Origin of the sequence: Stenotrophomonas sp. NLF4-10 (genome assembly GCF_022359915.1) — a bacterium.
GTDB classification, from domain to species: domain Bacteria; phylum Pseudomonadota; class Gammaproteobacteria; order Xanthomonadales; family Xanthomonadaceae; genus Stenotrophomonas; species Stenotrophomonas daejeonensis.
Genome location: NZ_JAKSEE010000003.1, coordinates 2,534,104 through 2,589,136, shown reverse-complemented (window position 1 = coordinate 2,589,136; position 55,033 = coordinate 2,534,104). Strand labels below are relative to the sequence as shown.

Genomic DNA, 55,033 nt, shown 5'->3' with positions numbered 1-55,033 from the left:
CGCCATCCTGGCGACTGGGCTACAAAGGAAAAACCACCATGGTCAAGATCCGACTGACCCGCGGCGGCGCCAAGAAGCGTCCGTTCTACCACATCATCGTCACCGACGTGCGCAGCGCCCGCGACGGCCGCAACATCGAGCGCGTCGGCTACTACAACCCGGTCGCCCAGGGCGCCGAACAGCGCGTGGTGCTGGACATCGCCGCCGTCGACAAGTGGGTCGCCAACGGCGCCCAGCTGACCGACAAGGTTCGCAACCTGTACAAGGAAGCGACCAAGGCCCAGGCCGCTGCGGCCTGATCCTGGCGGGCCGCGCGCAAGCGCGGCCCGGCGGTCGTCATGAAGAAAGACAGCGAGCGCCGGATCCTGCTGGGCAGGGTGACCGGCGCTTTTGGTATCCGCGGCGAACTCAAGCTCGAGTCCTGGACCGAGCCGCGGCTGGGCATATTCAACTACCAGCCGTGGATCCTGCGCACCCCTGCGGGGCAGGAATCGGAAATCAGCGGCGTGCGTGGCCGCGAGGCCAGCAAAACACTGGTGGCCACCTTCCCCGGCGTGGACGACCGCAACGTGGTCGAGGCCATGCGCGGCACCGAAATCTACATCGCGCGCAGCGCGCTGCCGCCGCCGAAGCCGGACGAGTACTACTGGGTCGACCTGGAAGGGCTGGACGTGCAGACCGTGGACGGCGTGAAGCTGGGCCGGGTGTCGCACCTGTTCGACACCGGCGCCAACGACGTGCTGGTGGTGCGCGGCGACCGCGAGCGCATGCTGCCGTTCGTGCTGGACGACGTGGTCAAGTCCATCGATTTCGACGCCAACCTGATCGTGGTGGACTGGGACCCGGAGTTCTGACCCCGGTGCGCATCGACGTCATCACCCTGTTCCCCGAGTTCATCGCGCAGTCCGCCGCGCTGGGTGTGGTCGGCCGCGCGCAGGAGCGCGGGCTGCTCGACCTGCGCGGCTGGAACCCGCGCGACTACGCCGGGGGCAACTACCGCCGCGTGGACGACCGCCCGTTCGGCGGCGGCCCGGGCATGGTGATGCTGATCGAGCCGCTGCGCGCCGCGCTGGCCGCGGCGCGCAGTGCCGATCCGACCCCGGCGCCGCTGATCTACCTCAGCCCGCAGGGGCGACCGCTGACCCAGGCCCGGGTGCATGCACTGGCCGCGCTGCCGCGGATGATCCTGCTGTGCGGCCGTTACGAGGGCGTGGACGAACGCTTCCTCGCCGCCGAGGTGGACGAGGAAATCTCCATCGGCGACTACGTGCTGTCCGGCGGCGAACTGGGCGCGGCGGTGATCGTCGATGCGGTCACCCGCCTGCAGGAGGGCGCGCTGAACGATGCCGAGTCGGCGGTGCAGGACAGCTTCGAGGGCGACGGCTTGCTCGACTGCCCGCACTACAGCCAGCCGGCCAGCCATGAACTGGGCGAGGTGCCGGAGGTGCTGCGCTCGGGCAACCATGCCGCCATCGCGCGCTGGCGCCGGCAGCAGTCGCTGCTGCGCACCGCGCTGCGGCGCCCGGACCTGCTGGACGAGGCAGCCCTGGACAAGGCCGACCGCAAGCTGCTGGACGAGGCCCGCGAAGCCGGGCAGGACCCGTAGGTCGGGGCTACGCCCCCGACGCTTGGTGTCCGATCACGCGGAATGTCGGCTTCGCCGTCGGGGGCGTAGCCCCGACCTACGCGGCTGGACGAGGCGCGCGGGAAATTGCCGTAGATGCGGGGCTTGCCCCGCATGAAGCTTTACCGGCAGAGCCCCGTGCCGGGCAAGCCCGGCACCTACGATGGAAGCAGCTGGCGCTGTGCCCGGAAGGTACGCTAGAATGCGCGGCTTGCCATTGCCTGACCGGCAGTGGCGGCTACCACTACAACAAACGTGCAGCGCAATCCGGTGACTGCATGAGCCCACGCTGTCGAAACGACACGACCACCCCGAATACATCGGTGCAATCATGAGCAAGCTGAACAAATCCATCGTCGCGGACTTCGAATCCGCCCAGATCACCCGCGAACTGCCGAAGTTCAGCCAAGGCGACACCGTCGTGGTCAACGTCAAGGTCAAGGAAGGCAACCGCGAGCGCGTGCAGGCCTACGAAGGCGTCGTGATCGGCACCAAGAACGCCGGCCTGAACTCCTCGTTCACCGTGCGCAAGATTTCCCACGGCTACGGCGTGGAGCGCGTGTTCCAGACCCACAGCGCGCTGATCGACTCGGTCGACGTCAAGCGCCGCGGCAAGGTCCGCGCCGGCAAGCTGTACTACCTGCGTGGCCTGGAAGGCAAGGCCGCCCGCATCAAGGAAGACCTGGCCGCCGCCGCGCAGGCCAAGGCCGCGCGCCAGGCCGCCAAGGCCGCCGAGTAATAGCCGCCACGGGCTTTGCGCCTGTTGCAGCAACGGCCGCCTTCGGGCGGCCGTTTGCGTTTGCGGGGGGGCGCAGGTGCGGGGCTTGCCCCGCACGCCGCATGCCGCCGGCGGCGATGCCCGGTGGATCGGGTGGATCGTGCGGGGCAAGCCCCGCACCTACGTCATGTCGGTGACGACCACCTCGATGCCGCGCTGCTGCAACCCCTCGCGGGTGGCATCGTCGATGCCGGCGTCGGTGATGACGGCATGCACCTGCTCCAGCAGGGCGATGCGGTGCAGGCTGACGCGGCCGAACTTGGAGGCGTCGGTCAGCACCACGATGCGCCGCGCGCGCTCGACCATGCGGTGGTTGAGCCGCGCCTCGGCCTCGTCGTGGGTGGTCAGGCCGAATTGCAGGTCCAGCCCGTCGACGCCGAGGAACAGGGTGTCGAAGCTGTAGGAGGTGAGGCTGGCCTCGGCCTGGCTGCCCTGCAGCGACAGCGACTGCTTGCGCAGCAGGCCGCCGGTGAGCAGCACATTGACGCCCGGCGCGTTGGCCAGCTCCCAGGCGATGTTCAGGCCGTTGGTCATCACCGTCACCTCGCGGTGGCCGCGCAGGTGGCGGGCCAGGGTCATGGTGGTCGAGCCGGAGTCGATGATGATCCCGACGTCCGCCGGGTGCTGTACATGGCCACCTGGGCCGCCATCCGGGCGCGCTCACCGCTGGCCGAGACCTACCGACGGCTGGTCGACGCCGGAAAACCCAAAAAACTGGCCGTCACCGCCTGCATGCGCAAGTACCTCACCATGCTCAACGCAATGCAGCGCGACAACCTGCCTTGGAACCCAAAAGGCAGCTCCGCATGAAATGACAGTTGACTCCTACACGGCTGGTGCGTGCTTGTCAGGTGCCGGCATCCGGGTCGGCCACCGGCGACGGCGGCAAGGCCGGCACCTCGGCCGGCGTCGCCAGCTCCCCGGCGTGGTTGGGCGCGGCCATCATCTTCGCCTTGCGCCAGTTGCCCCAGCGGTAATAGGCCATGATCAGCAGCATCGAGCAGAACGCGCTGACCGGGAAGCTCCACCAGATCGCGTCGGCACCCATCAGCGGTTGCATCCACAGCGCGAACGGCACGCGGATGCCCCACATCGCCACCGCCAGCACCAGCAGCGGCGCCACCACCGCGCCGGTGGAGCGCACCACGCCGGCGACCACGAAGTTCACCCCGAAGAACAGGAACGACCACACCGCGATGTGGTTGAGGTGGCGGCCGATCTCCAGCGCCGGGCTGGCCGCCGGCAGGAACAGCGCCAGCGTGCTGCGGTCGAACAGGATGATCGGCGCGATCAGCGCACCGGTCAGCAGGAAATTGAACAGCACGCCGGTGCGCGCGGTGGCGTCCACCCGCTGCCACAGCCCGGCGCCCACGTTCTGCGCCGCCATCGACGAGCACGCCGCGCCGATCGCCATCGCCGGCATCTGCACGTAGGTCCACAGCTGCAAGGCCGCGCCGTAGGCCGATGCGGTGTCCACCCCGTAGCCGTTGACCATGCTGATCATCATGATCATCGCCAGCGAGATCAGCACCATCTGCAGGCCCATCGGCACGCCCTTGACCACCAGCGCCTTGAGGATGGCCGCGTCGATCTTCAGCAGCGCCGCGTCTTTACGCCCCAGCCACAGCATGTGCCGCTTGTTGCGCAGGTACAGCAGCAACGCCGCCAGCGACAGCGCCTGCGCGCAGAACGTGGCCCATGCCGCGCCGGCCACGCCCAGTTCCGGGAACGGGCCGAGGCCGAAGATCAGCAGCGGGTTGATGCCGATGTCCAGCAGCACCGACAGCAGCAGGAAGCGGAATGGCGTGCGCGAGTCGCCGGCGCCGCGCAGCGCCGCGGTGAGGAAGGCGAAGGCGTACAGCAGCGGCATCGCCAGGAAGATCACCCGCAGATAGGCGTCGGCCATCGCCAGCGATTCGGCCGGCGTGCCCATCGCCAGCAGCAGCCGGTGCGACAGGAACCAGCCCAGCACCGCGATCACCACCGACAGGCCGATGAAGAAGGTGGCGCTGGTACCCATCACCCGCCGCGCCTGCGGCAGGTCGCGCGCGCCGATGGCCTGGCCGATCAGGATGGTGGCGGCCATGCCGATGCCGAACACCGAGCCGATCAGGAAGAACATGATGTTGTTGGCGTTGGCCGTGGCGGTCAGCGCCGCCTCGCCGAGGAACTTGCCGACCCAGATCGCGTTGACCGAGCCGTTCAGCGACTGCGCGATGTTGCCGGCGAGGATGGGCAGGGCGAACAGCAGCAGGCTGCGGCCGATCGGGCCTTCGGTCAGCGAACGGGACGAAGCGGCAGGCGTCATGGGCGTCGGTCGGTGGATGAATGCGGACACTAGCATTGCCGGTGTGACGGCGGTTGCGGCCGGCGTTACGATGCGGCGTTGACCGGGTTCCGCCGGTGCAAGGAGAGGACGATGCTGAAACACGTGTGTGCTGCGATGGTGCTGCTGGGGCTGTCGGCCTGCGCCAGTTCCGATCGGTTGATGGATGCCAACGTGCGCCCGGCCGACCATGCCGACTGCCTGGTCGGCAACGACCGGCTCGACAGCGAGCGCGCCAGCGGCGCGCGTTCGCTGCGCGACAAGCGCTGCAACCCCGACGACAGCCTCAACTGGACCATCGGCCAGCCGCGCAAGGACGCGATGGAAGTGGACTTCAAGAAAAAGCATGACTGAAGCGGAAAACGCACCGGCGGCCGGCGTCCGCCTGGACGTGTGGCTGTGGGCGGCGCGCTTCTTCAGGACCCGCAGCCTGGCCAAACAGGCGGTGGAGACCGGCAAGGTCGAGGTCGGCGGGCAGCGGCCCAAGTCCTCGCGCAGTGTCCGGGTGGGCGACGCGCTGCGCGTGCAGCGCGGCGACGAGGTGTTCGAGATCGGGGTGCGCGGCCTGAGCGACAGCCGCGGCCCGGCATCGGTGGCGCAGGCGCTGTACGAGGAAACCGTTGCGTCGAAACAGGCGCGCGAGGAACGGCGCCGGCAACGCGCCGCCGCCCGCGACGGCTACCAACCGCCGGAGCACAAACCCGACAAGCGCGCGCGGCGGCTGATCCGCGCGCTGGGCGACATCGACGCGCTGTAGGAGTGCATCAGGACGCTCGTTGATGCGGGATTCGCCCCGCATGGGGCCTTCCCGGTAGAGCCCCAGCGGGGCAAGCCCCGCTCCACGGTGCGGCCGTGAGCTTTCGTGCATCGTCTTCAGCCGGAGAACCCAAACGGAAAACGCCACCTCGCGGTGGCGTTTCGTCGTTCGGATTGCGCCGGTTTCAGCGTTTGCCGCTGCCCAGCAGGCCGCTGCCGAGCTTGATCAGGTCGGACACGCCGAACTGGCCGTCGCCGTCCTGGTCCAGCACGCTGCCGAGCAGGTTGCCGCCGATGCCGCCGGCCTGCGCCACGTGCTGCTTTTCCTGGCCGAGGATCTGGCTCAGGCCGCCGGCGCTGGCCTGCTGGCCGCCGCTGCCGATGCGCTGGGCGAGGTAGGCCATCACGATCGGGGCGAGGATCTTCAGCAACTGGCTGGCGTTGCCCTGGCTCAGGCCGGTGGCCTGCGCCAGCCCGGTCTCGGCGCGGCCCTGGTTGCCGCCGAAGATGTGGCCGAGGATGCCGGCGCCATCGGCCGCCGCGCTGTTGCCGCCGCCACCGAGCACCGCGCCGAGGACGCTGCCGATGTCCAGCCCGCTGTGGTTGTTCTGCAGGGCGCCGAGCAGGGCTTCGGCGCCCTGCGGCTTGGCCGCGTTGTTGCCCAGCGCACCCATCAGCAGCGGCAGCGCCGCACCGATGGCGCCGGAGGCCTGCTGGCTGTCGAGGCCAAGTTGCTGCGACACCTGCTGCAGCGGTGCGCCCTGGAGCTGGGAAAGGAGGTCGTCGGTCAGGCTCATCGTGGCGTGGTCCTTGCGGTGGGTGAACACCGGCATGGTAGCGCCGCGGCGGCCGTTGCAGGCATGCCCTGCGAGGCAGGGTGAGGCCCGGTGATGCCGGGCCGCCGCCATTTCGCCTTCCCCGCGGGGGCGGGGAAGGCGATGTGCCTCAGGCGAGGCTGTTGGGCGATTCCTCGCCGGCGAACGCGCCGAGCTTGCGCAGGGCGGCCTCGACGCCGGCGCCGTAGGCCGGGTCGGCCTTGCTGCAGTTGTCGACGTGGCGGCGCTTGATGAAGTCCGGGGCATCGCCCATCGCGCGGGCGGTGTTGTCGAACAATGCCTGCTGCTGCGCCGGGGTCATCAGCCGGAACAGGTCGCCGGGCTGCTTGTAGTAGTTGTCGTCGTTGTCGCGGTAGTTCCACCAGTCGGCGTCGCCGTTGATCTTCAACGGCGGTTCGCGGTACTGCGGCTGCTCCTGCCACTGCTGGAAGCTGTTGGGCTCGTAGTGGGGCAGGCCGCCGTAGTTGCCGTCGACGCGGCCGATGCCGTCGCGGTGGTTGCTGTGCACCGGGCAGCGCGCCTTGTTGACCGGGATCTGCTGGTAGTTGGTGCCCAGCCGGTAGCGCTGCGCGTCGGCGTAGTTGAACAGGCGCGCCTGCAGCATCTTGTCCGGCGACACGCCGATGCCCGGCACCAGGTTGGACGGCGCGAACGCGCTCTGCTCGACGTCGGCGAAGAAGTTCTCCGGGTTGCGGTTGAGCTCGAACTCGCCGACCTCGATCAGCGGGTAGTCGCCCTTCGGCCATACCTTGGTCAGGTCGAACGGGTGGTAGGGCACCTTCTCCGCGTCGGCCTCCGGCATCACCTGCACGTACATCTTCCACTTCGGGAAGTCGCCGCGCTCGATCGCCTCGTAGAGGTCGCGCTGGTGGGTCTCGCGGTCATGGCCGATGGCCTCGGCGGCCTCGGCGTCGGTCAGGTTCCTGATGCCCTGCTGGGTGCGGAAGTGGAACTTCACCCAGTAGCGTTCGCCCTGTTCGTTCCAGAAGCTGTAGGTGTGCGAGCCGAAGCCGTGCATGTGCCGGTAGCTGGCGGGGATGCCGCGGTCGCTCATCACGATGGTGACCTGGTGCAGCGCCTCGGGCAGCAGGGTCCACCAGTCCCAGTTGTAGGTGGCCGAGCGCAGGTTGGTGCGCGGGTCGCGCTTGACCACCTTGTTGAGGTCCGGGAACTTGCGCGGGTCGCGGATGAAGAACACCGGGGTGTTGTTGCCCACCATGTCCCAGTTGCCTTCCTCGGTGTAGAACTTCAGCGCGAAGCCGCGGATGTCGCGCTCGGCGTCGGCCGCGCCGCGCTCGCCGGCCACGGTGGTGAAGCGGGCGAACATCTCGGTCTGCTTGCCGACCTTGGAGAAGATCGCAGCGCGGGTGTAGCGGGTGATGTCGTTGGTGACGGTGAATGTGCCGAACGCGCCCGAGCCCTTGGCGTGCATGCGCCGCTCGGGGATCACCTCGCGCACGAAGTTGGCCAGCTTCTCGTTGAGCCACACGTCCTGCGCCAGCAGCGGGCCGCGCGGGCCGGCGGTGAGGCTGTTCTGGTTGTCCGGCACCGGTGCGCCGAAGTCGGTGGTCAGGTGGGTGACGGGGCACTTCCTGTTGCTGTCGTTGCTGTTCATGGCGTGCTCCTGCTGGGGCTGGCTGGGATGGAGGAAGGTGTCGCGCGATGCAACGAGAGGACTGTAGTCACCGTCCCACGGAAAAGATAATCGAATGATTCGTTTCGATTGATAGAGGGAATCTATCGATCATGGGCGCCGTGCCGTGGAGCATGCGGCGCCTGCCCCACGGCCGTCCGGCGGCTTCATTCGGGGCGCGGCGTGCCGGCGGTACCGGGCGGCAGGACCGGCACCTCCACCTGCGGCTGGCGCCCGGTCAGCGTGTGCAGGAAGGCGACGATGGCCTGCACCTCGTCGGCGTCGAGCGTGTGCCCCAGCTGGCTGCTGCCCATGATCGCGACCGCTTCGGACAGGTCCCAGACCTCGCCGCTGTGGAAGTAGGGCGCGGTGAGGGCCACGTTGCGCAGCGGCGCGGCGCGGAACACGTACTCGTCGCTGGCGGTATTGGTGACCGCGAAGCGGCCCTTGTCGCCCGGCGGCAGGATCTCCGCGCCGGGGCGGGCGACCACGCCGAACGGGTAGTAGGCCTGGCCGCCCAGGTTGATCCCGGAATGGCAGGCGATGCAGCCCTTGTCGATGAACAGCGACAGCCCGCGCCGTTCCCGTTCGTCGAGGCTGTCCTTGCCGGCGAGGAAGCGGTCGAAGCGCGCGTCGGGCGTGACCAGGGTGGTCTCGAACGCCTCGATCACGCGCGCCATGTTGTCGAACGTCACCGGCTGCGCATCGTCGGGGAACGCGGCGCCGAACTCGGCCACGTACTGCGGGATGCTGCGCAGGGTTTCCTCGACGCGCGCGGGCGTGTTGTTCATCTCCACGCTGGCCTGCACCGGGCCCTTGGCCTGCTCGGCCAGGTCCGAGGCGCGCCCGTCCCAGAACTGGGCGGTGTTGAATACCGAGTTGAGCACCGTGGGCGAGTTGCGCGGGCCCTTCTGCCAGCCATGGCCGATGGCGACCGACACGTTGTCGGCGCCACCGGTGGCGACGCTGTGGCAGGTATGGCAGGTGATGATGTGGCTGCTGGAGAGCCGCGGCTCGAAGAACAGCTTGTGGCCCAGCGCCACCCGCTCGGGGGTGACCGGCCTGCCGAAGGCTTCGGTGACCGCGGACGGGATCGGCTCGAACAGCGCGTTGGCGATGTCGCGCAGTTCGTCGTCCGCGTCGGTGGCGGCCGGCGCCGTGGGGGAGATGCCGGGCGTTGCCGCCTTGTCGGCGCTGCAGCCGGCGGCCAGGACAAGCGCGAGGGCGAGTGCGGAATTGCGGGGTGGGATCATGGCGGGCCTGCAACGGCTGGCGGGGGTTGCAGCCATGTCAGCAGCGTGGGTGGGGAGCGGCAATGATCCCGATCAAACCGTGCCGGTGGTGCGTCCGGTCGCGATATGCGACCGGATTCGGACGCGGCATGCCGTGCAGCCGGTACGATCGGGCCCCCGACCCGCAAAGCCCAAGGACGTGTCCATGAAGCATCCCGCCGCCATCCCGTTCGCGCTCGCCTCGTTGTGCGTGGCTTCCTCCGCACTGGCCGCCGAACCGGCTCGGCCCTCGCTGGAAACGCTGGAGCGCATCATCGAATCGCGCGCGCCGGAAACGCGCGTGGCCGCGCCGGACCAGGAACGCATCACCGCGCGCCGCATCGACATCGTCGACGAGAACGGCGTGATCCGCATGACCCTGTCCGGCCGCACCCCGGCGCCGGTCATCGACGGCATCCAGTACAAGCGCGTGTTCAATGTCGCCGGCATGGTGCTGTACGACGAGAACGGCAGCGAGCGCGGCGGCTTCGGCACCGCCGACGTGCCCGGCGGCGCGGCGGTGCTGGCGCTGGACCACCCGGCGCTGGACGCCATCGGCTGGCGGGTGTCGCCCGACGGCGAGGTGAGCTTCTCGATCAACCAGGCGCCACCGCTGCTGCGCGAGCCGAAGCTGGACAACCGGCTGGTCCCCGGCGTGCAGGCGCCGACCCGCATCCGCATGCTGGTGGCGGCCGACGGCACCCCGTCCATCGCCCTGAACGACAAGGCCGACCGCACCCGCCTGCGCCTGACCGTCACCGACGAGGGCTACGGCGCCATCGAGTTCCTCGACGCCGAGGGCAAGGTGGTTCACACCCTCGCGCCCGAAGCCGGCCTGCAATGACCCAGCGCGCCACCCGCCTGCTGCACCTGCTGGACGAACTGCGCCGGCGCCGCAGCGCGGTGCGCGGCGCGCAGCTGGCCGAGCAGCTGGGGGTGAGCCTGCGCACCCTGTACCGCGACGTCGAGGCGCTGCGCGGGCAGGGCGCGGACATCGTCGGCGACCCCGGCGTCGGCTACCAGCTGCGCGCCGGCTTCCTGCTGCCGCCGATGATGTTTTCGGACGAGGAACTGGAGGCGATGGTGCTGGGCGCGCGCTGGGTGTCGCGGCATGCCGACCCGGAACTGGCCGCGGCGGCCGACCGGGCGATGGACCGCATCGTCGGCATCCTGCCCGAGGCGTTGCGGCTGCAGGTCGAGACCAGCGGCCTGTTCGCCGACTGGAACGCCAGCGACCCGGAGCCGTGGCTGCCGGTGCTGCGCCGCGCGATCCGCGCCGGCAACGTGGTGCGCATGCAATACGCCGACGCCGAGGGGCGCATCACCGAGCGCGTGATCTGGCCGTTCGCGATGGCCTTTCTCGCCGAGGTGCGGGTGCTGGCGGCGTGGTGCCTGTTGCGCGGCGACTTCCGCCACTTCCGCGCCGACCGGGTGCTGGCGCTGGAGGACACCGGCGCCCGCTACCCGGAGCAGCGCCACCACCTGCTCAAGCGCTGGCGCGAGCTGCACCTGCAAGGCCACGGCGGTTGACTGCTGACAGTGGCTGTCAGCAGCCCCGCCACACACTGCCGGCTCCTTCCGACACGCCGCACGGGTACCCGCCATGACCGCCACGCTGACCTTCTACACCCACCCCCTCTCGCGCGGCCGGCTGGCGCGCTGGATGCTGGAGGAAACCGGGCTGCCCTACGAGGAAGTGGTGGTGGAATTCGGCACCACGATGAAGTCGCCCGACTACCTGGCGGTCAACCCGATGGGCAAGGTGCCGGCGCTGCGCCACGGCGAGGTGGTGGTGACCGAGAACGCCGCCATCTGCGCCTACCTGGCCGAGCTGGTGCCGGAGAAGGGGTTGGTGCCGCCGCCCGGTTCGCCGGAGCGCGGCGCGTTCTACCGCTGGCTGTTCTTCTTCGCCGGCCCGTTCGAGGCATGGCTGACCGCGAAAAGCACCGGCACCCTGGCGCCGGCGGTGGGCGCGGGCTACGGCGAGGATGGCGACGTGCTGCGCACGCTGGAGCAGGCCCTGCGCGACCGCAGGCACCTTGCCGGCAACGGTTTCACCGCGGTGGACCTGTACGTGGCCGCGTCGCTGGGGTACTTCATGATGACCGGCGCGATCGCCAAGAACCCGGTGTTCGAGGCCTTCGTCGCACACCATGCCGGCCGCCCGGCCGCAGCGGCGGCCAACGCCCGCGACAACGCGCTGGCGGCGAAGTACCAGCCCACGTAGGTGCCGGGCTTGCCCGGCACGGGGCGTTATCGGGGAAGGCCCCATGCGGGGCAAGCCCCGCATCTACGAAGGCGTGATACCGGCGAGTGATGGCGCGGTGAACAGGTCGAACTGCTGTGGCGCGTCCAGCGCCTGCGGTGCCACCGTCGCGCCTGGCCCGCGACAATGCGTTGGCGGCGAAGTGCCAGCCCACGTAGGTGCCGGGCTTGCCCGGCACGGGGCGTTATCGGGGAAGGCCCCATGCGGGGCAAGCCCCGCATCCACGAAGGCGTGATACCGGCGAGTGATGGCGCGGCGAACAGGTCGAACTGCCGTGGCGTGTCCAGCACCTGCGGTGCCACCGTCGCGCCTGGCCCGCGACAATGCGCTGGTGGCGAAGTGCCAGCCCACGCAGGTGCCGGGCTCGCCCGGCACGGGGCATTGCCGGGGCAGGCCCCATGCGGGGCAAGCCCCGCATCCACGAAGGCGCGATGCCGGTGGGGGCGTCGTTACAGCAGCGACTTCATCCGGTACAGCGCTTCCAGCGCCTGCTTCGGCGTCAGCTCGTCCGGGTCGATGGCCTGCAGGGCATCCAGCGCCGCCGATGAAGGCGCGGCGAACAGGCCGAACTGCTGCGGCGCGTCCAGCGCCTGCGGCGCCACCGCCGCGCTCTGGGTTTCGCCGCCGCGCTGTTCCAGCTCCGCCAGCCGCCGCCGCGCCTGCGCCACGGTGGCCCTGGGCAGGCCGGCCAGCGCGGCCACCTGCAGGCCGAAGCTGCGGTTGGCCGGGCCGTCCTTCACCGCGTGCATGAACACCAACGTCTCGCCATGCTCGACCGCGTCCAGGTGCACGTTGGCGATACCGCTGGCGCCGCCTTCGACGCTCTCGTCGGCCAGCGCGGTCAGCTCGAAATAGTGGGTGGCGAACAGCGTGTAGCAGCGGTTGACGTGCGCCAGGTGGCGCGCCACCGCGTCGGCCAGCGCCAGGCCATCGTAGGTGGAGGTGCCGCGGCCGATCTCGTCCATCAGCACCAGCGACTGCGCGGTGGCGTGGTGCAGGATGTAGCTGGTCTCGGCCATCTCGACCATGAAGGTCGATTGGCCCTTGGCGAGGTCGTCGCCGGCGCCGATGCGGGTGAGGATGCGGTCGATCGGGCCGATCACCGCGCGGCTGGCCGGCACGAAGCTGCCGATGTGGGCCAGCAGCACGATCAGCGCGTTCTGGCGCATGTAGGTCGATTTGCCGCCCATGTTCGGGCCGGTGATGACCAGCATGCGCCGCTGCGGGTGCAGGTCCAGGTCGTTCGGTTCGAACGGCTGCTCGCGCACCGCTTCCACCACCGGGTGGCGGCCGCGCTCGATCGTCAGGCACGGCGCGGTGTCCAGCTCCGGCTGCGACCAGTCCAGCGCCTGCGCGCGCTCGGCGAAGCAGGCCAGCACGTCCAGCTCGCTCAGCGCCGCGGCGCAGCGCTTGAGCGGCTCCAGGTGCTGGCCGACACCGTCGAGCAGGCCCTCGTACAGCAGCTTCTCGCGCGACAGCGAGCGCTCGCGCGCGGACAGCACCTTGTCCTCGAAGCTCTTCAGCTCCTCGGTGATGTAGCGCTCGGCGTTGGTCAGGGTCTGGCGGCGGGTGTAGTGCACCGGCGCCTTGTCCGACTGGCCCTTGCTGATCTCGATGTAGTAGCCGTGCACGCGGTTGTAGCCGACCTTCAGCGTCGGGATGCCGCTGCTTTCGCGCTCGCGCGCTTCGAGGTCGATCAGGAACTGGTCGGCGTGGGTCGAGAGCCGGCGCAGTTCGTCCAGCTCGGCGTCGAAGCCCTCGGCAATCACGCCGCCGTCGGACAGCTTGAGCGGCGGCTGCTCGGCGATGGCGGACGCCAGCAATTGCGCGCTTTCGTCGTGCGAGCCGAGTTCGGCGCGCAGCTGTTGCAGGCGCGGCGAATCCAGCGCCTGCAACTGCGCGGCGATGGCCGGCAGCATGCCCAGACCATCGCGCAGGGTGGAGAAATCGCGCGGCCGCGCCGAGCGCAGCGCCATGCGGGTGAGGATGCGCTCGATGTCGCCGAGCGCGCGGAAGCTCTCGCGCAGGTCGGCATCCACGCCGCGGTCGATCAAGGTTGCCACTGCATGGTGGCGCTGCTGCAGCACCTCGCGCAGCCGCAGCGGGCGGTGCAGCCAGCGCCGCAGCAAACGCCCGCCCATCGGCGTGATCGTGCTGTCGAGCACGCCCAGCAGGGTGTTGCGGGTGTCGCCATCGACGCGCGTGTCCAGTTCCAGGTGGCGGCGGGTGGCGGCGTTCATCGCGATCGCCTCGCCGGCGGTTTCCATCGCGATCGCGGTCAGGTGCGGCAGGCGCTGCTTCTGGGTTTCCTCGACGTAGCCGAGCAGCGCGCCGGCCGCGGCGGTGGCGCGCGGCTTGTCGTCGATGCCGAAGCCGGACAGGTCGTGCAGCTTGAAGAAGGACAGCAACTGGCGGCGGCCGCTGTCGGCGTCGAACAGCCACGGCGCGCGACGGCGCACGCCGCTGCGCTGGCGCAGGAATTCGGGCCACTCCTCCTCGTCGGGCACCAGCAGCTCGGCCGGTTCCAGGCGCGCGAGCTCGGCTTCCAGCGCGTCGTCGGTTTCCACCTCGTTGACCAGGAAGCGGCCGCCGGCCAGGTCGGCCCACGCCAGCCCGTAGCCTTGGCGATTGCGCGACACCGCCATCAGCAGGGTGTCGCGGCGCTCGTCCAGCAGCGCCTCGTCGGTGACGGTGCCGGGGGTGACGATGCGCACCACCTTGCGCTCGACCAAGCCTTTCGCCAGCGCCGGGTCGCCGATCTGCTCGCAGATCGCCACCGACTCGCCCAGCGCCACCAGCCGTGCCAGATAGCCTTCGTAGGCATGCACCGGCACCCCGGCCATCGGGATCGGCGCGCCGGCGGAATTGCCGCGCTGGGTCAGGGTGATGTCGAGCAGCCGCGCCGCCTTGCGCGCATCGTCGTAGAACAGCTCGTAGAAGTCGCCCATGCGGAAGAACAGCAGCAGGTCCGGGTGGTCGGACTTGGCTGCGAAGTACTGCTTCATCAGCGGGGTGTGTTCGGGCTGTTTCTGGGTCACGCGTGCATCCGTCAGGGAGTTGGGGCAGGTCGCCTGCGAGCCGGTCATTGTAGGTGCAGGACGATGGGGCCACGAATCGGCAAGGGGGATGTCCCGGTGGCGGTCACGAACACCCGTTGCCCGCAACCTCCGGCATCATGCCGCGATGACCGCCACCCCCGCATCGCTGCCGCTCACCCGCATGGCCATCGCCCGCAGGGCGTGGCCGATCATCCTCGCCAATGCCTCGGTGCCGCTGCTGGGGCTGGTGGACACGGCGGTGATCGGCCACTTCGGCGGCACGGCGGACCTCGGCGCGCTGGCGCTGGGGGCGTTGCTGTTCAATTTCGTCTACTGGAGCTTCGGTTTCCTGCGCATGGCGACCACCGGGTTCGTGGCGCAGGCGGCCGGCGCCGGGGACGAGGCGGAGGTGCGCGCGGCGCTGCTGCGGCCGTTGCTGATGGGGCTGGCGCTGGGTGTGGCGGTGTGGCTGCTGCAATGGCCGCTGGCGGCCGGCTATTTCAGGTTGATGGATGCCGGCGACGCGGTGGCGGCGACCGGCTCGGCCTACTTTCGCGCGCGGGTGTGGGGCGCGCCGGCGGCGCTGGCGCTATACGCGCTGTGCGGGGCGCTGATCGGACTGGGGTATAGCCGCACGCTGCTGGCGGTGCAGTTGCTGCTCAACGGGCTCAACGCCGGGCTGGACGTGTATTTCGCCGGGGTGCTGGGCTGGGGCGCGCACGGCATCGGCCTGGGCACGGCGATTGCCGAGTGGAGCACCTGCGTGGTTGCCGCGGTGGCAGTGTGGCGGGTGCTGCGCGGCCGCCACCGCGATGCCGGGCCGTTCCTGCCGTGGGCGCGCATCGGCGACCGCGCGCGGCTGCGGCGCACGCTGGCGGCCAATGGCGACATCATGCTGCGCACGCTGTGCCTGCTGGCCGGCTTCGGCCTGTTCGCGCGGCAGGGCACGGCGCTGGGCGATGCGACGCTGGCGGCCAACCACCTGCTGCTGCAACTGGTGTCGTTCAGCGCGTTCTTCCTCGACGGCTTCGCCTTCGTCGCCGAGGCGCTGGTCGGCGCGGCGGTGGGGGCGAACGACCGGGCGCGCTTCCGCCATGCGGTGCGGTTGTCCAGCGAGTTGGCGCTGGCCACCGCGGTATTGCTGGCGGCCGGGCTGTGGCTGGGCGGCGGCGTGCTGGTGGGCCTGCTGACCTCGCTGCAGGAGGTGGCGGCGCTGGCGCGGGCGCACCTGCCGTGGGCGGCGCTGTACGTGCTGCTGTCGGTGGCCGCGTTCCAGCTCGACGGGGTGTTCATCGGCGCCACCCGCACGCGGGAGATGCGCAATGCCGGGGTGGCGTCGCTGGCGGTGTTCGCGCTGTGCGCGTGGCCGGCCACGGCGGCGTGGGGCAACCACGGGCTGTGGGCGGCGTTCGTGCTGTTCGTGGTGGCACGGGCGCTGGCGCTGCTGCCGTACTACCGCGCGCTGGCGCGGTCGCCGGGCATCGCGACGCCATGTTCAGGCGCATGCGGCGACGATGCGACCGCCACCGAGCGCCGGCCTCCTTCGTGAAACCCCAACGCCTGCTCCCGCTGATCGTCGCCACCGCCCTGTTCATCGAGAACATGGATTCCACGGCGATCTCCACCTCGCTGCCGCAGATCGCCGTCGATCTGGGCACCGAGCCGATCGCGCTGAAGCTGGCCTTGACCACCTACATGCTGGCGCTGGCGGTGTTCATCCCGGTCAGCGGCTGGGTGGCGGACCGGTTCGGCGCGCGGCGCATCTTCGTCGCCGCCATCGCGGTATTCCTGCTCGGTTCGCTGGGCTGCGCGGCCAGCAACGGGCTGGGGCAACTGGTGGCCGGGCGCTTCGTGCAGGGCATGGGCGGGGCGATGATGGTGCCGGTGGGGCGGCTGGTGCTGTTGCGCACCATCGACAAGGCCGAGCTGGTGCGCGCGCTGAGCTGGCTGACCGTCCCGGCGATGCTCGGGCCGATGCTGGGGCCGGTGCTGGGCGGGGCGATCACCACCTACGCGCACTGGCGTTTCATCTTCCTGATCAACCTGCCGATGGGCGCGCTGGGCATGTGGCTGGCGTGGCGGCACGTGCCGGAGCTGCGGCAGGTGGTGGGGCCGCTGGATTCGCGCGGCTTCCTGTTGTCGGCCGGCGGGTTGGCGCTGGCGATGTTCGGGCTGTCGGCGGTCGGGCGCGGGCTGGCGCCGGCGCCGGTGATCGGCGGCTGCATGATCGTCGGCGTGCTGCTGCTGGCGCTGTACGTGCGGCATGCGCGCCACCACCCGCATCCGCTGCTGCGGCTGGACCTGTTCCGCATCCCCACCTACCGCGCCGGGGTGCTGGGCGGCTCGCTGTTCCGGGTCGGCATCGGCGCCACGCCGTTCCTGCTGCCGCTGATGCTGCAGCTGGGCTTCGGCTTCAACCCGCTGCACTCGGGGTTGGTGACCTTCACCTCCACCGCCGGGGCGATGCTGATGAAGACGCTGGCGCCGCGCATCCTGCACGCCACCGGCTTCCGCCCGGTGCTGGTCTGGAACGGGCTGGTGGCGGCGCTGGCGATGTGCCTGTTCGGGCTGTTCCGCGCCGATACGCCGTACTGGCTGATGGTCGGCGTGCTGCTCGCCAGCGGTTGCCTGCGTTCGTTGCAGTTCACCAGCATCAACGCGATCGCCTATGCCGACATCGACCAGGCCTCGATGAGCCAGGCCAGCAGCCTGACCGCGATGGCCCAGCAGGTGGCATTGGCGCTGGGCGTGACCCTGGGCGGCTATGCGCTGAGCCTGTCCACCGCGCTCAGCGGCCGTCCCGATGGCGACCCGCTCAACTTCACCTTCGCCTTCCTCGGCGTCGGCGTGATCTCGGCGCTGTCGGTGCTGGAGATGCGCCGGTTGGCGCCGGACGCCGGTGCGGAGATGGCCGGACACGCGCAGGCCGGGCGCGAGGTGAGCGAGCCGAAGGTGGAGGCGCGGCCGCAGGCGTGAGCGGGGCGTTGCCGGGTGGAGTGGATGCCCGGCGTGGCCTCAGTCCGATGTCGCCTCGTCGATGCGCACCAGCAGCAGGTCGAGGTCGGTTTCGGCCTTGACCGAATGCGCCTCACCCGGCGCCATGTGCAGCACCTGACGCTCGTGCAGCGCCACCTGTCCGGTGCCGAAGCCGAAGCTGCCGCGGCCGGCGAGCACCACTACCAGCACCCGCTCCGGCGCCGAATGCGCGGGCATCGCGGTGCCGGCCTTGAGCTGCAGCTGCATCACCCGGGTGGCGCCGTATTGGCCGATGGGCGTGACCTTGCGTTCGCTGGCGCCATCGGCCGGTGGCGCGAGGTCGGCCAGGCGTGGGCTTGGCGACGGGATTGCCGGTGGTTCGTGTGCGGTGGCGGGCACGAGTGCGGTTGCGGCCAGGACGGCAAGCAGCAGGGACAGGCGGGTTTTCATGGGTGTTCTCCGTGGTATCCGGGATTGCGGAGGGTGCCGGCGAGCACATCGTGCCCCTCGACCTGGTAGCGCTGCCAGAAGCGCCGGGCGATCAGCGTCGCGCGGGCATCGGCTTCGGCCTGCATCGCCGGGTTGCCCGATTCGGCGGTGGTCCGTGCGAACAGCTGCAGCCAGCGTTCGAACAGCGCCAGGCTCAGGCCCGGCAGCGCCATGTGCCGCGGCATCGGTGCACCGCTGAAGCGGCGGGTGCCGCGCAGCATCGCCGACCAGAAATCCACGAGGTGGGCCAGGTGTGCATCCCAGTCGTGCACGTGCCGGTCGAACACCGGCCCGAGCAGTGGATCGTGGCGCACGCGCGCATAGAAGCCGTGCACGAGGAGGACGACCTCCTCCTCGCTGCAGCACGGGACCGGGGCCGAAGCCGGTGGCTGGACTGCGTGCATGGCCGTTCAGAACCGCCAGGTGAAGCCGACCGTGCCGTTGCGGCCCACGCCCTGCAGGAACCCCGGCTGCGCCAGCGTGCCCACGTTGCGGATCACGTAGCTGCTGGCGTAGCGGCGGTCGGTGAGGTTGTCGGCGTGCACGAATACCGACCAGCGGCCATCGGCGGCGGTGTAGTCCACGCGGAAGCCGAGCAGCGCGTAGCCGTCCTGGTAGATCTCGCGGGTGTTGGCATGGTCGGTCGGGGTATCGCGCGGCAGCCAGCGCACGTTTGGACCGATGCGCCAGCCGCCGGCGCTCCACAGCAGTTCGGCGCTGAGCATGTGCTCGGGCACGCCGGCGATGCGGTTGCCGGCGAACTGGCCGCCGTCGAAGCTGAAGTCGCTCCAGGTCCAGGCCAGCCGGTAGTCCAGCGTGCCGGCATCGGCCAGGGGCAGGCGGCCGTCCAGCCCCGCTTCCACGCCTTGGTGGGTGGTGCCGGCGGCGTAGTTGTAGGTGCCGGTGCGGCTGCCGGTGTCGTCCACCATCGACATCAGTTCGTCGTCGACCTTGCTGCGGTAGGCCACCAGCGACCAGTTCATGCCGCCATCGCCACCGATGCGGCCGTCGGCGCCGAGCTCGAGGGTGTCGGCGCTCTGCACCCGCAGCCGCAGCAGGCTGGCCTGCGCGGCGGCCGGGTTGTTCGCCGGGGCCTCGGCGGCGGCGATTTCCCACCAGGTCGGCACCTCGTTGCTGCGGCTGAGGTTGGCGAACAGGCGCAGGCCGTCGCGCGGCTGCCAGATCGCGCCGACGCGCGGGCTGGCGTGGGTGTAGCGCTGGTCCAGGCCGCCGCCGTTGACCAGGTCGGTGGCGTTGCGTTCGGCCCGGCTCCACTTGCTTTCGGCCAGCAGGCGCAGGCTGCCGCCGGCCTGCCAGCCCAGCGCGGCCACCACGTCCAGGCTGGAGGCGTCGAGGTCGTAATGGCCGAAGCGCTGCAGGCGGGTGCCGTTGGCCGGGTTGTTGGCGTAGAAGTCGCGGGCGGTGGTGCCGGCGGTGTACGACGCGCCAAGACGATAGTCCAGGGCCCCGTGCGTGCCGCGCCACTGGTACTGCGTGCCCCAGGTGTCCGAATCGCTGACGTTGTGCGTGGTGGGGTTCTTGAACAGGTCCTCGGTGTCCTGCCACCACAGGCCCAGCGTGTGCCGCGAATCGTCGGCACCCCATTCGGAGGCGTTGGCGATGCGCCGCTGGCGGGTGTCGCGCAGCGGGTCGCGCAGGTAGACGTTGGCGAGCTTGTCCTGCGGCGTGTCGCCATCGCCCATCACCCCGCGCGGGTCGCTGTGGATGCGTTCCTTGGGCACCACGTTGGGGATGTGGAAGAACAGGTCGGTCCACGACACCCAGGTGCGGTTGCTGAAGGTGTCGCCGGCGCGCCAGCCGCTGTTGAAATGGACGGCGTCGCGCTTGCCGTCGGCATGGTGGCGGTAGCCGTCGTATTCGTCGTGGCTGCTGCCGAGCCACCAGTCGGCGCGCTCGTTGCTGCCGCCCCAGGCCAGTTGCCCGCCGCGGCGGCCGTCGCTGCCGCCCTCCAGCCGCAGCCGGCCGCGTTCGTCGGCACCGTTGAGGCTGTAGAAATCGACCTCGCCGCCGAGCGTGGTGGCGCCGGGGCTGAGCGCGTTGGCGCCGCGGCGGGCGCTGATGAAGGCGGCGTTGCGCTGTTCCAGCAGGCCGATCACGAACGAGCCGTCGGCCTCGTTGAGCGGGATGCCGTCCTGCAGCAGCAACACGCCACGGTTGACCGGATTGCTCTGGATGCCCGAGCCGCGGATGTTCAGGCGCGGCTGGTCGATGCCGCCGAAGAATTCCTGCAGGACGATGCCCGGCTGGTAGTCCAGCGCATCGCGCAGCGTCGCCTGGCGGCCGGCCTTGCGCAGGTCCACCAGGTTGGTGCCGCCGGGCACGCGCTGCAGCCGCGCGCGTTCGTCGGCCACGCTGGGGGCCACCGGCGTGGTGTCGCGGCGGCCCAACACGGTGATGCGGTCCAGGTCGACTGCATCGGCGGCGGTTTCCGCGACGGCCAGAGCGGGAGTGACGACCAGCGCGGCGGCGATGGCGAGGGCGAGCGGGGAGGCGGGGAAGGTCATGGCGGAGCCTGTCGGAGCGGGAGGAAAGGGGTTACCAGCCGAGGTGGAACATCAGCTTGGCCAGCAGGACGATGCCGACCATGTGGCTGAACACGCTCAGGTGGATGCGCTTGAACGCGGTTGAGGCCAGCCGGCCCTTGCCGCGCAGGCGCATGGCGTAGAGGAAGTGGCCGAACACGCTCAGCGCGAGCACGATCTTCAGCGTCAGCATCAGCGCGAAGCTGTCCTGCAGCGGGTGCGCGAGCAGGCTGCGGTAGCGCCAGGCCATGCCCAGCCCGCTGCCGTACAGCACCGCCAGCACCCACGGCATCAATTGCCGCGCACGGGCGCCGATGCCGACCTCGATCTGGTGCATCACGTTGCGCGGCACGCGCTTGCGCACGTTCTCCAGGATCAGAACCTCGAAGAACACGGTGCCGACGAAGACGAAGGCGGCGAACAGGTGCAGGACGTGGAACAGGGCGTAGTGGTTCATGGCGTGCTCGCTTGCCGCGGGGCGGCTGGCTGGGGGAAAAGGGGAATGACGGCGGCTTCGGCGTTGGGGACGGCGGGGCACGGCAGTGCGCAGGGCAGCAGCCGGCCGTGCTCCAGCCGCAGGCAGCGGTCCACCCGCTCGGCCAGTTCCCGCGGGTGGTGGCTGACGCACAGCAGGGCGGCGCCGGTGCGCGCCAGCTCGGCATCGCACAGCGCACCCAGCTCGCGGCGCAGGGCCGGGTCGAGCGCGGCGAAGGGTTCGTCCAGCAGCAACAGGTCCGGCGCGGTGGCGAACGCGCGCGCCAGCGCGACCCGCTGCGCCATGCCGCCGGACAACTGCCGCGGCCAGGCATCGGCACGTTCGGCCAGGCCCATGCGTTGCAGCCATTGGCTGGCGAGGCGCCGCGCGCCGGCCTTGTCGTGGCCGGCCGCATGCAGCGGGATGCACAGGTTGTCGAGCACGCTGCGCCACGGCAGCAGGCGCGGTTCCTGGAAGGCCATGCAGGTGCGTGCGAAGCGGTTGCCGACACGTCCCGACGCCGGCGCCAGCAGGCCGGCGGCCAGCTTCAGCAGGCTGCTCTTGCCGGTGCCGCTGGGGCCGACCAGGCCCACCCGCTCGCCCGGCGCGATGCGCAGCGCCACGCCGTCCAGCACCCGCTGGCCGCCGCGTTCGAGCACCACCCGGTCGAACTCAAGCATCGCCGGCTTCCCGGTGCATGGCCGGTGCGTCTTCCTGCCAGCGGGTGAGCCGGCGTTGCAGCGGCCGCAGCAGGCCCAGTTCCAGTAGCGCCACCAGCCCCAGCACCAGTACCACCCATGCGTACAGCTCGCCGCTGTCGAAGGTGCTGCGGGCGTTGGCGAGGGCGAAGCCGGCGCCGTCCATCGCCCCGAGCACCTCGGCCATCACCACCAGTCGCACGCCGCCGCAGGTGGCCACCAGCAGCGCCGCGCACAACGGCGGCGCCAGCGCCGGCAGCACCACGTGGCGCAGCCGCCGCCACGCGCCAAAGCGATACACCCGCGCCATTTCCAGCAGCGCCGGATCGACCAGTAGCAGGCCCTTGAGCGTGTTCACGTACATGCCCGGTGCCAGCAGCACCACGGCGATGAACACCACCATCGTCGTGCCCATGCCGAACCACAGCATCGCCAGCACCACCACGATTACCCCCGGCACCGACATCAGCAGCCAGCGCAGCGGTTCGAGCACCGCGCGCAGGCGCGGATGGCGGCCGGCGAGCAGGCCCAGCAGCAGGCCGAGCGCGATGCCCAGGCCCACGCCGCAGGCCACGCGCAGCAGGCTGGCCGCGGCGTGGTGCAGGAAGGCGGCGCTGCCGGCCAGCGCGAGCAGCGCACGCAGGGTCTGCAAGGGCGTGGCCATCAGCAGCGGCCCCAGGCGCATGGCCACCAGCTGCCAGCCGATGCCGAGCGCGAGCACGCCCAGCGCCGACCACAGCGCCAGTTCGCGCGGGGAGGGCGGGTGCCGGATCATGGGCCGTAGAACGCCGGGTCAGGGAGGCGGCCGCCGACCGCCTCGGGCTGGCTGGCGAGGATCAGCCGGTACAGCGCTTCCAGCTGCGGCCGCACCTGCGCGGTGGGCAGGCCGTCGAGGCGGGTGACCCGGATTGACTCTTCCAGCGCCGGCAGCGGCATGTGCGGCAGGTGGCGCCGGGCCAGCGCCGCGCAGGCCGGCGGATCATCCTTGCACCAGCGCGAAGCCTCGGCATAGGCGGCGACGATGGCTTGCGCCAGCGCGGTGTCGGCGGCGCGCGGGGCGGCGGCCATGACCCCGGCCTGCGGCAGTTCCGGCTGCTGCGGGAAGCGCAGCGCCCACGCCGCTTCCAGGCTCTGTACCCGATACAGCGGCGCGCCACCCTCGTTGCGGTTGCGTTGCAGCAGCAACGAGGCGGTCGGCTCGGGCAGCACCGCGTGGTCGGCCTGCCCGGCGAGCATCAACGCGACCGCATCCAGCGCGTCGCGGGCCTGGCGCAGCTGCAGGTCGTGGCCCGGCTCCAGCCCCTGCGCGGCGTACAGCTCGTGCAGGGCGATGGCGCCCATGTCGCGCCGGAACGGGGTCAGCAGGGTGCGCCCGCGCAGGTCGCCGAAGTCGCGTACCTGCGGGTCGCGGCTGACCAGCCACAGCAGACCCCAGACCGACACGTTGAGCAGGCGCACCGGCTCGCCGCGGTTGGCCATCAGCGCCGGCAGGTTGGCCGGGGTGGCGCTGTAGTCGACCTCGCCGCGGGCCAGCATCACCCGCAACTGGTCGGCGCTCTGCCACAGCCGGAACTCGGCCGGCAGCACGCGCCCGTCCACCGTCACCCCGACCTCGGCCATGCGCATCAGCGGGAAGCTGACCACCGCGCCGGGGCCGGCCAGCCGCAGGGGTTCATCGGTTGGTTCCGGCGCGCTGGCAGCGGCGGCCGGCGCCTGCGGAGCGCCGCAGGCGGCCAACAGCAGGGCCAGCAGCAGGACAAGGACCGTGGTGCCGGAGCGGGACGCAGCGATTCGGCAAATAAGAAGTATTCTCATGCGGCCATGTTCGTGCCGACCGCCCCTGCCACCAATGACATAAATCAAGCCGCGCCCAATAGGCCGCCGACGGTGGCCGATGCGCTGCGCGAACACCCGCTGTTCCGCGAACTGCGACCCGACACCGGGCAGCGCCTGCTGGAGGCGGCCGCGCCACTGCGGCTGGCGGCCGGGCAGTGGCTGTTCCGCGAGGGCGATGTGGCGCGGCACTGCCTGCTGGTGTTGGCCGGGCGGGTCGAGGTGCTGCGCATGGGCCAGGACGGCGAGGAGCGCGTCTACAGCCTGTACGGCCCCGGCCAGCTGGTGGCCGAGGCGGCCATGTTCATGCCGCACGGCCGCTATCCGATGGGGGCACGCGCGCAGGCGCCGCTGCTGGCGCTGCGCTTGCCGCGGCAGGCGCTGCGGCAGGCCTGCAATGCCGATCCGGGGCTGGCGCTGCGGATGCTGGAATGGCTGGGCGAACGGGTCTACCAGCGCACCAACGAGATCGACTGGCTCACCGGCAGCTCGGCCGCGCAGCGGCTGGCCGCCTACCTGCTGTCGCTGCGCCGGCCCGGCGAGCCGCGCCGGGTGCGCCTGCCGCTGCAGGTCCGGCAGGTCGCCGCGCGCCTCGGCGTGCGCCCGGAAACGCTGAGCCGGCTGTTGTCCGACTGGCAGCGCGCCGGCCACCTGCGCGGGCAGCAGCGGGATTGGGAAATCCTCGACCCGGAGTACCTGGCCGACCTGGCCAGCGCGTCGCGCAGGAGCTTCTGAGCGGGGCCGCGTGGCGCCAGCCCCGGCTGTTTTCCCGTCAGTCCTCCAGCCCCGCTCGCCCCTCGGCCAGCGGCACCCGGCTGCCGTCGAGCAGGCCGCGGCTGAGCCTGCCGTCCTCGATGAACAGCAGTTCGCCGTTCTCGCCGTTCTTGATGCTGCTGTCGATGGCGACGACGCGGCCGCCGTGGAAGCTGCTCACGTGCGGCATCGAGGTATGGCCGACGACGATGCGTTGCAGGCCCAGCCGGTCCAGCACCTCCTGCACGCCGGCGCTGTCGAGGCGGCCGTCGAAATAGCCGCGGTACCAGATCGGGCTGGTCTTGCCGTCGTACAGCGGCGCGGTGGCCGGGTCGGCCTTGACCTCGGCCTTCGGCCGGCCCAGCGAGGCCCGGTAGGCGGCATTGGTGGCGGCAGGTTCCAGCGCCAGTTGCAGCGCCTCGGGCGCGATGCCGCCATGCAGGAACAGGGTGTCGCCGATGCGCAGCAGCACCGGGCGGGTGCGCAGCCATTGCCCGATCACCGAATCGGCGCCGTACAACTGCGGGTAGCTGCGGCCCAGCAGCTGCGCGCTGCGCAGGTACTTGGGGTTGACGTAGCGCAGGTCGTCGTACAGCACCATCGTCTCGTGGTTGCCGAGCACGAAATGCACCGCGCCGCCGGCCGCGGCCGCCTGCTGCTGCAGGCCGTACAGCAGCCAGAACGCCTCGGTGACCTGCGGGCCGCGGTCGAACACGTCGCCGGCCACCACCAGCGTATCGCCACCCAGCGCCCAGCGGTCCGCGTCGTCGATGACGTGGTGGGCGCGCAGCAGCTTCACCAGCAGGCCGTACTGGCCGTGGATGTCGGATACGGCGACGATGCGCGCCGCCGCCGGCAGCACCGCGGCCGCAGCGGTGGCCGCGGCTGGCACCCGCACGGCGTGGGCATAGCCGCATTGCGGGGCCACCGTGGCGACGTCGCCGGCTTCCAGTTCGCGTTCGACCACCCGGTCGTCGCACACCCAGCGCGCGTGCAGCTGCGTGCCATCGCGGAACAGGTAGGGACCATCGGCATCGACGTGCGCGGCCGGCTCGGCGACCTCGCGCGCATGCAGCGTGGCGGTCGCGCACGGCAGGGCGAAGGGCAGCAGCGTGAGCAGCAGGGCAGGCAGGCGGCGCATGGGCGGGCTCGTGGGACCGGAAGGCCTGCGATGGTAGCCAGCGCCCGCCGCCGTGTTGTGTGGCATGGGTCATGCCCGCGCATGGGTGACAGCCGCGGCGGGCACCGACATCATCGTGGCGCTGGTGCAGCGTGATGGAGTGGAAAGGATGAAGTCGCCGGGAGTGATGGTGGGGGCGGGGCGGTGATCAGCGCCGGGCCGTTTCCGTTGATGGCGCTGATCGCGGTGCTTGCCGCGCTGGTCGGCTGGGCATTCGCGCGCGCGCTGGTGCCCGCGGCCAGCGGCCTGCGCGGCCGTGCCGGCGCGGTGGTGCTGGATGCGCTGCTGCTGGGCGTGCTGGGCGCGCGCGTCGCGCATGTCGTGCTGCATGCGCCGGATTACCTTGCCGGGCCGCTGGCCATCATCCGCCTTGGCGACGGTGGCTACCTGCCGTGGGCCGGCGTGGCCGTCGCGCTTGCATACGCGCTGTGGGCGACGCGCCGGCAGCTGCCGCGCAAGCCGGTGCTGCTGGGCCTGTTCGCCAGCGGTGCGCTGTGGCTGGTGGCGGCGATGGCCGTGTTCGCGGTGCAGCGCTCGACCATCGCGCTGCCGCTGGACGTGGCGCTGGCCGACGTACACGGCAAGGCGGTGCCGTTGTCGGCGCATGCCGGCAAGCCGCTGGTGCTCAACCTGTGGGCCAGCTGGTGTGGCCCATGCCGGCGCGAGATGCCGGCCCTGGTGGAGGCGCAGCGCGCGCATCCGCAGATCGGCTTCGTGTTCGCCAACCAAGGCGAGGAGATGGCCGACGTCGCCGCTTATCTCGCCGAAACGCGGCTGGAAGCCGACAACGTGCTGCTGGATGCCGATTCGCTGCTGATGCAGCGCACCGGCGCCCGCGCGCTGCCGACCACGTTGTTCTTCGGCGGCGACGGCCGCCTGCGCGGCGTGCACATGGGCGAGCTGTCGCGCGCCGGCCTGCAGGCGCGGCTGCGCGAACTGGAGTGAGCCGGCGGCGGGCGATGTAATAGTCTCCGCGCCCGCCGCATGGCTAAGCTGGCCGCGTTCCACGGAGCCTGCCGATGAGCCACGACCACAACCACCTGCCCGCCGAGATCCGCCACGAGAAGCCGCTGTGGTGGGCACTGGCGCTGACCGCCTCCTATCTTGTGGTGGAAGTGGTCGGTGCGTTCTGGAGCAACAGCCTGGCGCTGTTGTCCGATGCCGCGCACATGGCCACCGATACCGTCGCGCTGGTGATCGCGCTGACCGCGGTGCGGCTGGCGCGGCGCCCGCCCGATGCCCGCCGCAGCTACGGCTACGCGCGGCTGGAGGCGCTGGGCGCCTGCGTCAACGGCCTGCTGCTGTTCGCGGTGGGGCTGTACATCCTGTGGGAAGCGGCCGAGCGCTTCCGCGCGCCGCAGCCGGTCGTCGCCAGCGGCATGCTGTGGGTGGCCGGCTTCGGCCTGCTGGTGAACCTGATCGCGATGCGCCTGCTCAGCGCCGGCAGCGGCGAGAGCCTCAACGTCAAGGGCGCCTACCTGGAAGTGTGGAGCGACATGCTCGGCTCGCTGGTGGTGATCGTCGCCGCGCTGGTCATCCGCGTCACCGGCTGGACCCTGGTCGATCCCATCCTCGCGGTGCTGATCGGCCTGTGGGTGCTGCCGCGCACCTGGGTGCTGCTGCGCGAGGCGGTCAACGTGCTGCTCGAAGGCGTGCCCAAGGGCATCGTGCTGGCCGAGGTGGATGCGGCCATGCGCGGCCAGCCCGGGGTGGCCGACGTGCACGACCTGCACGTGTGGGCGCTGGCCTCGAACCGCCCGGCATTGACCGCGCACGTGGTGGCCGCCGCGGGCGAGGATGCCGACGCGCTGCGCCGGCAGCTGGCGGGGCTGCTGCACGAACGCTTCGCCATCGACCACGCCACCTTGCAGGTCGAGGGCGACCATTGCGGTGACGTCGGCCATTGCAGCGGGCATGACCACCACGGCCATCATCATCACGACCACGGCCATTGAACGACCGTCGGGGACGCAGAGCTCAAGCATCGTGGATGCGGGGCTCGCCCCGCATGGAGCTTTCCCGAAGAAGCCCCATGCCGGGCAAGCCCGGCACCCACGGAGCCTCTTGTAGATGCGGGGCTTGCCCCGCATGGAGCCTTCCCGATGAAGCCCCGTGCCGGGCAAGCCCGACACCTACGGAGCCTCTTGTAGATGCGGGGCTTGCCCCGCATGAAGCTTTCCCGAAGAAGCCCCGTGCCGGGCAAGCCCGGCACCTACGGAGCCTCTTGTAGATGCGGGGCTTGCCCCGCATGAAGCTTTCCCGATGAAGCCCCGTGCCGGGCGAACCCGGCACCCACGGCGGCAGATGCAGGGTGTGCCCGCATCCACCCCGTCACCTCAATGCAGCGGCCGGCACCCCAGTGCCGCCAGCGGGCCATGCAGGGCCGGGATCTGCATCAGCCACGGTGCGGCCAGCGTCAGCAGGCCGGTGAGCAGCACGAAGCAGGCCATCGCGATGCGCAGGCGCGGGCGCTGCAGCCAGCGGCCCATGTGCGCGCCGGACCACGACAGCGGCAGCATCACCGGCAGCGTCGCCAGGCCGAAGGCGGCCATCACCAGCGCGCCGTCGCGGGCGTTGGCCTGCAGCCAGGCCACGCTCAGCAGGCTCAGGCTCAGGCCACAGGGCATCCAGCCCCACAGCGCGCCCAGCGCCAGCCGCCGCCACATGCGGTCGGCCGGCAGCAGGCGTCGGTGCAGCGGTTGCAGCCAGCGCCAGACCCGCTGCGACGGCCCGGAAAGCATGTCCAGCCGCCCGCCCTTGTTGAGCAGGCGCAGCGCGACCAGCACCAGCGCCACGCCGGCGGCCATGCGCAGGCCGAGGGTCAACACGTCGCTGCGGGCCAGCCGCAGGATGCCGCCGCCGAGTCCACCGGCGAGGGCGCCGGCCAGCACGTAGCTGCCGATGCGGCCAAGGTTGGCCTGCACCGCCACCGCCAGCGGCCGCCCAGGCGCCAATGCCGGGAAGCCGGTGGCGATGCCGCCGCACATGGCCGCGCAATGCAGGCCGCCGAGCAGGCCGGCGACGAAGGCGGCGGTCAGGGTGGGCAGGTCCAGCGGCATGGCGCTCAAGCGTCGTCGCGCGGGTCCGCGGGCGGATTGGCCGTGGCCGGCGGCGGCGCGGGATTGTCGTCGTCCTCGAGGATGTCCAGCGCCGGGGTGTCGAGGTCGTCGAACTGGCCGCGCTTGACCGCCCAGACGAAGGCGGCCACGGCGAAGCCCAGCAGCAACAGGCTCAGCGGGACCAGCAACAGCAGGATGCTCATCGTGCGGCCTCCGGCTGCGGTGAGGTGGGGGAAGCGGTGGCCGGCGCCATCCGTGCCAGGCGCAGGGCGTTGAGGGTGACCACCAGCGACGACGCGGCCATGCCCAGCGCGGCCAGCCACGGCGTGACCAGGCCGGCGGCGGCCAGCGGCAGCGCCAGCAGATTGTAGCCGGCGGCCCAGGCCAGGTTCTGGCGGATGATGCGGCCGGTGCCGCGCGCCAGCCGCACCGCGGCGGGGATGCGCAGCAGGCTGCCGCCGGTGGTGACCAGGTCGGCGGCGCGGTGCGCCAGCGAGGCGCCGTCGCACATGGCGATGGACACGTCGGCGCCGGCCAGCACCGGGGCGTCGTTGAGGCCGTCGCCGATCATCGCCACCACCCGGCCCTCGGCCTGCAGGCGCCGCACCAGCGCCAGCTTGTCCTCGGGGGACTGCCGTGCATGTACTGCGTCCAGCGCCAGCGTGGCGGCCATGCGCCGCACCGCGGCCTCGCCGTCGCCGCTGGCGAGGTGCAGGCGCAGGCCCTGCGCGCGCAGCGCGGCAAGCGCGGCGTCGGCGTCGGCGCGGGCGCGTTCTTCAAGCAGGAAGCGGGCGCTGGCATGGTGGCCGTCGCCCAGCCACAGTGCGCCGTCGTCGTCGCGGCCGGCGGCGAAATCGGCGCGTCCCAGCCGCCACGCGCGGCCCTGCACGATGCCGTGGATGCCGTGGCCGGGCACCGCTTCGACCCGGGTGACCGCAAGGTTGCCGGCATCGACGTGGGCAAACGCGGCAGCCAGCGGGTGGCCGCTGTCGCGCTCCAGCGCGGCGGCCACGGCCAGGGCTTCGTCGCGTGACAGGCCGGTTTCCAGCACCTGCACGTCGGCCAGCGCCGGGCGGCCGTCGCTGAGGGTGCCGGTCTTGTCGAACACCACGTCGGTGGCGCGCGCCAGTGTGTCCAGTGCGTCCGGGCGCAGCGCCAGCAGGCCGGTGCGGGCCAGCGCGCCATGCGCCGCGGCCAGCGCCGCCGGTACCGCCAGCGACAGCGCGCACGGGCAGCTGATGACCAGCAGGGCGAGGGTGACTTCCAGCGCGCGCGAGGCGTCGTGGTGCCACCACCAGGCGAATACCGCCAGCGCCACCGGCACCAGCGTCAGCACGAAGCGGCTGCCGATGCGGTCGGCCAGCCGCGCCAGCGCCGGGCGGTGCGCTTGCGCCTGTTCCACCAGCCGCACCAGCTGCGACAGCCGGGTGGCGGTGCCGGTGCAGGTCACCCGCAGCCGCGCCGGGCGTTCGCGGCAGGTGGTGCCGGCATAGACCGGCGCGCCGGCACGCTTGCGCACCGGCGCGGATTCGCCGGTCAGCAGGGCTTCCTCGAACCACGCTTCGTCGTCGTCGCCGCCCAGCAGCACGCCGTCGGCGGGCACCGCCTCGCCGGCGGCGACGCAGGCCACGTCGTCCACCGCCAGCGCCGCCAGCGGCACCGCCTCGCGCTGGCCGTCGGCGCGCTCGCGGGTGGCGAAGGCCGGGCGCGCCCGCGCCAGCGCATCGACCTGCGCGCTGGCGACGTTGCGCGCGCGCTGTTCGAGCATGCGCGCGATCAGCAGGAAGAACACGAACATCACCGCCGCGTCGTACCACACGTGCGGCCCGCCGCGGATGGTTTCCAACAGGCTGGCGAAATAGGCCAGCAGGGTGGAGCTGGCGATCAGCGTGTCCATCCCCAGCTGCCGCTGGCGCAGTTCGCGCGCGGCCCCGCTCAGGAACAGCCAGCCGGAATAGAACACCACCGGGGTGGACAGCAGGAAGGTCAGCCAGCGGAAGAAATCGCGGGTGGGCACCTGCATGGTGTTGTTGAAGTCCAGGTACAGCGCCTCGGCCATCATCATCGCCTGCAGCGTGCCCAGCCCGGCAACGCCGAGCCGCAGCAGCCAGCGGCGGCGCTCGTTGGCGCGCTGCCGTTCCAGTGCTTCGCTGCCGGCCAGGTAGGGGCGGTAGCCGAGCATCGCCAGCCGCTGCAGCGGCGCCGACAGCGCGGTGCGTGCCGGGTCCCAGGTGATGCGGATGCGGCCGGTGACGGCGTTGGCGCCGCACTCGACCACCCCCGGCTCGCGCGCCAGTGCGCGGTTGATCAGCCAGGCGCAGGCGGCGCAGCGCATGCCGTCGGTGAGCAGGGTGATCTCGCGCCCGCCCTCGACCTCGCGGCTGTGCTCGGCCTGCACGTCGGCGCGGTCCCAGACCGCCAGGTCGGGTAGGTCGTCGCCGACGCGGCCGGCGCTGGCGCTGCGCAGCCGGTAGTAGCTGCCAAGGTCGGAGCCGGCGATCCACTCGGCGGCGGCGGCGCAGCCGTGGCAGCAGAATGCCTGCCGCCGGCCGTCCAGTTCCAATGTGTGTGGCTGCGCCGGCAGCGGTTCCCCGCAGTGCTGGCATAGTCCTGCCGTATCCACCCCGGTGACGGCTGGCCGGGTTGCGTTGGCGGGCACGGCGCGGCTCAGTGCTCCTCGCCCAGCCACGGGGAAAGGCGGGTGGCGTGCTGCTGCCTGGGCAGGCGCCCCTTCAGCCGCCACTGGCCATCGGCCGGGCGCAGTTGCACCAGCCAGTCGTTGCCGTCCTCGACGGCCTGTTCGATGCGCCAGCCCGGGCCCTGCGGCACCAGCTCCAGGCTCAGGTCGCTGGCCTGCCGGGTCGGGTGTTCGAGGGTGAGCCGCAGCGCGGCGTCGCGCGGGAACTGGCCGGTGGCGGGTAGCACCTCGACGATGCCGTCCTCGACCCGCAGCACCGCACTCAGGCCCAGCTCGCGGGCGTTGGCGTCCGGGCCGAGGTCGGCGGTCTGGATCTGCAGCACGCGGTCGACCGGGTCGGAGATGCTGTCGGCACCGCCGGAGCGTATGGCGATCACCAGCAACCACACGCTGGCCGCGACGGCCAGCAGCGGCAGGCCGATCACCAGCCACAGGGCAGGGATGCCCCACAAGGACTTTCTGGATTCGTTCATTGCACTGGCCCGAAGAAACTGTTCTCGATCACGCGCTTTTCCCTGCCATCCTCGCTCTCCACCACGAAGTGCAGGACCCTGCGCCCCTGTACCTCCTCGGTTGCGGTCACGCTCACGACCACCGGCAGCACCTGCTCGGGGCCGGCTTCGATCGTGGCCGGGCCGTTCAGGCGCAGCCCGGCGTCGTCCGCGCCCAGACTGAGGCGGTAGCGGCGCGGCTGGGTGTTCTTGTTGACCAGCTTGAGCGTGTAGTCGTTCTCGACCAGGCCATCGCCGGTCTGCCGGTACAGCGCGTTGCGGTCGCGCAGCACGTCCACGATCAGGGTGTCACGGTGGGTCACGTTCCATACCCACGTGCCGACCAGGCCGAGCAGCAGCAGGCCGTAGATGAAGATGCGCGGGCGCAGCACCCGGGTCCTGCCGCCGTCCAGCGCATGCTGGGTGGTGTAGCGGATCAGCCCGTGCGGCATGCCGACCTTGTCCATCACCTCGTCGCAGGCATCGATGCAGGCGCCGCAGGCGATGCACTCGTATTGCAGGCCGTTGCGGATGTCGATGCCGACCGGGCACACCTGCACGCACATGGTGCAGTCGATGCAGTCGCCCAGCTCCTCTGGCTCGAACTTCGGCAGCGGCGCGGCCTCGCTGCCGGCATCGCCCAGCATCACCGTGCCGGCGGCCTGCAACCGTGCCTGCGCGGCGCTGGGGTGCTTGCTGGCGCGGAACACGTAGTCGTAGGCGCTGGCCAGGTCGAGCAGGCCGCGGGCGCGCTGCAGCACGCTGGGCAGGCCGCGCTTGCGCGGGCCGCGCGGTTCGCCGCGCATCGGGTCGTAGGCGATGATCAGGGTGTCGTTGTCGAACATCGCGCTCTGGAAGCGCGCGTACGGGCACATGTACTTGCAGACCTGCTCACGCAGGATGCCGGCGTTGGCCCAGGTGGCCAGCGCGTAGAACAGCACCCAGAAGGTTTCCGCGCCGTTCCAGTCGAACGGCCACAGGCGCTGGCCGAGGCTGACGATCGGGGTGAAGAAGCCGACGAAGGTGAAACCGGTCCACAGCGCAAAGAACAGCCACAGGAGGTGCTTGGAGCCCTTGCGCAGGACCTTCTCGCGGTTCCAGGGGCCGGCGTCCAGCTTCATCCGCTTGATGCGGTCGCCCTCGGTCCAGCGCTCCATCCACAGGAAGCATTCGGTCCACACCGTCTGCGGGCAGGCGTAGCCGCACCACAGGCGGCCGGCCAGCGCGGTGACGAAGAACAGGGTCAGCGCCAGCACGATCAGCAGCAGCGCCAGCAGGCTGAAGTCCTGCGGCCAGAAGATCAGCCCGAACACGTAGAACTTGCGCGCCGGCAGGTCGAACAGCACCGCCTGGCGGCCGTCCCACGACAGCCACGGGAACAGGTAGTACATGCCCAGCAGCCAGAACACCGCCAGCTTGCGCATGCGGTCGAAGCGGCCGCTCACGTCGCGCGGGTAGACCTTGCGCTCGCTGACGTAGAACGACTCGTCCTGGTCCTTCACGACCTCCAGCGGGATGCGTTTGCTCATGCTGGCAACTCCATGCAGGTGGCCGGACGACGGCGTGCCGGTGCGGAGGGCGGGCGAAGTGGAACGGAAATCATGGCCTCACATGGGTGCGCGTGAACGCCCCAGTATTCGGGTTCGGGCGGCGCGGGCGAAGTGACGGAATGTCGCAGCCTCGCGTCCGCGGCGGTTCATTTGTCCCGTGGCAGGGGACGGTTGAAGCGGCTGGCGGGGCGCAGCAGGATCCAGGTGAACAGGCTCGACGAAGCGGTGCACAGCCAGAACATCAGGAAACCCAGCGTGTAGCCGAATTCGCGGGTCATCTGCAGGTCGGGGAAGGTCTGGTCGCGCAGCACCAGCGGGTCGACGAAGGCGAAGAACACCATCGTCGCCACGCCGGCGGCGAAGAAGCTGGGCCAGGCGATGGCCCCCACGCGCTGGGCCAGGGGGCGTGGGGGATGGTCGAAGCGTGGCTCGCTGTAGTCGGTCACTGGGTACCTGTGCTGGCCTTGGACTCGCCCTGATTATGCGACAACGACCAGACGTATGCGGCAACCAGGCGGACGCGGGTTTCGCCGAGCAGCTCGCGGTGCGCCGGCATGCTGCCGTGGCGGCCCTCGGTGATGGTCCTGCGCAGGCTCTCGCGGCTGCTGCCGTACAACCAGTAGTTGTCGGTCAGGTCGGGCGCGCCGATTTCCTGGTTGCCCTTGCCGTCGACGCCGTGGCAGGCCACGCAGACGCCTTCGTACAGCTTCTTGCCCTGCGCGGCCATGAAGTTGTTCTGCAGCGTTTCCGGTGCCGCCAGGGTGCGCACGTAGGCGATGGTGTAGTCCACCGCTTCCGGGCCGCCCATGCCGGTGAGCACGGTGCCCCACTCGGGCATGATCCCTTCGCGGCCGTCCATCACCGTTTCCAGCACGCGCTCGGGCGAGCCGCCCCAGTGCCAGATGTCGTCGGCCAGGTTCGGGTAGCCGATGGCGCCCTGGCCCGAGGAGCCGTGGCAGGTGGCGCAGGTATTGCCGAAGATCGAGCGGCCCAGGGCCAGCGCCTTGGGATCGCGGGCCAGCACGTCGATCGCCTGGCCTTCGTACGGCTTGAAGGTCTGCGCGAGCTTGGCGTCCTCGATCGCCTTTTCCTTCGCGTGCTCGCCCTGCGAGCTCCACTTGCCGAAGCCCTGATAGGTGCCGAAGCCGCCGTACCAGAACAGGTAGCCGAAGCCGAACACGATGGCGATGTAGAAGCCGTTGATCCACCAGCGCGGCATCGGCTTGTTGTACTCGGTGATGTCACCGTCCCAGTAGTGGCTGGTGTCCTCCGGCCTGGGGTCGCCGGGGCGGCGCTTGGAGGTCCACCACAGCAGCCACACGCAGCCGAGCAGGTTGAACAGCACCAGTGCGATGACGTACCAGTTCCAAGGGGTGGTCATGCGTTTTCCCTCCGGTCGTTGCCGGTGATTTCCTCGCCGGCCGGCACCTCGTCATCCACGGCCAGGCGTGCGGTGGCGTCGAAACCCTTGCGCAGGCGCGGCTGCCAGGCCCAGATCCACAGGGCGACGAACAGCAGCAGCAGAAAGGTGGTGATGATTCCTGAAAGCATCGGTCATTCTCCCCGCGGTGCGTTCTTGCCCAGGCCCTGCAGGTAGGCCACCACCGCGTCCAGTTCGGTCTTGCCTTCCACCGCGGCCGGTGCCTCGGCGATCTCGGCGTCGGTATAGGGGTCGCCGATCCGCTGGATGGCGCGCATGTGCGCCTGCACGGCGGCGCCGTCCAGCTTGTTCTTCTCCAGCCACGGGAAGGACGGCATGTTCGACTCGGGCACCACGTCGCGCGGGTTCAGCAGGTGCACGCGGTGCCAGGCGTCGGAGTAGCGGCCGCCGACGCGGGCCAGGTCCGGGCCGGTGCGCTTGGAGCCCCACTGGAACGGGCGGTCGTACACCGACTCGCCGGCCAGCGAGTAATGGCCGTAGCGCTCGGTCTCGAAGCGCAGCGTGCGCACCATCTGCGAATGGCAGCCGTAGCAGCCCTCGCGGATGTAGACGTCGCGGCCGGCCAGCTCCAGCGCCGGGTAGGGCTTGACGCCGGGCAGCGGCTTGATGGCCTCGGCCTGGAACATCAGCGGGACGATCTCGGCCAGGCCGCCGAGCGAAACCGCCACGGCGACGAGGATGGCCAGCAGGCCGACGTTCTTTTCGACTTTCTCGTGTGCAATTCCCATGTTTCGTCCTCAGGCCTCGGCATTGGCGGTGTCGGGAGCCATGACCGGCTGCTCGGCGAGGCCGCGCACCTGCTGCCGGGTCTTCCACATGTGCCAGCCCATCAGGCACATGCCGGCCAGGATCATCAGGCCGCCCAGCAGGCGCCCCAGGTAGTACGGGTAGGTGCTGACCAGGCTCTCCACGAAGGTGTAGGTCAGCGTGCCGTCGCTGTTGGTGGCGCGCCACATCAGGCCCTGGGTGATGCCGGCGATCCACATCGAGACGATGTAGAACACCACGCCGATGGTGTGCAGCCAGAAGTGCACGTCGATCAGCTTGGTCGAATACATGCCCTGCAGGCCAAGCAGGCGCGGGTACAGCGAGTACAGCGAGCCGATCGAGATCATCGCCACCCAGCCCAGGGTGCCGGCGTGGACGTGGCCCACGGTCCAGTCGGTGTAGTGCGACAGCGAGTTGACCGTCTTGATCGACAGCATCGGGCCTTCGAAGGTGGCGATCATGTAGAAGCTGATGGCCACGATCAGGAACTTCAGGATCGGGTCGGTGCGCAGCTTGTGCCACACGCCGGAGAGCGTGAGGATGCCGTTCATCGCGCCGCCCCAGCTCGGGGCCAGCAGGATCACCGAGAACACCATGCCCACCGACTGCGCCCAGTCCGGCAGCGCGGTGTAGTGCAGGTGGTGCGGGCCGGCCCACATGTAGATGGAGATCAGCGCCCAGAAATGCACGATCGACAGCCGGTAGGAGTAGATCGGGCGCTGCGCCTGCTTGGGCACGAAGTAGTACATCATCGCCAGGTAGCCGACGGTCAGCAGGAACGCCACCGCGTTGTGCCCGTACCACCACTGCGCCATCGCATCGACCGCGCCGCTGTACAGCGAGTAGGACTTCCACAGCCCGGCCGGCATCACCATGTTGTTGACCACGTGCAGCAGGCCCACGCCGATGATGTAGGCGCCGTAGAACCAGTTGGCCACGTAGATGTGCTTGACCTTGCGCTTGGCGATGGTGCGGAAGAACAGCCAGCCGTAGGCCACCCAGACGATGGTGATCAGCACGTCCAGCGGCCATTCCAGCTCAGCGTATTCCTTGCTCTGTGTGATGCCCAGCGGCAGGGTGATGACCGCGCCGACCATCGCCGCCTGCCAGCCCCAGAACACGAAGGCGGCCAGTTTGTCGGAGATCAGCCGCACGTGGCAGGTGCGCTGCACCACGTACAGGGAGGTGGCGAACAGGACCGAGCCGCCGAAGGCGAAGATCACGCCGTTGGTGTGCAGCGGCCGCAGCCGGCTGTAGGTGAGCCAGGGGATGTCGAAATTCAGTGCCGGCCAGTACAGCTGGGCGGCGCAGAGCACGCCCACGGCCATGCCGACGATGCCCCAGAACACGGTCGCGACCGCGAACTGGTGCACCACCTTGTCGTTGTAAGTTCCCTGCACGCTTTGCATGCGCTCCGATCCTCAGTCTGAACGGGGGAAGTATCCCCCGGGTAAGGCAGTCCGGGCATTGATCCGGATCAATGCAAGTCCGGCCGGCTCGGGCTCCAAACGCATGCAGACCACCTTCCGGCGACGGAAAGTAGTCCGAATGTCATGGGTGCCCTCGCCGGACAGTATAGGCCGCGGCGGCCGCCCGCCGCCTTGCCGGAACCGGCTGCAGGCGGTGGCCGTCGCGGTACCACCGGGGCGTGGATCAGCGGGTGACGACCAGCTTGCCCTTCATCAGCGCCGAATGGCCGGGGAAGCTGCAGAAGAAGCTGTAGTCGCCGCCGGCGGTGAGCTTGTTGCCGGGGAAGCTGACGCGGGTGGTGGCGCCGCCGCCTACCAGCGCGGTGTGGGCGATCACGCGGGCGTCGTCCTTGCCCACGTAGTCGTTGGCGGTGCCGGCCTTGACCCCATCACGGGCCACGGCGGCCAAGTCGGCGGTGGAGGTGATGACCACGTTGTGGCCCATCGCGGCGACCGGCAGCTTGCCGGTGTGGGTCAGTTCGACGGTGACGGTGGCGCAGCTGGCCGACACGGTGGCCTCGCGCAGGTCGAACTTCATGGCGTCATCGCCCTTCAGCGAGATGGTGCAGTTGCCGGCGGCCTGGGCCATGCCGGCGGCGCCGAGCAGGGCGAGGGCGAGGAAGACGCGGGAAAGCTTCATTGCAGTGGTCCTTGGGACGGGTGGATGTTGCGGTTGCAGCAATGATCGTCGCAACGATCCCGGCGGACCTTGATTCAGGTCAAACCCGCGCGTGGTTGCGGCCGCAGGCCACGGACGGGGTACGGAAACGAGCGGGGCCACGCGATGGTGGCCCCGGAAGAGGAAGAATGCGGATGGCCGGTTCAGGCCACCGGCTCGCGCAGTACCGGTGCGTCCCAGCCCGGGCGTGGGGAGAAGCGGTCGCCGTGGCGGGCCTGCAGGGTGTGCAGCTTTTCCACCAGCGCGTCGGCGCCGGTGGCGCGGATGTGCTGGATCGGGCCGCCGCGGAACGGGGCGAAGCCGGTGCCGAAGATCACCCCGGCGTCGAGCAGGTCGGCGTCGGCCACCACGCCTTCGTACAGGCAGGCCACCGCCTCGTTGAGCAGCGGCAGGACCAGCCGGTCCTCCAGGTCCGACGGCGCCTGGTAGTCCTTGGCCACCTCCGGCTTCACCGCGCGGCCGTTCTCCCATCTGTAGATGCCCTGGCCGTCCTTCTTGCCGCGCTTGCCCGGCTCGACCGTGGCCAGCGCCGCCGGCACCTGCAGGCCGAGGAACGGGGCCAGCTCCTTGCTGACGCCAGCGGCCACGTCCAGGCCCACGGTGTCGATCAGCTCGATCGGCCCCATCGGCATGCCGAACTTCACCGCCGCCTTGTCGATCACCGCGCCGGGGATGCCCTCGGCATAGGCGGTGGCCGCTTCCAGCATGTACGGGAACAGCACGCGGTTGACCAGGAAGCCGGGGCTGCCGGCCACCGGCACCGGGAACTTGCCCAGCGCCTTGCAGAACGCGGCCAGCCGCTGTTCGGTTTCCGGGGCCATGCCGTCGTGGTGGATGATCTCCACCAGCGGCATCTGCGCCACCGGGTTGAAGTAGTGCAGGCCGGCGAACTGCGCCGGGCGGGCGATGTGCTCGCGCAGCTCGACCAGCGGGATCGAGGAGGTGTTGCTGGTCAGCAGCGCGTCGGCCTTCATCTTCGGCTCCAGCGACTGGTACAGCTCGCGCTTGGCCTCCGGGTTCTCGATGATCGCCTCGATCACCAGGTCTGCACGGGCCACGCCGTCGCCGGCCAGGTCGGCCTTCAGCCGCGCCGCCACGTCCGGGCGCTTGGCCGGGTCCTTCACCTTTTTCTCGAACAGCGCCTGCGCGCGGGTCATGGCCGGATCGATGAAGCGCTGCTCGCGGTCCTGCAGGGTCACATCGAACCCTTTGTAAGCCGCCCACGCGGCGATGTCACCGCCCATCACCCCGGCGCCGACCACGTGCACGTGCCTGATGTTTGCGTCCTTGCCGCCCAGCGCCTTGAGTCGCTCGGTCAGGAAGAAGATGCGGATCAGGTTGCGCGCGGTCGCGCCGCCGGCCAGCTTGACCACCGCGCGGCGCTCGGCGTCCAGCCGCTTGTGGATATTGCCGCCGCCACTGCGCTCCCACGTCGAGATCAGCGCATACGGGGCCGGGTAGTGCTCCTTCTTCGCCTTGCGCGCGACCTGCTTGACCATCTGCGGGGCGAGGATCTGGCGCGCCAGCCAGGTGTTGGTCAGCCATGCGCCGGCGCGCTGCTTGAATGGCCGGGTGGTGCCGGACTGCGCCAGCGCCACCGCCGCGTCCAGCAGCACCGCCGGCGCGGCGACCTTGTCGACCAGGCCGATGCCGCGCGCGGCCGAGGCCGACAGCGTGCGCCCGGTCAGCATCATGTCCATCGCCGCCGGGGCACCGACCAGCCGCGGCAGGCGCGCGCTGCCACCCCAGCCGGGGAAGATGCCCAACTGGGTTTCCGGCAGGCCGATGCGGGTGGAGGCATCGTTGGAGGCGACGCGGTAGCGGCAGGCCAGCGCCAGCTCGGTGCCGCCGCCCAGGCAGTGGCCGTGGATCGCGGCGACGGTCGGGCAGGGCAGTTCGGCCAGCTTCTGGTAGACGCTCTGGCCGCGGCGGATGGCGTCGTTGACCGTGCCGCGGCGGTCGAATTCCTGGAATTCCTTGAGGTCGGCGCCGGCGATGAAACCGGCGGCCTTGGCCGAACGGATCACCACGCCCTTGGGCGGGTCGATCGCCAGCCGCTCGACGATGTCGCCCAGTTCCAGCAGCACGTCCTGCGACATCGCGTTGACCGGGCTGTCGTGGCGGTCCAGCGCGAGCACGACGATGCCGTCGTCGCGGATTTCGGCCTGCCAATGCGTGAAGCGGAGCCCATCGAAACCTGAAAGCATGGGACGTTCCATCCGGTTGTGTATGGAGAAGGTCGCTATGATCCTGAGGTTGTTTCCCCGGCGTCAAATCCCAATGCTTGGGAAGCGTAGGGTGTTCGTGCCGGCGGTCAGTGCCGACAGGCTAACCGAACGCAAGTTAAAAGCCGGTGCGGCGGCCCGTGGACGGGGCGCTGAACTTTTCCCGCGAACAGCGGTCATATCGCCCGACGTCGGTTGGGCTGACAGGAGTGCGGCCCCGCATGGCCGAGGTTGAAACACCACAGGAGCTGGATCTGGAGCTGGTCCGGCGCGTGCAGCGCGGCGAGAGCGCGGCGTTCGATGTACTGGTGCGCAAGTACCAGCACCGCATCGTCGCGTTGATCGGGCGCTACATCGCCGACTGGAGTGAATGTCAGGACGTGGCCCAGGACACTTTCGTGCGCGCCTACCGCGCGATCGGGAATTTCCGTGGCGACGCCCAGTTCTATACCTGGTTGCATCGCATCGCAGTGAATACCGCAAAGAACCACCTGGCCGCGCACAACCGGCGCCCGCCCACCGACGACGTCGAGATCGGCGACGCCGAGCATTTCGACGGCGGTACCCGGCTGCGCGACACCGACACGCCCGAGCGCGAGCTGATGCGCCAGGAACTGGAACAGACCGTGATGAAGGCGGTCGACGCGCTTCCCGAGGAGCTGCGCTCGGCCATCACGCTGCGCGAGGTGGAAGGCATGAGTTACGAGGAAATCGCACAGAAGATGGGCTGCCCGATCGGCACCGTGCGTTCGCGGATATTCCGCGCCCGCGAGGCCATCGATACCCAACTGCGCCCCCTGCTGGATACCGCCAGTGCCACCCGTGAGCGGAGCCGCGCATGAGTACCTCCCACGACATCGACGGTTTCACCGAGGCCCCGGCCGACAAGTTCGAACTGCATTACCGGCAGCAGCTGTCGGCGCTGGTGGATGGCGAGCTGGCGACCGACCAGGCGCGTTTCCTGCTGCGCCGGCTGGAACACGACGCCGAGCTGTCCGCCTGCCAGGAGCGCTGGCAGGTGCTGGGCGACGTGCTGCGCGGGCATGCCTGCGCCCCGGCGCCGGCCGGTTTCGCGCAGGGCGTGCAGGCCGCCATCGCCGCCGATGCGGCACGGCATGGCCCGTCGCCGGCGGTGCTGCAGCACGCGGCGCGGCGCGGCTGGAAGCGCTGGGGCGGCGGCGCCGCGCTGGCCGCTTCGGTGGCCGCGGTGGCTTTGTTCATGGCCCGCGAACAGTTGCCTGAAACCGCACCGGTCGCGCCGCAGACGGTGATCGCCACCACCGCGCAGTTGCCGGCACCGGCCGAGGCGCCCGGGATTGCCGATGCCGAAGCCGGGCTCGCCGCCGCCGCGCCGGTGGTGGCCGCGGCGGCGGTACGCCGCGCCGATGCCCGGCGCGGCAGCGCCACCCGCACCCGGCAGATGGCGCGCGGCACGGCGGTGCGGCTGGCCGAGCCGGAGCGCGCGGTCGCCGCGGCGCAGGCGCCGGAGGTCCCGCTGCTGCAGCAGAACCGGAACCCCTTCGCCAACGCCGCCGGCACCCTGCAGGCCCGCCCGTGGCCGCGCTCGCCGCTGTCGCCGGTGCTGTCGCAGGGCAGCCTCAACGCCAGCTTCCCGGCACAGGAGCGGGGGACGACGTTCTACCCATTCGAACCGCGGCCGCAGATGCTGCAGGACCTGCCTGCCGGGCACGAGCCGCCACTGCCGCAGCACTGAACCTGCGGCCGCCGTTGCCGTGCCGGATTTTCCCGATTCCGCTGCCGGGCGATGGGCGCCCGGCGGCGGGTGATGCCCTTGATTCCCGAACCGGAGGCTCGAAACCGATGACCCACCGTATCCACACGCGGCTGTTTGGCCTGCTGGCGATGACCCTGCCGCTGGCCGCCTGCGCCCAGAGCGAGGCCCCGGCCGCGCCGACCGAACAGGCGATCGCCCCGCGCTCCGCCGCCCCTGCGCCGCAGCTGGTCAGCGGCCTGCCGGACTTCACCCAGCTGGTCGACCAGGTCGGGCCGGGCGTGGTGAACGTCGAGACCGTCATCGGCGCGCGCCGCAATCCGCGCATGGCCGGCGCCGGGCGGCCGGACATGGACCAGTTGCCCGAGTTCTTCCGGCGCTTCTTCGGCCCGGATTTCCAGATGCCCGACGACGCGCCGGACAACACCCCGCGCGGCCGCGGCATGGGCTCGGGCTTCATCATCTCCGCCGACGGCTACGTGCTGACCAACCACCACGTCATCGACGGCGCCGAGACGGTCAAGGTCAAGCTCAGCGACCGCCGCGAGTTCGACGCCAAGGTGGTCGGCAGCGACGCGCAGTACGACGTGGCCCTGCTGAAGATCGACGCCAAGGGCCTGCCCACCGTGCGCGTGGGCGACTCCAACACGCTCAAGCCGGGGCAGTGGGTGGTGGCGATCGGCTCGCCGTTCGGGCTGGACCACTCGGTCACCGCCGGCATCGTCAGCGCCACCGGCCGCAGCAACCCGTATGCCGAGCAGCGCTACGTGCCGTTCATCCAGACCGACGTGGCGATCAACCAGGGCAACTCCGGCGGCCCGCTGCTCAACACCCGCGGCGAGGTGGTCGGCATCAACTCGCAGATCTTCTCCGCCTCCGGCGGCTACATGGGCATCAGCTTCGCGATCCCGATCGACCTGGCGATGAACGCGGTGGAGCAGATCAAGAAGAGCGGCAAGGTCAGCCGCGGCCAGCTGGGCGTGGTGGTGCAGCCGATCGACGCGCTCAAGGCGCAGGCGCTGGGCATGCCGGACAGCCGCGGCGCGCTGGTCAACCAGATGGTCGAGGATTCGGCCGCGGCCAAGGCGGGTGTGCAACTGGGCGACGTGATCCGTTCGGTCAACGGCACCGAGGTTGGCGCTTCCAGCGACCTGCCGCCGCTGATCGGCGCCATGCCGCCGGGCAGCAAGGTCCGGCTGGGCATCCTGCGCGACGGCAAGCAGCGCGAGATCACCGTCACCCTGACCGAACTGGCCGAGGACGCGGCCCGTGCCGCCAACGCGCCGGCCGGCGCCGGCGAGGATGCGCCGCAGGCCGGCGCCAATGCCCTGCTGGGGCTGGAGGTGGCCGACCTGACCGCCGCCGAGCGCAAGCAACTGGGGCTGGAGGCCGGCGAGGGCGTGCGCATCACCCGGGTCAACAGCCAGGCCGCGCGCGAGGCACGGCTGGCGCCGGGCATGGTGGTGCTGCAGGTCGGGCGCACGGCGGTGGGCAGCGTGGCCGCGCTCAACCGCGAACTGGCCGGCTACAAGAAGGGCGACGTGGTGATGCTGCTGGTGCGCAGCGGCGGCAACAGCGCCTTCATCGCGGTCCGTGCCGGCGGCTGAGCTGGCATCTTCAAGCCCCTCTCCCATCGGGGTGAGAGGGGCAGTTTGCGAACCACTGGTTCTCGCTGCTCCACGAACGCCCTTGCGCCAGCGCAAGGGCCGGGGCGCGGAGCGGGGGCTGGGGTGAGGGTATGGGCGAAGCCCAGTGATGTTTGGCTGCCGAGGCTTCGCCCGTACCCTCATCCGCCCCTTGCATGCCGCTCCTGCGGCATGCCCTTCGGGCCGGCTTTGCCGTCCGCTTCGGCATCCTGCCTCGCGAGCGGGGCACCTTCTCCCAAGGGGAGAAGGGATTCACGGGGCCACGCATGCGATAATCCGCCGCTTTCCTGACGACGCGCCGCGCCGCCGCCACCTTATATGCCTGCCGATCCAATGCGGAACATCCGCAACTTCTCCATCATCGCCCACGTCGACCACGGCAAATCCACCCTGGCCGACCGCATCATCCAGCTCTGCGGCGGCCTGACCGCGCGCGAGATGGAAGCGCAGGTGCTCGACAACAACCCGATCGAGCGCGAACGCGGCATCACCATCAAGGCGCAGTCGGTGTCGCTGCCGTACACCGCGCGCAATGGCGAAACCTATTACCTGAACTTCATCGACACCCCCGGGCACGTCGACTTCTCCTATGAAGTCAGCCGCTCGCTGGCCGCCTGCGAGGGCGCGCTGCTGGTGGTGGACGCCGCCCAGGGCGTGGAGGCGCAGTCGGTGGCCAACTGCTACACCGCGGTCGAGATGGGCCTGGAAGTGGTGCCGGTGCTGAACAAGATCGACCTGCCCACCGCCGACACCGAGCGCGCCAAGGCCGAGATCGAGGCGGTGATCGGCATCGATGCCAGCGACGCGGTGGCGGTCAGCGCCAAGACCGGGCTGAACGTGGAGGAGGTGCTGGAGGCGATCGTCCACCGCATCCCGCCGCCGGCCCCGCGCGACACCAACAAGCTGCAGGCGCTGATCATCGACTCGTGGTTCGACAACTACCTGGGCGTGGTGTCGCTGGTGCGGGTCATGCAGGGTGAAGTGAAGACCGGCGACAAGCTGCTGGTGATGTCCACCGGCCGCAACCACCAGGTCGACGCGGTGGGCGTGTTCACGCCCAAGCGCAAGGTCACCGGCAAGCTGTCGGCCGGCGAGGTGGGCTGGATCACCGCCTCGATCAAGGACGTGCATGGCGCCCCGGTCGGCGACACCCTGACCCTGGCCGGCGACCCGGCCCCGGCGCCGCTGCCGGGCTTCCAGGAAATGCAGCCGCGCGTGTTCGCCGGTCTGTTCCCGGTCGACGCCGAGGACTACCCGGACCTGCGCGAGGCGCTGGACAAGCTGCGCCTGAACGATGCCGCGCTGCGCTTCGAGCCGGAAAGCTCCGAGGCGATGGGCTTCGGCTTCCGCTGCGGCTTCCTGGGCATGCTGCACATGGAGATCGTGCAGGAGCGCCTGGAGCGCGAGTACGACCTGGACCTGATCAGCACCGCGCCGACCGTGGTCTACGAAGTGCTCAAGAGCGACGGTTCCATCGTGATGATGGACAACCCGGCCAAGCTGCCGCCGGTCAACCAGGTCGAGGAGATCCGCGAGCCGATCATCCGCGCCAACGTGCTCACCCCCGAGGAGTACATCGGCAACATCATCAAGCTGTGCGAGGAGAAGCGCGGCACCCAGCTTGGCATCAACTACCTGGGCAGCCAGGTGCAGATCAGCTACGAGCTGCCGATGGCCGAGGTGGTGCTGGATTTCTTCGACAAGCTCAAGTCGGTCAGCCGCGGCTACGCCTCGCTGGACTACCACTTCGTGCGCTTCGAGGCCGGCCCGTTCGTGCGCGTGGACGTGCTGATCAACGGCGACAAGGTCGACGCGCTGTCGCTGATCGTGCACCGCAGCCACGCCGACCGCCGCGGCCGCGAGCTGTGCGAGAAGATGAAGGACCTGATCCCGCGGCAGATGTTCGACGTCGCCATCCAGGCCGCCGTCGGCTCGCAGATCATCGCCCGCACCACGGTCAAGGCGATGCGCAAGAACGTATTGGCCAAGTGCTATGGTGGCGACGTTTCGCGCAAGAAGAAGCTGCTGGAGAAGCAGAAGGAAGGCAAGAAGCGCATGAAGCAGGTCGGCCGCGTGGAGATCCCGCAGGAAGCCTTCCTGGCCGTGCTGCAGATGGACAACAAGTGATGAAGCGGGGAACGGGGAACAGGGAACGGGGAATGTCGGGATCCGGTGCGCCGGTACCGATGGCGTCCCGTCCCATTCCCGGATCCCCGTTCCCTGTTCCCGCTTTTAGGAATTTCCATGAAATGGTTTGAAATCCTGCTGGTGGTGCTGACCCTCGGCTCCGGCATCGTCCTGCTGCTGGACAAGCTGTTCCTGGCCAAGCGCCGGGCGACCAAGGGCGGCCTGCTGGACAGCGAGGATCCGGCCGTCGTCGATTACTCGCGGGCCTTCTTCCCGGTGCTGGCGGTGGTGCTGGTGCTGCGCAGCTTCATCGCCGAGCCGTACAAGATCCCGTCCAGCTCGATGATGCCCAACCTGCTGATCGGCGACTTCATCCTGGTCAACAAGTTCGCCTACGGCATCCGCCTGCCGATCACCAACACCAAGGTGATCCCGACCGGCGAGCCCCGGCGCGGCGACGTGGCGGTGTTCCAGTTCCCCGGCCACCCGGGCCAGCCCGATGACCCGCAGCGCGGCGAGAACTTCATCAAGCGCGTGATCGGCCTGCCGGGCGACCGCATCGGCTTCCACGGCGACACGCTGTCGATCAACGGCGAGCAGCTGAGCTACGAGGTCAAGGGTGAATACGTCGGCAAGGGCCGCGGCGCGGAGATGACCGGCGCCACCCTGCTGAGCGAGAACCTGCCGGGCCGCACCCACACCGTGCTGGAATACCTGGGCCGCGCCAACCCGGCCGGGCAGGGCGACTGGGAGGTGCCGCAGGGGTACTTCCTGGTGATGGGCGACAACCGCGACAACAGCGACGACGGCCGTTTCTGGGGCCTGCTGCCGGAGCACAACCTGCGCGGCAAGGCGTTCCTGATCTGGCTCAACTGCAGCGGCTGGTTCTGCAAGGACGGTTTCGAGCCCTCCCGCATCGGGTCGGGCATCCAGTAACGTAATGGCGTATCCGGGGAGAACACACACATGAATCGCAAGCAAGGTGGCATGACGCTGACGTCGTTCCTGGTGGTGCTGGCCGTGGTCGGCTTCGCGCTGTACGTGGGCATGAAGCTGTTCCCGATGTACCAGGAGTTCTACGCGGTCAAGACCTCGATGAAGGCACTGGCCAAGGAGCCGGGCAGCTCCGACCCGAACAAGGCGCAGGAAATGTTCTTCAAGCGCATGGACATGAACTATTCGGACAGCGTCAAGCGCGAGAACATCAAGTTCGACCGCATCGAGGGCGGCGTGCGCATGGTCGTCAAGTACGAAGTGCGCCGGCCGCTGGTCGGCAACCTGGACATCGTCGGGAATTTCGAGAATTCCCAGGATTTGACTGGCGGCGGCTTTTGAGCAGGACGTTCCATCGCGGTGACCTGATCGGCCACCCGTTCCGGGATCCGGGCCTGCTGCGGCAGGCCCTGACCCACCGCAGTGCCGGCGCGCCGCACAACGAGCGTCTGGAGTTCCTTGGCGACAGCATCGTCAACCTGCTGGTCGCCGAGGCGATGTACAGCCGCTGGCCCAAAGCCGACGAAGGCGCGCTGACCCGCGCGCGCTCGGCGCTGGTCTGCGAAAGCGCATTGGCCGCCCTTGCCCGCACGCTGGAGCTGGGCGAACGCCTGACCCTGGGGCCGGGCGAGATGAAGTCCGGCGGCCACCGCCGCGATTCGATCCTCGCCGACGCCTTCGAGGCGGTGGTGGCGGCAATCTACCTGGACGCCGGCTTCGAGGCCTGCCGTGCGCGGGTACTGCCGTGGTTCGAGCAATCGATGGCGGCGGTGCCGGTCGGCAAGCCGGAAAAGGACCCCAAAACCCGCCTGCAGGAATGGCTGCAGGCGCGGCAGAAGCCGCTGCCGGCCTACGAGCTGGTGGCCGAGAGCGGCGACGACCACGCGCGGCATTTCCACGTGCGCTGCAACGTGGCCGACCCGGCGTTGACCACCGAAGGCGAGGGCAGCTCGCGGCGGCTGGCCGAACAACAGGCGGCACTGGCCGCGATCGAGCAACTGGATTCCAAGTGAACGACACCTCTACCCACCGCTGCGGCAGCGTCGCCGTCATCGGCCGCCCCAACGTCGGCAAATCGACCCTGACCAATGCACTGGTCGGCGCCAAGGTCAGCATCGTCTCCAACCGCCCGCAGACCACCCGCCACCGCCTGCTCGGCATCGCCACCTTCCCGGAAGGGCAGTTGGTGCTGGTGGACACGCCGGGACTGCACCGCCAGCAGAAGCGGGCGATGAACCGGGTGATGAACCGTGCCGCGCGCAGCTCGCTGGAAGGCGTGGACGCCGGCCTGCTGGTGATCGAGGCCGGGCGCTGGGACGAGGAGGACACGCTGGCCTTCAACGTGCTGCGCGACGCCGGCATCCCGGTGGTGCTGGTGGTCAACAAGGTCGACCGGCTGAAGGACAAGGGCGCGTTGCTGCCGTTCCTGCAGCAGGTCACCGACGGCCGCGACTTCGCCGCGGTGCACCCGATTTCCGCGCAGAAGCGCAACGGCCTGGAAGCGCTGGTGGGCGACGTGCTCAAGCTGCTGCCGGAAGCCCCGCCGATGTTCGGCGAGGACGAGATCACCGACCGCAGCCAGCGTTTCCTGGCCGGCGAGCTGGTGCGCGAGCAGTTGATGCGCCAGCTCGGCGAGGAACTGCCCTATGCCACCACCGTGGAGATCGAGCGCTTCGCCGAGGACGGCAACCTGCTGCGCATCGGCGCGGTGATCTGGGTCGAGCGCGAAGGCCAGAAGGCCATCGTCATCGGCAAGGGCGGCGCGCGCTTGAAGGACATCGGCGCGAAGGCGCGGATGCAGATGGAGCGCCTGTTCGGCGCCAAGGTATTCCTGGAAACCTGGGTGCGCGTGCGCGAAGGCTGGTCGGACGACGAAGCCGCGCTGAAGGCGTTCGGGTACGAGTGAGGCAGGGAAGAAGCGGGGAACGGGGGGAACAGGGAATGATGGTTCGCGGGTAGCCGTATCCGGCTGCCCCGATCAATGATCGGTTTCGCTGTTTCCCTGTTTCGGCTGATGTGACTTGGTTGGAAAGCGGCCGAGGGTTTGCCAACCTCCGGCTGTGGCCCGGCTCCATTCCCCATTCCCGGCTCCACCCCCATGCGCCTCGACGACCAACCCGGCTATGTCCTGCACGCGCGCCCCTGGCGCGAAACCAGCCTGCTGGTGGAAGTGCTGACGCAGGAACACGGCCGCGTCGGCCTGCTGGCGCGCGGGGTGCAGGGGCCGAAGAAACAGGCGCTGCGCGCGGCCTTGCAGCCGCTGCAATCGATCCGTTTCGACGCGGTGCTGGCCGGCGAACTGGCGCAGCTGCGCCGCGCCGAAAGCCAGGATGCCGCGCCGCGCCTGCACGGCCACGCCATGCTGGCGGCGTTCTACGTCAACGAACTGGTGCTGCGGCTGGCCCCGCGCCACGATCCGCTGCCCGAGCTGCACCACGCCTATGGCGAAATCCGCCAGCGGTTGCGGGAGGCCGGCGGGCTGGCATGGTCGCTGCGCCGTTTCGAGCGCGACCTGCTCGACGCGCTGGGTTTCGGTTTCGACTGGGCCCATGCCGCCGACGGGCAGCCGATCGACCCGGCCGCACGCTACCGCCTCGACCCGCAGGAAGGCCCGCTGCGGCTGCTCAGCGAACGCAATGCCGGCGAGCGCCGCGGGCTGGCCACCGGCACCGCGCTGCTGGCGCTGGCGGAGGACCGCCTGCCGGCGGCGGCCGACCTGGCCAGCCTGCGCCTGCAGATGCGCGCGGTGCTGCTGCACCATCTGGGCGGGCGCGGGCTGAAATCCTGGGAGATGCTCGGTGACCTGGCGCGCGGCAACGGCTGAAGCGCGGGCCGTCACCCACCCGGCGTAGGTACGGGGCTTGCCCCGTACGGGCTTTCCCGGTGAAGCCCCCATGCGGGGCAAGCCCCGCATCTACAAGGGGTTCCAGACTCTCGCCCCTTGCCGACGTGGGCTCTCTCAATGGTGGAGCAGGGCGTTCACCGCCGCGTCGAACTGCCGCCGCGCCATGTCCGAGTCCGGGGCCTGGTGCAGTTGCCGCACCGCACTGCCAAGCCGCGACGCGCCGACGAACCCGCAACTGGCCTGCAGCCGGTGCAGCTGTGCGCGTAGTGCACCGGTGTCATGCTGTTGCAAAGCCGAGGACACTGCGGCGCGGGCCCCGGGCAGTTCGGTCATGAACAACTCGCGCAGCGCGATCACGTGCGCGCCCTGGCCGTTCAGCGCCTGCAATGCCGCGCTTTCGTCCCAGTCCGGTGCTTCCGCAGCAGGGGCGGCTCCGGCCAGCGCTTCGCGGACGCTGGCGAGCAGCTCGCTGCCGGCGAGCGGCTTGAGCAGCACGCGATCGAACCCGGCCTGCAGCAGCGCCTGCTGGGTTTCCGGGCTGGTGTCGGCGGTGTGCGCCAGCGCCGGCACGCCGGCCTGCCGGGTGCGCAGGTAGCGCAGCAGTTCCGGGCCGGTGCCGTCGGGCAGGTTGGCGTCGACCAGCCACAGGGCATGGTGATTGGCCTGCGCCAGTTGGCGGGCGTCGGCAAGCGAGGCGGCGGTGTCCACCGTGGCCGGCAAGGCCATCAGCGTGGTGTGGAAGAAAGCCTGGCTGGTCGCGTCATCCTCGACCAGCAACAGGCGCGGCGGGTTGGCCTGCTGTTGCGTATTCATCTGCTGCCTCCATGTCAGCCATGCGCCGCATCATTGGCGATGCGCGGCGGGCTTGCAATAGACGGAAGTCACGCCTGCCACATCTGCGACAATGGCGCCCCTTTTTGCCCGCAGCCGTCCGCCACGTGGCCCGATCCCGTTCCCGTATAGACAAGACCCCGTTCCACACCGACATCCTCGACCTCAGCCACGACGGCCGCGGCGTCGCCCGCCGCGAAGGCGAGGGCGGCAAGGTGACCTTCGTGGCCGGCGCGCTGCCCGGCGAGACGGTGATGGCCGAGCAGACCGGCAAGAGCCGCCATTTCGACGAAGCCCGGACGGTGGAAGTGCTCAAGGCCTCGCCGCACCGGGTGCAGCCGCGCTGCCCGCATTTCGGCGTGTGCGCCGGCTGCGTGCTGCAGCACCTGGAGGAAGGGCAGCAGATCGTCGCCAAGCAGCGGGTGCTGATGGACAACCTGGCCCGCATCGGCCACGTCAACCCCGGCGCGGTGCTGCCGCCGCTGGTCGGTGCGAACTGGGGTTACCGGCGCAAGGGCCGGTTCTCGGTGCGCCGGGTGGAGAAGAAGGACAAGACCCTGGTGGGCTTCCGCGAGCAGGACCCGCGCTTCGTCGCCGATTTGTCGCAGTGCCTGACCGTGATCCCCGAAATCGGCACCAGGGTGTCGGCGCTGTCGGCGTTCATCGAAACGCTGGATGGCCGGCGCGACATCCCGCAGATCGAGTTCATCGGCGGCGATGCCGCCATCGCCCTGACCGTGCGCCACCTGCAGCCGCTGTCCGACGCCGACAGGCAGGCGTGGCGGGCATTTGGCGAAGAACACGGCTTCGCCATCTACCTGCAGCCCGGCGGCCTGGAAACGGTGCATCCGCTGTGGCCGGTCGAAGGCGTGCCGCTGTCGTTCGCGCTGCCGCAGTGGAACGTGGAGCTGGCGTTCCGCCCGCTGGATTTCATCCAGGTCAACGCCACGCTCAACGAGAAGATGATTGCGCACGCATTGGCGCTGCTGGATGCGCAGCCCGACGAGCGCGTGCTCGACCTGTTCTGCGGGCTGGGCAACTTCACCCTGCCGCTGGCGCGCACCGTGCGCGAGGTGGTGGGCGTGGAAGGCGAGGCCGGGCTGGTCGCGCGGGCGAAGGAAAATGCGCAGCGCAACGGGCTGGACAACGCCCAGTTCTTCGCCGCCGATCTCACCCAGGACCAGCGCAACGCGCCGTGGATGCGGCAGGGTTTCGACAAGCTGCTGCTCGACCCGCCGCGTTCGGGTGCCATCGACGTGCTGCAGCAACTGCCGCTCAAGCAGTTCAAGCGCATCGTCTACGTCAGCTGCCATCCCGGCTCGCTGGCGCGCGATGCCGGCTATCTGGTCAACGAGCAGGGCTTCACCCTGGTCAGCGCCGGGGCGATGGACATGTTCCCGCATACCGCGCACGTGGAAAGCATCGCGGTGTTCGAGAAAAATTGAATCCGCGCACATGGATGTGCGCCGCTCTTGCGAGGGATTCGCATCAATGAATCCGCGCACATGGATGTGCGCTGCTTTTGTGAAGGGCTCACGTCAACGAGGTTTTGAATGGGCATCGAAATCGAGCGCAAGTTCCTGGTCACCAATGACGACTGGCGTGCCGCCGCGCATCAGGTCATCCCGATGGCACAGGGCTACATCAACGACATCGCGGCGATGGACAGTGGTGCACAGAAGGCCTCGGTGCGGGTGCGCATACAGGGCGATGCCGCCTACCTGAACATCAAGTCGCGCGAGCTCGGCCATACCCGGCAGGAGTTCGACTACCCGATCCCGGTGGACGAGGCGCGGCAACTGCTGGCGCTGTGTGTCGGCGGGTTGGTCGACAAGCGCCGCCACCTGGTCAACCACGGCGGCCTGCTGTGGGAAGTGGACGAGTTCCTCGGCGACAACGCCGGGCTGGTGGTGGCCGAGGTGGAACTGCAAAGCGCCGACCAGCTGTTCGACAAACCCGGCTGGGCCGGCGCCGAGGTCACCGACGCGCCGCGCTACTACAACCTCGCGCTGGCCTCGCATCCATACAGCCAATGGCGCGCTGACGAGCGCGCCTGACCCGCAGGAGGAATCCCCCATGCGCATCGACATCTGGTCCGACGTGGTCTGCCCGTGGTGCTGGATCGGCAAGCACCGCTTCCGGCGCGCGCTGGAACTGATGGGCGACAAGGCGCCGCAGGTGGAGGTGCACTGGCATCCGTTCCTGCTCGACCCCGAGGCCGACGCCACGCCGGTGCCGTTGCGGCAGGCCTATGCCGCCAAGTTCGGTGGCGCCGAGCGCGCCGGGCAGATGCTGGCGCAGACCCAGGACACCGCGCGGGCCGAGGGCCTGCCGATGGACTTCGAACGGGGGCAGGTGCGGGTCACCACCCTGCCGGCGCACCGGCTGCTGTGGCTGGCCGGGCGCGAGGGCGTGCAGGACGCCGTGGGCGAGGCCCTGTTCCGCGCGCATTTCGCCGAAGGCCGCAACCTTGCCGACCCGCAGGTACTGGCCGAAGCGGCGGCGGCCGGCGGCATCCCGGCCGGGCGTGTCCAGGCCATGCTCGCTTCGGACGAGGGGCTGGCCGAGGTCCGCGCCGGGCTGGGGCAGGCGCAGGCGCTGGGCATCCAGTCGGTGCCGACCTTCGTCATCGACGGCCGCTACGCGGTGCAGGGCGCGCAGCCGCCGGAGGTGTTCGCGCAGGTGCTGGCGAAGGTGGCCGCCAAGCAGGCCCCGGCGGCCGGCGACGATGAACCGGCCTGCGGCCCGGACGGTTGCAGCGTCTGACGCGCCCGCCGCCATCTGCGACAATGCCCCGCTTGTTCGCAGGGAAACCCCGCACATGCTTCTGATCGGCGTCGCCGGCACCGAACTGACCGCGCCCGAACGTGATTGGCTGCAGCATGACGCCGTGGCCGGCGTGGTGCTGTTCAAGCGCAATTTCGCCTCGCGCGCGCAGGTGGCCGAGCTGACCGCCGCGATCCGCGCCGCCACCGCGCGCCCGCTGCTGGTTGCCGTGGATCAGGAAGGCGGGCGCGTGCAGCGCTTCCGCGAAGGCTTCACCGACTTGCCGCCGCTGGACGGTTTCGGCCGGTTGTACGCGACCGACCCGCAGGCCGCGCTGGCACTGGCCGAGCAGCATGCCTGGCTGATGGCCAGCGAAATCCGCGCCAGCGGGCTGGACCTGAGCTTCGCCCCGGTGGTGGACGTGGGCCACGGCAACCTCGCCATCGGCAACCGCGCCTTCGCCGAGGACCCGCAGGTCGTGGCGGCGCTGGCCGGGGCCTACGTGCACGGCATGCACGGCGCCGGCATGGCCGCCACGCTCAAGCACTTCCCCGGCCACGGCACGGTGCGCGAGGACACCCACGTCGACGTCGCCATCGACCCGCGCCCGCTGCACGAACTGGAAGCGCACGATCTGCTGCCGTTCCGCGCCGGCATCGCCGCCGGGGCCGATGCGGTGATGATGGCTCACGTCGTCTACCCGCAGGTCGCGCCGGAACCGGCCGGCTACTCGCCGCGCTGGATCAACGCGATCCTGCGCGAACGGCTGGGCTTCCGCGGCGTGGTGTTCTCCGACGACATCGGCATGGCGGCCTCGTTCGCCGCCGGTGGGGTCAAGGCCCGGGTCGATGCCCATCTGGACGCCGGTTGCGACGTGGTGCTGGTCTGCCACCCGGAACTGGTCGAAGAATCGCTGCGTGCCGTGGAAGGCCGCAGCCTCAACACCGCCGCGTTGCTGGGGCTGATCGCCCACGGCGCACTGGGCTGGGGCGGCCTGCTGGCCGACGCCCGCCACGGCGATACCCGCAACCGTCTGCTCGAAACCCTCGGAAGAACCGCCTGATGTCCAAACTCACTCTCGAACAAGCCGTGGCCCAGGCCGACCTGCTGGTCGATCGCCCCGCCATCGATGCCGCCATCGCCGCCATCGCCGATGCCATCGCCCGCGACTACAAGGGCGAGGTGCCGGTGTTCCTGTCGATCATGAACGGCGCGCTGCCGTTCGCCGGCCAGCTCGCGCTGGAGCTTGGCGCACGCGGCCAGGACGCGCAGTTCGACTACATGCAGGCCTCGCGCTACCACGGCGAGAGCGGCGGCGAACTGGTGTGGAAGCACCGCCCGGTGTCGGCGCTGTTCGGCCGCCGCGTGCTGTTGATCGACGACATCCTCGACGAAGGCTTCACCCTGCAGGGCGTGCGCCAGTGGTGCCTCGAACAGGGTGCGACCGACGTGCGCATCGCCGTGCTGGCGGTGAAGAAGCACGACCGCTGCCTGCCCGACGTACAGGCCGACTATGCCGGCGTCGAACTGCCGGACCGCTTCGTGTTCGGTTTCGGCATGGACGTCAGCGAGACCTTGCGCCCGCTGCCGGCCATCTACGCGATGAAGCAGTAAGGGGGCCGGCCATTGGCCGGCACGCGCCATCGCTTCGCGCTGTCGCCCCATGGTTTGCATTGCAAACCATGGGCCCCGTTTCTCGCATGCCACACCCCCGCGCCTTCGGCGCGCCCCCTGACTCAGGGGGCTTTCCTCCAGTCACGATCTGGTGAGGCCGGGGATGTGGCTTGATTACTAAAACAGATCAGGAAACAACGATGGGCAATATCGAGCTGGCCGTGATCGGCGGCACCGGCGTCTACACGCTGGCTGCGCTGGACGACGTGCAAAGCCACGAGGTGCAGACCCGTTACGGCGCGCCATCCGGCCCGGTGCGCGTGGGCCTGCTGGACGGCCGGCGCGTGGCGTTCCTCGCCCGCCACGGCGAAGGCCATTCGATCCCGCCGCACAAGGTCAACTACCGCGCCAACCTTGCCGCGCTCGCGCAGCTGGGCGCCACCCGCGTGCTGGCGCTGAACACCGTCGGCGGCATCACCGATGCGTTCGGCCCGCGCGTGCTGGCCTGCCCCGACCAACTGATCGACTACACGTGGGGCCGTGTTTCCACGCTGTGCGAGGAAGAAGGCAGCGACGTGCTGCACGTCGATTTCGGCCATCCGTACACGCCGTCGCTGCGTGCGC

The 55,033-nt window shown here is 70.1% G+C and carries 55 protein-coding genes and 2 pseudogenes (1 of these 57 cut by a window edge); 30 read left to right on the top strand and 27 right to left on the bottom strand.

Annotation, left to right across the window (positions count from 1 at the left end; translation table 11 throughout):
- Window positions 1–38: 38 nt before the first annotated feature.
- The 4 genes from rpsP to rplS all read left to right on the top strand — a co-directional run bounded on the left by rpsP (window position 39) and on the right by rplS (window position 2,363).
- Window positions 39–299, top strand: a complete 261-nt coding sequence (gene rpsP, locus MIC98_RS12185) for a 30S ribosomal protein S16 (RefSeq protein WP_054664242.1) — start codon at window positions 39–41, stop codon at window positions 297–299.
- Window positions 300–338: 39 nt separating this feature from the next.
- Entirely contained in the window at window positions 339–854 is a 516-nt protein-coding gene (rimM, locus tag MIC98_RS12180; protein WP_239737360.1) for a ribosome maturation factor RimM, read from the top strand.
- Between the two features lie 5 nt (window positions 855–859).
- On the top strand, window positions 860–1,606 hold the full coding sequence (trmD, locus tag MIC98_RS12175; protein ID WP_239737359.1) for a tRNA (guanosine(37)-N1)-methyltransferase TrmD: 747 nt from the start codon (window positions 860–862) through the stop codon (window positions 1,604–1,606).
- Between the two features lie 349 nt (window positions 1,607–1,955).
- Window positions 1,956–2,363 carry a 50S ribosomal protein L19 gene (gene rplS / locus MIC98_RS12170; protein ID WP_057641396.1) on the top strand — a complete coding sequence of 136 codons (408 nt, stop codon included), beginning with the start codon at window positions 1,956–1,958 and terminating at the stop codon, window positions 2,361–2,363.
- Between the two features lie 159 nt (window positions 2,364–2,522).
- Here the strand turns inward: rplS and MIC98_RS12165 are convergent.
- A pseudogene (locus MIC98_RS12165) lies at window positions 2,523–3,008 on the bottom strand (DeoR family transcriptional regulator); the annotation flags it as partial.
- An 81-nt stretch (window positions 3,009–3,089) separates the two neighbouring features.
- Here MIC98_RS12165 and MIC98_RS12160 point away from each other — a divergent pair.
- Window positions 3,090–3,212: pseudogene (locus MIC98_RS12160) on the top strand (IS110 family transposase); the annotation flags it as partial.
- Window positions 3,213–3,249: 37 nt separating this feature from the next.
- Here MIC98_RS12160 and MIC98_RS12155 read toward each other — a convergent pair.
- Entirely contained in the window at window positions 3,250–4,710 is a 1,461-nt protein-coding gene (locus MIC98_RS12155) for an MATE family efflux transporter (RefSeq protein ID WP_239737358.1), read from the bottom strand.
- Between the two features lie 111 nt (window positions 4,711–4,821).
- On the opposite strand from MIC98_RS12155, the gene MIC98_RS12150 reads away from it, so the two are divergent.
- Window positions 4,822–5,082, top strand: coding sequence for a hypothetical protein (locus MIC98_RS12150; RefSeq protein WP_239737357.1), 261 nt, complete (start codon window positions 4,822–4,824; stop codon window positions 5,080–5,082).
- The gene (locus MIC98_RS12145; RefSeq protein ID WP_239737356.1) at window positions 5,075–5,485 is read left to right on the top strand and encodes a S4 domain-containing protein; all 411 of its coding nucleotides are present in this window, start codon (window positions 5,075–5,077) and stop codon (window positions 5,483–5,485) included. Before MIC98_RS12150 ends, MIC98_RS12145 begins: the two co-directional genes overlap by 8 nt.
- Before the next feature lie 184 nt (window positions 5,486–5,669).
- Here the strand turns inward: MIC98_RS12145 and MIC98_RS12140 are convergent, their stop codons facing one another.
- The 3 genes from MIC98_RS12140 to MIC98_RS12130 all read right to left on the bottom strand — a co-directional run bounded on the left by MIC98_RS12140 (window position 5,670) and on the right by MIC98_RS12130 (window position 9,206).
- On the bottom strand, window positions 5,670–6,281 hold the full coding sequence (locus tag MIC98_RS12140) for a DUF937 domain-containing protein (protein WP_239738169.1): 612 nt from the start codon (window positions 6,279–6,281) through the stop codon (window positions 5,670–5,672).
- Between the two features lie 148 nt (window positions 6,282–6,429).
- Window positions 6,430–7,935: a catalase gene (locus MIC98_RS12135; protein ID WP_239737355.1), complete on the bottom strand. Its 1,506-nt coding sequence runs from the start codon at window positions 7,933–7,935 to the stop codon at window positions 6,430–6,432.
- 185 nt (window positions 7,936–8,120) lie between these two features.
- Window positions 8,121–9,206 (bottom strand): cytochrome-c peroxidase, encoded by a 1,086-nt coding sequence (locus MIC98_RS12130; RefSeq protein WP_275584506.1) that lies wholly within the window; start codon window positions 9,204–9,206, stop codon window positions 8,121–8,123.
- A gap of 184 nt (window positions 9,207–9,390) precedes the next feature.
- Here MIC98_RS12130 and MIC98_RS12125 point away from each other — a divergent pair, with 184 nt between their 5' ends.
- The 3 genes from MIC98_RS12125 (at window position 9,391) to MIC98_RS12115 (ending at window position 11,451) form a co-directional block, all read left to right on the top strand.
- On the top strand, window positions 9,391–10,068 hold the full coding sequence (locus MIC98_RS12125; protein WP_239737354.1) for a hypothetical protein: 678 nt from the start codon (window positions 9,391–9,393) through the stop codon (window positions 10,066–10,068).
- Window positions 10,065–10,754 (top strand): YafY family protein, encoded by a 690-nt coding sequence (locus tag MIC98_RS12120; protein ID WP_239737353.1) that lies wholly within the window; start codon window positions 10,065–10,067, stop codon window positions 10,752–10,754. The genes MIC98_RS12125 and MIC98_RS12120 overlap by 4 nt, the downstream gene beginning before the upstream one ends.
- Before the next feature lie 73 nt (window positions 10,755–10,827).
- Window positions 10,828–11,451 (top strand): glutathione S-transferase family protein, encoded by a 624-nt coding sequence (locus MIC98_RS12115; protein WP_239737352.1) that lies wholly within the window; start codon window positions 10,828–10,830, stop codon window positions 11,449–11,451.
- Window positions 11,452–11,939: 488 nt separating this feature from the next.
- Here MIC98_RS12115 and mutS read toward each other — a convergent pair whose 3' ends face one another.
- Entirely contained in the window at window positions 11,940–14,495 is a 2,556-nt protein-coding gene (gene mutS, locus MIC98_RS12110) for a DNA mismatch repair protein MutS (protein WP_239738167.1), read from the bottom strand.
- Between the two features lie 178 nt (window positions 14,496–14,673).
- On the opposite strand from mutS, the gene MIC98_RS12105 reads away from it, so the two are divergent.
- Both MIC98_RS12105 and MIC98_RS12100 read left to right on the top strand, forming a co-directional pair.
- A complete protein-coding gene (locus MIC98_RS12105) occupies window positions 14,674–16,077 on the top strand; it encodes an MATE family efflux transporter (RefSeq protein ID WP_083490180.1) in 1,404 nt (467 codons plus the stop codon).
- On the top strand, window positions 16,074–17,504 hold the full coding sequence (locus tag MIC98_RS12100; RefSeq protein WP_057641570.1) for an MFS transporter: 1,431 nt from the start codon (window positions 16,074–16,076) through the stop codon (window positions 17,502–17,504). Before MIC98_RS12105 ends, MIC98_RS12100 begins: the two co-directional genes overlap by 4 nt.
- A gap of 39 nt (window positions 17,505–17,543) precedes the next feature.
- On the opposite strand, the gene MIC98_RS12095 is transcribed toward MIC98_RS12100, so the two are convergent.
- From MIC98_RS12095 to MIC98_RS12065, 7 genes are read right to left on the bottom strand one after another with little or no spacing between them, the layout of a single operon-like run.
- Window positions 17,544–17,954 carry an AraC family ligand binding domain-containing protein gene (locus MIC98_RS12095; RefSeq protein WP_239737351.1) on the bottom strand — a complete coding sequence of 137 codons (411 nt, stop codon included), beginning with the start codon at window positions 17,952–17,954 and terminating at the stop codon, window positions 17,544–17,546.
- Entirely contained in the window at window positions 17,951–18,397 is a 447-nt protein-coding gene (locus MIC98_RS12090) for a group III truncated hemoglobin (RefSeq protein WP_239737350.1), read from the bottom strand. Before MIC98_RS12090 ends, MIC98_RS12095 begins: the two co-directional genes overlap by 4 nt.
- 6 nt (window positions 18,398–18,403) lie before the next feature.
- Window positions 18,404–20,518 carry a TonB-dependent receptor gene (locus MIC98_RS12085; RefSeq protein WP_239737349.1) on the bottom strand — a complete coding sequence of 705 codons (2,115 nt, stop codon included), beginning with the start codon at window positions 20,516–20,518 and terminating at the stop codon, window positions 18,404–18,406.
- A gap of 31 nt (window positions 20,519–20,549) precedes the next feature.
- Entirely contained in the window at window positions 20,550–20,993 is a 444-nt protein-coding gene (locus MIC98_RS12080) for a hypothetical protein (RefSeq protein ID WP_057641566.1), read from the bottom strand.
- Complete coding sequence (locus MIC98_RS12075; RefSeq protein WP_239737348.1) at window positions 20,990–21,691, bottom strand: ATP-binding cassette domain-containing protein; 702 nt, start codon at window positions 21,689–21,691, stop codon at window positions 20,990–20,992. Before MIC98_RS12075 ends, MIC98_RS12080 begins: the two co-directional genes overlap by 4 nt.
- Entirely contained in the window at window positions 21,684–22,484 is an 801-nt protein-coding gene (locus MIC98_RS12070; RefSeq protein WP_239737347.1) for an ABC transporter permease subunit, read from the bottom strand. The genes MIC98_RS12075 and MIC98_RS12070 overlap by 8 nt, the downstream gene beginning before the upstream one ends.
- On the bottom strand, window positions 22,481–23,524 hold the full coding sequence (locus MIC98_RS12065; RefSeq protein WP_239737346.1) for a hypothetical protein: 1,044 nt from the start codon (window positions 23,522–23,524) through the stop codon (window positions 22,481–22,483). The genes MIC98_RS12070 and MIC98_RS12065 overlap by 4 nt, the downstream gene beginning before the upstream one ends.
- Before the next feature lie 6 nt (window positions 23,525–23,530).
- Here MIC98_RS12065 and MIC98_RS12060 point away from each other — a divergent pair, with 6 nt between their 5' ends.
- Window positions 23,531–24,277, top strand: a complete 747-nt coding sequence (locus tag MIC98_RS12060) for a Crp/Fnr family transcriptional regulator (RefSeq protein ID WP_239737345.1) — start codon at window positions 23,531–23,533, stop codon at window positions 24,275–24,277.
- A gap of 37 nt (window positions 24,278–24,314) precedes the next feature.
- Here MIC98_RS12060 and MIC98_RS12055 read toward each other — a convergent pair whose 3' ends face one another.
- Window positions 24,315–25,436 (bottom strand): metallophosphoesterase, encoded by a 1,122-nt coding sequence (locus MIC98_RS12055; protein ID WP_239737344.1) that lies wholly within the window; start codon window positions 25,434–25,436, stop codon window positions 24,315–24,317.
- A 210-nt stretch (window positions 25,437–25,646) separates the two neighbouring features.
- On the opposite strand from MIC98_RS12055, the gene MIC98_RS12050 reads away from it, so the two are divergent.
- Both MIC98_RS12050 and MIC98_RS12045 read left to right on the top strand, forming a co-directional pair.
- Window positions 25,647–26,420, top strand: coding sequence for a TlpA disulfide reductase family protein (locus MIC98_RS12050; protein ID WP_239737343.1), 774 nt, complete (start codon window positions 25,647–25,649; stop codon window positions 26,418–26,420).
- A 74-nt stretch (window positions 26,421–26,494) separates the two neighbouring features.
- Entirely contained in the window at window positions 26,495–27,430 is a 936-nt protein-coding gene (locus tag MIC98_RS12045) for a cation diffusion facilitator family transporter (RefSeq protein ID WP_239737342.1), read from the top strand.
- A 381-nt stretch (window positions 27,431–27,811) separates the two neighbouring features.
- Here MIC98_RS12045 and MIC98_RS12040 read toward each other — a convergent pair whose 3' ends face one another.
- From MIC98_RS12040 to MIC98_RS11985, 12 genes are all read right to left on the bottom strand, one after another.
- Complete coding sequence (locus tag MIC98_RS12040; protein ID WP_239738165.1) at window positions 27,812–28,534, bottom strand: sulfite exporter TauE/SafE family protein; 723 nt, start codon at window positions 28,532–28,534, stop codon at window positions 27,812–27,814.
- 5 nt (window positions 28,535–28,539) lie between these two features.
- Window positions 28,540–28,737: a cbb3-type cytochrome oxidase assembly protein CcoS gene (gene ccoS / locus MIC98_RS12035; RefSeq protein WP_239737341.1), complete on the bottom strand. Its 198-nt coding sequence runs from the start codon at window positions 28,735–28,737 to the stop codon at window positions 28,540–28,542.
- A complete protein-coding gene (locus tag MIC98_RS12030; protein ID WP_239737340.1) occupies window positions 28,734–31,193 on the bottom strand; it encodes a heavy metal translocating P-type ATPase in 2,460 nt (819 codons plus the stop codon). Before MIC98_RS12030 ends, ccoS begins: the two co-directional genes overlap by 4 nt.
- An 8-nt stretch (window positions 31,194–31,201) precedes the next feature.
- Window positions 31,202–31,705, bottom strand: a complete 504-nt coding sequence (locus MIC98_RS12025; protein ID WP_239737339.1) for a FixH family protein — start codon at window positions 31,703–31,705, stop codon at window positions 31,202–31,204.
- Window positions 31,702–33,252, bottom strand: coding sequence for a 4Fe-4S dicluster domain-containing protein (locus MIC98_RS12020; RefSeq protein WP_239737338.1), 1,551 nt, complete (start codon window positions 33,250–33,252; stop codon window positions 31,702–31,704). Before MIC98_RS12020 ends, MIC98_RS12025 begins: the two co-directional genes overlap by 4 nt.
- 167 nt (window positions 33,253–33,419) lie before the next feature.
- Window positions 33,420–33,719 carry a hypothetical protein gene (locus MIC98_RS12015; RefSeq protein ID WP_057640479.1) on the bottom strand — a complete coding sequence of 100 codons (300 nt, stop codon included), beginning with the start codon at window positions 33,717–33,719 and terminating at the stop codon, window positions 33,420–33,422.
- Complete coding sequence (ccoP, locus tag MIC98_RS12010; RefSeq protein WP_239737337.1) at window positions 33,716–34,654, bottom strand: cytochrome-c oxidase, cbb3-type subunit III; 939 nt, start codon at window positions 34,652–34,654, stop codon at window positions 33,716–33,718. The genes MIC98_RS12015 and ccoP overlap by 4 nt, the downstream gene beginning before the upstream one ends.
- Window positions 34,651–34,824 (bottom strand): cbb3-type cytochrome c oxidase subunit 3, encoded by a 174-nt coding sequence (locus MIC98_RS12005; RefSeq protein ID WP_239737336.1) that lies wholly within the window; start codon window positions 34,822–34,824, stop codon window positions 34,651–34,653. Before MIC98_RS12005 ends, ccoP begins: the two co-directional genes overlap by 4 nt.
- Window positions 34,825–34,827: 3 nt before the next feature.
- A complete protein-coding gene (ccoO, locus tag MIC98_RS12000) occupies window positions 34,828–35,442 on the bottom strand; it encodes a cytochrome-c oxidase, cbb3-type subunit II (protein ID WP_239737335.1) in 615 nt (204 codons plus the stop codon).
- Between the two features lie 9 nt (window positions 35,443–35,451).
- Window positions 35,452–36,891 (bottom strand): cytochrome-c oxidase, cbb3-type subunit I, encoded by a 1,440-nt coding sequence (gene ccoN, locus MIC98_RS11995; protein WP_239737334.1) that lies wholly within the window; start codon window positions 36,889–36,891, stop codon window positions 35,452–35,454.
- A 244-nt stretch (window positions 36,892–37,135) separates the two neighbouring features.
- Entirely contained in the window at window positions 37,136–37,591 is a 456-nt protein-coding gene (gene azu / locus MIC98_RS11990; RefSeq protein WP_239737333.1) for an azurin, read from the bottom strand.
- Between the two features lie 182 nt (window positions 37,592–37,773).
- Window positions 37,774–39,837 carry a 3-hydroxyacyl-CoA dehydrogenase NAD-binding domain-containing protein gene (locus MIC98_RS11985; RefSeq protein WP_239737332.1) on the bottom strand — a complete coding sequence of 688 codons (2,064 nt, stop codon included), beginning with the start codon at window positions 39,835–39,837 and terminating at the stop codon, window positions 37,774–37,776.
- Between the two features lie 239 nt (window positions 39,838–40,076).
- Here MIC98_RS11985 and rpoE point away from each other — a divergent pair, with 239 nt between their 5' ends.
- The 9 genes from rpoE to recO all read left to right on the top strand — a co-directional run bounded on the left by rpoE (window position 40,077) and on the right by recO (window position 49,177).
- Entirely contained in the window at window positions 40,077–40,697 is a 621-nt protein-coding gene (gene rpoE / locus MIC98_RS11980; protein WP_057640473.1) for an RNA polymerase sigma factor RpoE, read from the top strand.
- Entirely contained in the window at window positions 40,694–41,569 is an 876-nt protein-coding gene (locus MIC98_RS11975; protein WP_239737331.1) for a sigma-E factor negative regulatory protein, read from the top strand. The genes rpoE and MIC98_RS11975 overlap by 4 nt, the downstream gene beginning before the upstream one ends.
- Before the next feature lie 107 nt (window positions 41,570–41,676).
- Window positions 41,677–43,194: a DegQ family serine endoprotease gene (locus tag MIC98_RS11970; RefSeq protein WP_057640471.1), complete on the top strand. Its 1,518-nt coding sequence runs from the start codon at window positions 41,677–41,679 to the stop codon at window positions 43,192–43,194.
- A gap of 372 nt (window positions 43,195–43,566) precedes the next feature.
- The gene (lepA, locus tag MIC98_RS11965; protein WP_057641419.1) at window positions 43,567–45,360 is read left to right on the top strand and encodes a translation elongation factor 4; all 1,794 of its coding nucleotides are present in this window, start codon (window positions 43,567–43,569) and stop codon (window positions 45,358–45,360) included.
- A 117-nt stretch (window positions 45,361–45,477) separates the two neighbouring features.
- Window positions 45,478–46,296 (top strand): signal peptidase I, encoded by an 819-nt coding sequence (lepB, locus tag MIC98_RS11960; RefSeq protein ID WP_239737330.1) that lies wholly within the window; start codon window positions 45,478–45,480, stop codon window positions 46,294–46,296.
- 30 nt (window positions 46,297–46,326) lie between these two features.
- Window positions 46,327–46,695 (top strand): DUF4845 domain-containing protein, encoded by a 369-nt coding sequence (locus MIC98_RS11955; protein ID WP_057641417.1) that lies wholly within the window; start codon window positions 46,327–46,329, stop codon window positions 46,693–46,695.
- The gene (gene rnc, locus MIC98_RS11950; protein WP_239737329.1) at window positions 46,692–47,366 is read left to right on the top strand and encodes a ribonuclease III; all 675 of its coding nucleotides are present in this window, start codon (window positions 46,692–46,694) and stop codon (window positions 47,364–47,366) included. The genes MIC98_RS11955 and rnc overlap by 4 nt, the downstream gene beginning before the upstream one ends.
- Window positions 47,363–48,259, top strand: a complete 897-nt coding sequence (gene era, locus MIC98_RS11945) for a GTPase Era (protein ID WP_057641415.1) — start codon at window positions 47,363–47,365, stop codon at window positions 48,257–48,259. Before rnc ends, era begins: the two co-directional genes overlap by 4 nt.
- Before the next feature lie 192 nt (window positions 48,260–48,451).
- Complete coding sequence (gene recO / locus MIC98_RS11940) at window positions 48,452–49,177, top strand: DNA repair protein RecO (RefSeq protein ID WP_239737328.1); 726 nt, start codon at window positions 48,452–48,454, stop codon at window positions 49,175–49,177.
- A 135-nt stretch (window positions 49,178–49,312) separates the two neighbouring features.
- On the opposite strand, the gene MIC98_RS11935 is transcribed toward recO, so the two are convergent.
- Window positions 49,313–50,011, bottom strand: coding sequence for a response regulator (locus MIC98_RS11935; RefSeq protein ID WP_239737327.1), 699 nt, complete (start codon window positions 50,009–50,011; stop codon window positions 49,313–49,315).
- 125 nt (window positions 50,012–50,136) lie between these two features.
- On the opposite strand from MIC98_RS11935, the gene rlmD reads away from it, so the two are divergent.
- The 6 genes from rlmD to MIC98_RS11905 all read left to right on the top strand — a co-directional run.
- Window positions 50,137–51,474: a 23S rRNA (uracil(1939)-C(5))-methyltransferase RlmD gene (gene rlmD / locus MIC98_RS11930; protein WP_239737326.1), complete on the top strand. Its 1,338-nt coding sequence runs from the start codon at window positions 50,137–50,139 to the stop codon at window positions 51,472–51,474.
- Between the two features lie 108 nt (window positions 51,475–51,582).
- Window positions 51,583–52,086, top strand: coding sequence for a CYTH domain-containing protein (locus tag MIC98_RS11925; RefSeq protein ID WP_239737325.1), 504 nt, complete (start codon window positions 51,583–51,585; stop codon window positions 52,084–52,086).
- Window positions 52,087–52,105: 19 nt separating this feature from the next.
- On the top strand, window positions 52,106–52,795 hold the full coding sequence (locus MIC98_RS11920) for a DsbA family oxidoreductase (protein WP_239737324.1): 690 nt from the start codon (window positions 52,106–52,108) through the stop codon (window positions 52,793–52,795).
- Window positions 52,796–52,850: 55 nt separating this feature from the next.
- Window positions 52,851–53,858: a beta-N-acetylhexosaminidase gene (gene nagZ, locus MIC98_RS11915; protein WP_239737323.1), complete on the top strand. Its 1,008-nt coding sequence runs from the start codon at window positions 52,851–52,853 to the stop codon at window positions 53,856–53,858.
- Window positions 53,858–54,409, top strand: coding sequence for a hypoxanthine-guanine phosphoribosyltransferase (locus tag MIC98_RS11910; protein ID WP_057641408.1), 552 nt, complete (start codon window positions 53,858–53,860; stop codon window positions 54,407–54,409). Before nagZ ends, MIC98_RS11910 begins: the two co-directional genes overlap by 1 nt.
- A 200-nt stretch (window positions 54,410–54,609) precedes the next feature.
- Window positions 54,610–55,033, top strand: the 5' portion of a protein-coding gene (locus MIC98_RS11905; protein WP_239737322.1) for an S-methyl-5'-thioinosine phosphorylase. 323 nt of this gene lie beyond the right edge of the window; only the first 424 of its 747 coding nucleotides appear in the window; it begins with the start codon at window positions 54,610–54,612; its stop codon lies off the right edge, out of view.

Coding starts and splice junctions, on each gene's coding strand:
- rpsP (WP_054664242.1), top strand. CDS start 39: ATGGTCAAGATCCGACTGACCCGCGGCGGCGCCAAGAAGCGTCCGTTC.
- rimM (WP_239737360.1), top strand. CDS start 339: ATGAAGAAAGACAGCGAGCGCCGGATCCTGCTGGGCAGGGTGACCGGC.
- rplS (WP_057641396.1), top strand. CDS start 1,956: ATGAGCAAGCTGAACAAATCCATCGTCGCGGACTTCGAATCCGCCCAG.
- MIC98_RS12155 (WP_239737358.1), bottom strand. CDS start 4,710: ATGACGCCTGCCGCTTCGTCCCGTTCGCTGACCGAAGGCCCGATCGGC.
- MIC98_RS12150 (WP_239737357.1), top strand. CDS start 4,822: ATGCTGAAACACGTGTGTGCTGCGATGGTGCTGCTGGGGCTGTCGGCC.
- MIC98_RS12145 (WP_239737356.1), top strand. CDS start 5,075: ATGACTGAAGCGGAAAACGCACCGGCGGCCGGCGTCCGCCTGGACGTG.
- MIC98_RS12140 (WP_239738169.1), bottom strand. CDS start 6,281: ATGAGCCTGACCGACGACCTCCTTTCCCAGCTCCAGGGCGCACCGCTG.
- MIC98_RS12135 (WP_239737355.1), bottom strand. CDS start 7,935: ATGAACAGCAACGACAGCAACAGGAAGTGCCCCGTCACCCACCTGACC.
- MIC98_RS12130 (WP_275584506.1), bottom strand. CDS start 9,206: ATGATCCCACCCCGCAATTCCGCACTCGCCCTCGCGCTTGTCCTGGCC.
- MIC98_RS12125 (WP_239737354.1), top strand. CDS start 9,391: ATGAAGCATCCCGCCGCCATCCCGTTCGCGCTCGCCTCGTTGTGCGTG.
- MIC98_RS12120 (WP_239737353.1), top strand. CDS start 10,065: ATGACCCAGCGCGCCACCCGCCTGCTGCACCTGCTGGACGAACTGCGC.
- MIC98_RS12115 (WP_239737352.1), top strand. CDS start 10,828: ATGACCGCCACGCTGACCTTCTACACCCACCCCCTCTCGCGCGGCCGG.
- mutS (WP_239738167.1), bottom strand. CDS start 14,495: ATGAAGCAGTACTTCGCAGCCAAGTCCGACCACCCGGACCTGCTGCTG.
- MIC98_RS12105 (WP_083490180.1), top strand. CDS start 14,674: ATGACCGCCACCCCCGCATCGCTGCCGCTCACCCGCATGGCCATCGCC.
- MIC98_RS12095 (WP_239737351.1), bottom strand. CDS start 17,954: ATGAAAACCCGCCTGTCCCTGCTGCTTGCCGTCCTGGCCGCAACCGCA.
- MIC98_RS12090 (WP_239737350.1), bottom strand. CDS start 18,397: ATGCACGCAGTCCAGCCACCGGCTTCGGCCCCGGTCCCGTGCTGCAGC.
- MIC98_RS12085 (WP_239737349.1), bottom strand. CDS start 20,518: ATGACCTTCCCCGCCTCCCCGCTCGCCCTCGCCATCGCCGCCGCGCTG.
- MIC98_RS12080 (WP_057641566.1), bottom strand. CDS start 20,993: ATGAACCACTACGCCCTGTTCCACGTCCTGCACCTGTTCGCCGCCTTC.
- MIC98_RS12075 (WP_239737348.1), bottom strand. CDS start 21,691: ATGCTTGAGTTCGACCGGGTGGTGCTCGAACGCGGCGGCCAGCGGGTG.
- MIC98_RS12070 (WP_239737347.1), bottom strand. CDS start 22,484: ATGATCCGGCACCCGCCCTCCCCGCGCGAACTGGCGCTGTGGTCGGCG.
- MIC98_RS12065 (WP_239737346.1), bottom strand. CDS start 23,524: ATGAGAATACTTCTTATTTGCCGAATCGCTGCGTCCCGCTCCGGCACC.
- MIC98_RS12060 (WP_239737345.1), top strand. CDS start 23,531: ATGTTCGTGCCGACCGCCCCTGCCACCAATGACATAAATCAAGCCGCG.
- MIC98_RS12055 (WP_239737344.1), bottom strand. CDS start 25,436: ATGCGCCGCCTGCCTGCCCTGCTGCTCACGCTGCTGCCCTTCGCCCTG.
- MIC98_RS12050 (WP_239737343.1), top strand. CDS start 25,647: ATGGCGCTGATCGCGGTGCTTGCCGCGCTGGTCGGCTGGGCATTCGCG.
- MIC98_RS12045 (WP_239737342.1), top strand. CDS start 26,495: ATGAGCCACGACCACAACCACCTGCCCGCCGAGATCCGCCACGAGAAG.
- MIC98_RS12040 (WP_239738165.1), bottom strand. CDS start 28,534: ATGCCGCTGGACCTGCCCACCCTGACCGCCGCCTTCGTCGCCGGCCTG.
- ccoS (WP_239737341.1), bottom strand. CDS start 28,737: ATGAGCATCCTGCTGTTGCTGGTCCCGCTGAGCCTGTTGCTGCTGGGC.
- MIC98_RS12025 (WP_239737339.1), bottom strand. CDS start 31,705: ATGAACGAATCCAGAAAGTCCTTGTGGGGCATCCCTGCCCTGTGGCTG.
- MIC98_RS12020 (WP_239737338.1), bottom strand. CDS start 33,252: ATGAGCAAACGCATCCCGCTGGAGGTCGTGAAGGACCAGGACGAGTCG.
- ccoP (WP_239737337.1), bottom strand. CDS start 34,654: ATGACCACCCCTTGGAACTGGTACGTCATCGCACTGGTGCTGTTCAAC.
- MIC98_RS12005 (WP_239737336.1), bottom strand. CDS start 34,824: ATGCTTTCAGGAATCATCACCACCTTTCTGCTGCTGCTGTTCGTCGCC.
- ccoO (WP_239737335.1), bottom strand. CDS start 35,442: ATGGGAATTGCACACGAGAAAGTCGAAAAGAACGTCGGCCTGCTGGCC.
- ccoN (WP_239737334.1), bottom strand. CDS start 36,891: ATGCAAAGCGTGCAGGGAACTTACAACGACAAGGTGGTGCACCAGTTC.
- azu (WP_239737333.1), bottom strand. CDS start 37,591: ATGAAGCTTTCCCGCGTCTTCCTCGCCCTCGCCCTGCTCGGCGCCGCC.
- MIC98_RS11985 (WP_239737332.1), bottom strand. CDS start 39,837: ATGCTTTCAGGTTTCGATGGGCTCCGCTTCACGCATTGGCAGGCCGAA.
- rpoE (WP_057640473.1), top strand. CDS start 40,077: ATGGCCGAGGTTGAAACACCACAGGAGCTGGATCTGGAGCTGGTCCGG.
- MIC98_RS11975 (WP_239737331.1), top strand. CDS start 40,694: ATGAGTACCTCCCACGACATCGACGGTTTCACCGAGGCCCCGGCCGAC.
- MIC98_RS11970 (WP_057640471.1), top strand. CDS start 41,677: ATGACCCACCGTATCCACACGCGGCTGTTTGGCCTGCTGGCGATGACC.
- lepA (WP_057641419.1), top strand. CDS start 43,567: ATGCGGAACATCCGCAACTTCTCCATCATCGCCCACGTCGACCACGGC.
- lepB (WP_239737330.1), top strand. CDS start 45,478: ATGAAATGGTTTGAAATCCTGCTGGTGGTGCTGACCCTCGGCTCCGGC.
- MIC98_RS11955 (WP_057641417.1), top strand. CDS start 46,327: ATGAATCGCAAGCAAGGTGGCATGACGCTGACGTCGTTCCTGGTGGTG.
- recO (WP_239737328.1), top strand. CDS start 48,452: ATGCGCCTCGACGACCAACCCGGCTATGTCCTGCACGCGCGCCCCTGG.
- MIC98_RS11935 (WP_239737327.1), bottom strand. CDS start 50,011: ATGAATACGCAACAGCAGGCCAACCCGCCGCGCCTGTTGCTGGTCGAG.
- MIC98_RS11925 (WP_239737325.1), top strand. CDS start 51,583: ATGGGCATCGAAATCGAGCGCAAGTTCCTGGTCACCAATGACGACTGG.
- MIC98_RS11920 (WP_239737324.1), top strand. CDS start 52,106: ATGCGCATCGACATCTGGTCCGACGTGGTCTGCCCGTGGTGCTGGATC.
- nagZ (WP_239737323.1), top strand. CDS start 52,851: ATGCTTCTGATCGGCGTCGCCGGCACCGAACTGACCGCGCCCGAACGT.
- MIC98_RS11910 (WP_057641408.1), top strand. CDS start 53,858: ATGTCCAAACTCACTCTCGAACAAGCCGTGGCCCAGGCCGACCTGCTG.